The following is a 57,671-nucleotide window of genomic DNA, read 5'->3' as shown; positions in this document are numbered from 1 at the left end:
TGCGCGCTAATATCGAAGGGACCATTGAGCACAAGCTTAGGCTCGTTTGCCTGCTTAGTCAGCACTTCTTGGATGAGTGTCGGTAGCCAACCTTTAAGACCGCCAAAGGTTTGTTCTAGCTTTGCCGTGGTCATCCCCGGTTCAAATTTATTGAGCAGGGCATCATAGGGCGCAATATTTTGGGCTTCACCGCGGATCTGCGCTTCTTCCTTAGCAAGCGCAATGATCGCTTTTAGATTGGGCTTAAAGCCTTGCCAGTCATTATTTTTACGTTGCTCGCGCCACGCATTCTCACATTGATAGGCCATCTTAGTTTTGGCTTGCACTAGGCTGCCGGGTACTAAGTTTGCCTGTTGATACTGGTACAGCATTTCCCGTAGGTTGGCTTGTTGCTCTGTTGAGAGTGATTCGTCCGCCGCGCCATGTAAATGCTCGGCTAAGGTGTCTGAGGTTTTGAGTGCGTGGATATGCAGCGCCAGTTCTGCCATTGCATTACCGCGATCATTACCGCCACCAATGGGCATCATGGCTGCTTGATCCCAGTCACCCAAAGCGCTGAAATGTTCAAAGTGAGAAATTTTCTGAAAATGTGCCGTCAGTTTGTCGTAACGTGGCGTTGGTACTTTAGTCTTAGGTGTGCCCATGGAATTTCCCTTCTGGCGCATAAAACCTGCGCGAATAAATAACAATAACAGGATGATAATACAATGAAGTCAATATTCTATAGCACTAAAACGCTAGAGGTTGCGTAGTGCCTGACCCTCGCCGCTATCGTTTTGGTAGTAGACGTAGGCTGATTAATTGATGAACCGTTTAGCGTTAATAACGCTTAAACCTTGATAGAGGGGAGTCGGGCCTGCTTAACAGTGTTAAAACCAAATATTAAATTTTAGCCGTTACTGTTTTGAGGCTTAAAACGTCATCATTTGATGTGATCATTAGGGCATGATAAATAAAATATTTTGACTCAAGGCGAAGGCGCTCGCTTTATAACGAGCGCCTTTTGGGGCTAGATAAAACTTAATAGCTTATTGGTGTACCTTATCGACCCCCGATGAGCGACCTTCTGCATGACAGGTAGCGCATGACTCTTGTCCCGATTGATAAATACGCCCCCCGCTGGCATCACTTTGATACACCCCGCCAAAGCTACGCGCATGGATCACTAAGCTATCTTGTTGGGCGTGACAAGCTGTGCAGGTTGCCAAGGTTGGGGAATACTCAGCAATTTGACCATGGCTAGTTGCATCGGATGCGGAAATTATAAAAATATGGACAAGTGGCCTGTTCATGAGGTCGCCACAAAGGAAAAGATTGAATTAAGCCTAAGTTTAAGTTGTTGCAGTTATCTTAATAATGGGCGTACTAGAGCATTGGCTCAGCTTGCCAGAGTTTGGGTGTACTTTTTGACTATCTCATCAATCTTACCATTGGCTTTTAGGGTCGCTATTGCTTGATTGATGGCTGGTAGCAAATTGACGTGCTCCTTACGTAATCTAAACACTAGGTCCCCATCAGAATGTACCGCGGCAAGTGCCACTGGGATCCCTAGCTGAGTCGACCAATACAGAACAGGATAATTACCCGCAATAATCGCATCGACTCTGTGTTTGTCTAAGGCTTTAACTAACTCCTGCTCAGAGGTAAAGTCGGCACGAATAAAGTCCTTATCATCGTGGTATAAGTAACCGCGCACAGTGCCTATGTGTTTGCCTTTTATCTGGTTGATATCATTATATTGAATCACGTTTTCGGGCAGGGTAACTACATATTCAATGATTTTAATGATGGGTGTAGATTTAACAAACAACGGCCCTAAATCTTGTTTTACAAACCAGCTTGGACTGACGATATCAAAGTCGAGTTGACCTGTTTCGAGAGCATTATTGGTGCGCTTAGGTGGCAAGTCGAGGATTTCAGCTTCAATTTTAGCTAAAGATAAAATCATCGGGATCAGTTCTGTGATCATTCCAGGCGCCTCAGCTTGATGATCAATAAAGTAAGGATACCAAGAGTAAGAGCCAGTAATATTGTATTTAAGCGACTGTGCGAAGGCCGGTTGCTGAGTAAAAAAAAGATAAATAAAGCGAATTTAATTAAATGTTTATACTCTAAGCTCCGCTTAATCATCTTGTCTTCATCCCTGTTATCTTGATGTACTTCAGCACAATGTTGTGGCTATCTTACCTGACCTGTGTGAATAAAATGTTTCTTAAATCACACAAGTCATATTCAAGCAGTTCAACAGGTTAGGCAATTGTACTTTACGCTAATAGTTGGCACAGGGCGGGTTGTTGATTATGGGGATAAATTCGATAGGTTTTATGATGTTTAATTAAGCTAGTTTTCTTGTTGCTTTGGCTAAGCAATAAGCCATGGGATAACGCAATTCGCGTCAGTTGTTGCTCATCGGCACGGACATATAAGTTAATTGGCTTTATGAGCTGATCATCTTTGATATGTTGGTTAAATTCTTTCGCGTCAATCACTAAGCTGGATTGACCATCGCCATCGAGCTTAAGTTTTGCAGTAATGTCAGTATCCGTAAAGACTAGCCATTGTGCCTGTTTCAGTTCCTCAATCATGGCATTCAAACCTATTCCTAAGGCCGGCTCAGTTTTTTCAATAGCTTGATATTGATACACAATCCTTTCTAATAAATGTTTGAGTTCAGCGCCAGCACCTTGGCTGCGGGCTAAGCGGATCCATGCTGTTAGGTCGTCAGCAACCAGTTTAGAAAAACGTTTTTCTTTTAAGGATTCGACCATCCAGTTACACAAAAAATGGCTTTCTTGCGCCGGTGTACGCTGGGCTTTTTTCGTTTGTGCTGAGGCGGTTAAATCGGCAAGACCCGCAATGGCGAGTTCCAGCACAACTTGGTTATAGGTTTGAGAATTCATTATGGCTCCGCCGCAGGCTGAAGTGATGTTATCTGTTTGAACCATCAGCATAAATGATGCTGAGCTCGAACGCTTGGATTGCGGCGGGGCTAGTTTATCAAAGTGCCACTTAAATCGATATTGATTATTCTGTGGTGGCTCAGCCCTTGTGGTATTACATGCTTAGTATTAACTGCGTTGATTAAAGATCCCTTCTGCCCAAAATAGCGTATAGGCAGCCAGATAGGATAAGTCCAGCATATTAACTCAACTGTGTTACGGAGTTTTAATGAATAAAATCAATCCCAAAAAATTACTCAACAGTAAATGGACTGCGGTAAAACCGGCCCATAAAGAAAAACATTTTTTAATCACAGAAATTGAATTTGATGAGGAAGGTTTAGTTGTCTTATGTTCAATTGAAGCAGTGATGTCTAAGCGAGTGATACCAATAAACTGGCTTGATTTGAAAGATGAAACCCATTGGCTTCAAGGCTGGAAATAGCAGAGATATTTCGATTCGATGTTTTTTAGCAGAGCTTTTATCGTTTATATCGACTTAGCATTAAGGCGAGCACATGTTGAGAAATATCACTATAAAAAATCTGCCACAACAATTGTTGTGGCCGATTTGATTAAAATACGTGGGATGGGGTTAAACGCTATGGGTTTTACACCACCCGTTTTAGCGATTACTTAAGCTTTTTTGCTTTGCTCGGTGCTTGACCCACTTTCATTTTTACGCGGCGGCCTTGCATGTTTTTCTCTGCTGCAACTTGAGCGCCGACGTTGTCAGTTCTTTGTTGGTTTTTAGCAAAGCTGCGACGAGTTTGCAGTTGTTTTAACAGTAATTCGCGGCTACCGACTTCATAACCTGGCACTGTGACGCGGCGAATCTGTTGACCGATAAGCTTTTCGATATCAGCTAAAGTGCGTTCTTCTTCACGACTTACAAATGAAATCGCCACACCTGTTTTGCCCGCGCGGCCTGTACGACCGATACGGTGTACATAGTCTTCTGCGAGGAAAGGTAAGTCGTAGTTGACTACGTATTCAAGGCTTGGAATATCCAGACCACGGGCGGCGACTTCGGTGGCAACCAGTACGCGTACATCACCTGCCACAAATTCACGCAGGGCGCGGCGACGACTACCTTGGCCTTTTTCACCGTGGACCACTTCTGATGGAATACCATCTAAATTCAATTCTTTCACTAAGGTATCAGCGGCATCACGGGTTGCGGTAAATACCAATACCTGTTGCCAGTTTTTCTTACCGATAAGCTCAGATAATAATTCGCGTTTACGGCGCTGCTCGACCGGATAAACCACTTGGCTAACGGTATCAGCTGTGGTGTTTTGCTTATCGACGCTGATGACTAATGGTTTGACCATCATATCGTTGGCGAGTTTTTTCACCGCGCTTGAGAAGGTGGCCGAGAACAGCAGGTTTTGGCGTTTTTTGTTTACCGCTTGTAGAATTTTTTGAATATCGGCGCTAAAGCCCATATCTAACATACGGTCAGCTTCATCGAGGACTAAAAAGTCGACGTTTGATAAGCTTAAGTTACAGGCGGTAAGGTGCTCAAGTAAGCGACCTGGCGTGGCAACAATCACATCGGCGCCGCGTTTTAGCTTTTGCGCTTGAGTCTCTATTTTTACGCCGCCATAAATGGTTAATACGCTGAAATTTAGGTATTTACAGTAAGCTACAACGTTGTCGGCTACTTGCGCAGCAAGCTCACGGGTCGGCGTAAGGATTAATACGCGGGTATTCGACTTTAATGTTTCACTTGGCTTTTCAACCATCTTTTGTAAAATCGGCAAGGCAAAGGCAGCGGTTTTACCTGTACCTGTTTGCGCACTGGCTAAGACATCTTGGCCGCGGCGGATAGCAGGTATCGCTTGCTGCTGAATAGGCGTCATTTGTTGATAACCGCAATCTGAGATAGCGCGCAAAATCTCGGGGGAAAAACTAAAAGATTCAAATCTCATTTTGGATTCCTGTCATTTACTTATTCAAACATTCAAACATTCAAGCACCTAAAGCCGATTTTTTTACTGTTCTGCCGACTGACATTTATTGATATCAGTACCACTTAGGCTCCACAGTAGACGCTAGGCTAGCTCATTCTTCCACACAGATTTTAAGAAAAATGGCGGGCGCGGAGTATAGCAAAAATTTTGGTTAAAACCTGAACTTTTTAGTGTTTTGGCGTTTTATCTGAATGATTTAGTCAAGAAGGGATAAAAGTCTGAGTACGAGTCAGCCGTAGTGAGGTTAATTCTGCAATATCTAGGTCGAGAAGTCCCATTGATCAAGAACAGAAAAAAATACCGCAGCCTTAACTGCGGTATTTTACTGTTCTAAATACGTCTGTTTATCCGAAGGTTTGCCGCAGACCGAGAGCTTTTTCAGCATTATGTTTTAGTAAGTTAGCAGCATCACCAATCAGATGGGTTGCAGCTAGGTTTTCATGACTGACATGGGCGATAGAATGGATATTACTGGTAATCTCATTAACCACTTGCCGTTGTTGAGCGGCGGCAACGGCATTTTGTTGGGCAAAGTTATGTATGTCGCTGACTTCTTGATAAATGGTATTCACATTCTCGGCCGACAGTTGAATATCGCTCGCGCAACGCTCGGCGTGTTCGCGGCTTTGTTCCATTTCTTTTGCCCAAGCGTTAAGCATGGTAAACATCTTATCGACACTTTTCGAAATGCTGTTGGTTGACAGCTGGGTTCTGCTCGATAGCGCGCGAACCTCATCGGCCACCACGGCAAATCCGCGACCTTGCTCGCCCGCCCTTGCAGCTTCAATCGCCGCATTGAGTGCGAGTAGGTTAGTTTGCTCAGCAATCGAGTCAATTTCTCCCATCGCATTAGCGACTTGCTCGGCTTCTTTATTTAATTGCTGCGCATTAGTGGCAGCGTTTGCAACAGACTTTGCCAATTGTTCTACTTTTTGAGTATTGGCTTGCATGTTGGCGCTGCTTTTGAGGCAAAGCTCATGGGCAGTATTAATGCTGCTCGAGGTTAATTGGGTATTTTGAGCCACCTCTGCAACCGTTGAACTCATTTCTTCCATTGCGCTTGCAAGCTGTTCTAGTTGGTTTTTCTCTTGATCTAAACTGACATAAGTTTGCCCTGTTGCAACGACCAATTGATCGGCGATACCGTGCAGTTGATTGGCTTGATCTTGAGTGCGTCCAAGCACGCCATTCATTTTTGCTTGCAGCATAATTAACTGAAAGTCGAGAATCGATGAGGTATCAGCGCCAGAATAAATATAGCGACTAATCGAATCGTATTTAGTTTGCATATCAATTAATTTGGCGGGGATCAAAAATGCCTCATCATAGAAAATGGCTAAGTTGATACCCATCAGTACCGCCCCCGCAATAATCACTCCCCAACCCCAAAAATAGCCTGCAAGCAGTAAACCTATTGAAGCTACTATTGCTGAAACAATGCGTTTTTGGATTAAGCTCAGTGGTTTAGGGATTGATTTGTTTTGCTTAATCTTCTGATAAATTTCATTCGCTTTACTAATATAGTTAGCCTGAGGATAAATGCGAACCGATTGATAACCCACTATGGTGCCGTTTTCAAATAAGGGCGAGACGAAAGCATCAACCCAGTAAAATCCACCATTCTTACAGCGGTTTTTAACTATCCCGCGCCAAGACTGACCTGATTTTAATTTTTCCCACATTTCTTTGAAGGCTTCACGGGGCATGTCGGTGTGGCGCACAATATTGTGGGCACTGCCAATTAATTCTTGCGCGCTATAGCCTGAAATTTCAGAAAAACGGTTATTAACGTAAGTGATGGTACCGTGGGTGTCGGTAGTTGAAATAAGTTCATCGTTTGGGTGCAAACGAACTTCTTGCTCTACACGATTCATATTTATAGGCTTATTGAACTTAGGGTTACTCGGGCTCATTTAGTGTGTCCATTCCTGGCCGATACGATGATTTAGGATATAAATAGGTAGTTTAATCTGCGCTAGCACTCATTGGTGCTAACTTGTTATGTGACAAGGTTATCATTTTGTGTGGGTGTAGGAGAGACATATTTACTTGGTTTTAATGATAATCAATCGATTGTTGTATTTACAACCTATTGCAAAATATCATTTTTTCACTTAAAAGTAACAAGATTAAAACAAGCGTTTATATCAATCCGCCGCAATTCCCTTTGTTTTTATAGGGTTAATCATGTTAGGGGATTTATTGTATCCTATAAATTCAACACAAAAGGGTAATATATAGAAATAGGTATTGTTAATTGAGGCGTACAGAAATACAGCTTGGGTGGTACAGAAATCAGGATGTGAGCAATGCGTACGTTATCGGTTGTTTATTGTGCAAAATGGTGCGGTTATATTTTGCTTATCTATTAAGGTGTTTAGCTCAAGACCTTCAAAAGAAAGTGAATATATTGTGACAGTAAAAAACCGCTCAAATGTGCTGACTTGAGCGGTTCTGTGTACGGGAGCGATGATAAAGCAGCAATGCTTTAATACTCCTGCTTGCTTGTTTTATACTTAAATCGCCCGAGTCGCTTGGGTTAGCCAGGCTAACTCATCACCCGACATCAATGGGGCTAAGGTATCGTACACTTGCTGGTGGTAGGCATTGAACCAATTGATTTCCCCTTGCGTTAACATGTGTTTATCGATAAGGCGCTTATCCATAGGGATCATCGTTAGTGCGTCAAATTCATACATTTCACGCTCAGCGCCTTTAAGTGCCTCGCAGTGTTGCACTACCACTAAGTTTTCTAAGCGAATACCAAAATTGTCTGCACGGTAGTAACCAGGCTCGTTAGAAAGCACCATGCCGGGCAGCAGTGCAATACCGTTGACATTTTTACCTATGCGCTGCGGGCCTTCGTGCACACTTAAAAAGTGACCGACGCCATGGCCAGTGCCGTGGTCGTAATCAAAGCCATATTGCCATAGATATTGGCGCGCGAACGCATCTAGCTGCTGGCCTGAAGTGCCTTTAGGAAAGCGGGCTTGGTCAAGCGCGATATGGCCTTTTAGCACTAAGGTCACCATTTTTTTATGTTCATCGGTAACATTGCCAATGGCAATGGTGCGGGTTACATCGGTAGTACCGTCAATATATTGCGCGCCAGAATCCACTAGGTAGATGCTATTCATCGCCATCATGGCGGGCGTGCCATTGTTGTGATTGTAATGGCACATGGCGGCATTAGCGCCAGCAGCAGAAATGGTATCAAAACTTGGCTCGCGATAATGTTCATCCTGCAGGCGAAAGCTTTCTAATTTATCTGCAAGTGTGGCTTCATTATGCAGATGATTTGAAGCAACTTCGGCATCTAACCATGCAAGAAAGCGCGTCACCGCGACGCCATCACGGATATGACAAGCGCGTATTCCGGCAAGTTCTGCACTGTTTTTCTGCGCTTTGGGTAATGCAACAGGGTCGATGCCAGCAATTAATTTAGCTCCGGCTTCACGGGCAATATTTTGTGCCCAAGCGTTAGCAGAATTAGGATCGGCTAACAGTTTTACACCCTGCAAGCTGGCAAGTGTGTCGGCGAGTGTGGCCTCGGCTTTAAAGCTCACGCCTTTACCGACATGGGCCTCAATACCTTCAGGTAATTTTGCTAAGTCGGTATAAAGCACCATATCACCATTGGCGTACAATAGGGTACAACCGAGCACTACAGGCAGACGTGGTATATCGTTGCCGCGAATATTTAACAGCCAACAAAAAGAATCTAAAGCGGCAATTAAAGCCACATCGGCACCGGCTTTTTTCACTAATGCACCAATTTCGGTACGTTTTTGTATGCTGGTTTTACCGGCACTCTCGTTACTGAATAAAGTGATGGGCGCGCTTGATGGCGCGGGGCGATGTTGCCAATGTAAATCAATCGGGTTTTGCGCAATAGACACTAATTCAATTTGCGCTTTGTCTAAGATGGCTTTGGCGTTTTCGAACCAAGCTAAAGTATGCAATCTTGCATCAAATCCCACGCGAGAACCCGCTGGCAGTGCATCACATAACCACTCAATTTGTGGTGTGTCGGTAAGGCTCTCGTAGCTGAAAAGTGCTGCATCAACTTGTAGGCGAACTTGCACGGTATAACGGCCATCGGTAAAGATAGCCGCTCTATCTTTTAATACGATCGCCATCCCTGCCGAGCCAGTAAAATGAGTCGCCCAGTACAAACGCTCGTTATGCTCAGGTACGTATTCGCCCAGATATTCGTCGGCGCGTGGAATAATGAATGCATCGAGATTGGCAGCAGTTAATTCGCTACGAATAGCGCCGAGGCGGCTAGCGATAGAATGTGGCATATAGGCTCCAAGTGAGACCGGTACGTAATGCGAGTCGGTCGATAAAGGTTTTATATTGATTTGAGTTTTAACCCGTTTAGATTATCGCAAGTCTAAGGTTACAGATGCAAGGAAGTGAATGAAGGATTTTGTATACAATCGTAAGTGTGTGCTGGAATGAACGTTAACCGTGGTTTTTATGCCTGATTAAATGAAGTCATTTTGAGCAGGTAAAAAGCTAGCTGTATAACATATCACCTATAGCTAATTGATAGTTTGCCCCTTATAAATTAGCAGCTTAATACTTATTTTATCGCGAGTACTTTGCCAATATGCTAATATTTTGTACCTTCGCTCGGGGTCAGAGCGGGGGACATGTATCAGTGGAGCTGGCGATGCAAGTATTAACCATAGATGTAGGCGGGACTAAGGCCCTGTTTAAGCTTCAACTGGCGGAACATACAGAACAATATAAAATTCCTACCGGTGAAGGCTTTAAGATTGAAGAGTTAAATAACCAGATTGCCGCATTAGAGCGTGATTACGATTTACAAGATTACCAACTCGCGATTGCTGTGCCTGGACTGGTGCAAAATAATCGTTTGGTGTCGTGTAAATCATTACCTGGACTCAATGGTTTGAGTTTTGACACAGTAAAAACTCAAGGTGAGCTTAAGTTTATCTGCAACGATATCGAGGCGGGTATGCAGGCTATTTGCGATACAAAATATGCCTGTGAGCTGTTGGTAATGTGCGGCACCGGAATTGGCATGTCGATTGCCTTTAATGGGCAAGTCTTTACTGGCGCAACGGGTGTAGCTGGTGAATTAGGCCATTGCCGAGTGATGACAGAATCAGGTGAATTTAGTTTAGAGCAGTTGGCCAGTGGCGATTCAATACGAAGTCGTCATATTGCTACGGCAGATGAACTGTATCGGGCGGGGAGTTATCTAGGAATGGGGCTTGCTTGGGCGGTTAACTTATTGAATCCTAATCGAGTATGGTTAGCGGGAAGGATGATAAATAATGCGCCGTACTATAAAGGTTGCCTTGATAGTTTAAAGCAAATGGCACTGAGCACTCCCTTAGCTGGGGTGCAAATTAATCGTGTCGAGGATATGGAAACCTTAGTTTGCCGCGGGTTATCTGTGATGCTCGCAAGGGATTATCCTCGTTCGTAATACTCCACGGTGTAGATGGCTAAGTCGATAATCATTAGCCTGCTGCCACGCGGCTTTAAAATATAAATGCTTGAATATAAAGCAGGACTTGTAATGCCTTTGGCTTATCGAGTGCTGCTTTTTTATGTTGAAAGTCATCAGTAACCTCCTGATTACCCAGTTAATATTAGTAATAATTGAACGGCATTTAATTCCTTTCTTATCAGTCTACTATCTCTCTTGATGATATCTTGTTGCATTTATGTGTGGCTTATGTTTATGCTTGTTGCGGCATTGACAGCGTTGTCATTGCGTGTAAAAGGCAAACCAGTTGAAAAACTGGGACGCAAAGCCTCCGGTCTAAAGGTTTGTCTGTACCTATGATAGCGGGGATACCACAGGTTTTTCTTCATGCAGTTGTCAGTCGTTTTGCATGGTCTTAAGAGCGCAGTTTCCTGTCTAAGCTTTGTTTGCTTTATTGATGCATAAAAAATTCAATAGGGATATTTCATGTTTAAGACTCAAATTTCTACATCAGCTTTATTAGTCGCATCGACGTTAGCATCTACTATGAGCATTAGTGCATTTGCTGCTGCGCCCGGTAAACCAACGTTAGGTTGGGGTGAAACTAAGTTTGCGATTATTGACGTTAATCAAGCTGCTACGGCCTATAATCAATTGGTTACGGTAAAAGATGCCGCTGATGTTTCTGTCAGTTGGAATCTTTGGAGTGGTGATGTGGGCAATAAAGCCCAAGTGCTGCTCAACGGCAATATAGTTTGGGAAGGGCCATCTGGTGCTTCCGGAACCGCTAATTTTAAAGTGAAAAAAGGTGGCCGTTATCAGATGCTGGTGCAGTTATGTAATAGCGAAGGTTGCACTGCCAGTGATGTTCAAGAAATTCTTGTGGCCGACACCGATGGCAGCCATTTAGTGCCACTTAATGCGCCGCTTAAAGAGAATAATCGTCCCTATGTGAATAAATCCGGCAAAGTGGTTGGCAGTTACTTTGTTGAATGGGGAGTATACGGCCGTAAATTCCCCGTCGATAAGATCCCCGCGCAAAACTTAACTCATATTTTATATGGCTTTACCCCTATTTGTGGCGGTGATGGCATTAACGACAGCTTGAAAGAAATCGAAGGCAGCTTCCAAGCATTGCAACGTGCCTGTAGTGGCCGTGAAGATTTTAAAGTTGCGATCCACGATCCTTGGGCGGCGATTCAAATGCCGCAGGCGGGCGTGAGTGATTACTCCGACCCATATAAAGGTAATTTTGGTCAATTGATGGCGCTCAAGCAAGCACACCCTGATTTGAAGATTTTGCCTTCGGTCGGAGGCTGGACACTGTCAGATCCTTTCTTCTTCTTTAACGATAAAACTAAGCGCGCTACTTTTGTTGCGTCAGTAAAAGAGTTTTTGCAAACATGGAAATTCTTTGACGGTGTGGATATCGACTGGGAATTCCCTGGTGGTAAGGGCGCTAACCCCAATTTAGGTAATGCTAACGATGGTGAAACCTACGTTACTTTGATGCGTGAACTACGTGCCATGCTTGATGAGCTAAGTGCTGAAACGGGTCGCACCTATGAGCTAACGTCGGCCATTAGTGCAGGTGATGACAAAATTGAGAAAGTGGATTATCAAGCTGCCCAGCAGTACATGGATTACATCTTCTTGATGAGCTACGACTTCAATGGCGGTTGGACTAACACTGAACTTGGTCATCAAACCAATCTTTATGAAGCAGGTTGGGATCCTGATACTCGCTATACTACGGATAATGGCGTTAAGGCCCTGTTAGGCCAAGGCGTGACGCCAGGTAAAATTGTCGTTGGTGCGGCTATGTATGGTCGTGGCTGGACTGGGGTCAGTGGCTACAGTGGCAATAATCCGTTCACGGGCACGGCCACGGGCAAAGTGAAGGGCACATGGGAAGATGGCGTAGTGGATTATCGCCAAATAGTAAACGACTACATGGGTAGCGGTTGGGCCTACAGTTATGATGAAGTGGCCGAGGCGCCATCATTGTTCAAAGCATCGACTGGTGACTTAATCACTTTTGATGATGCGCGTTCTGTTAAAGCTAAGGGTCAATACGTGCTGGCCAATCAGCTCGGTGGCCTGTTTGCATGGGAAATTGATTCCGATAACGGCGATATTCTTAATGCAATGCACGAAGGCTTAGGTAATGGCGAAGGGGCAACATCACCGGTGAATAAAGCGCCCATTGCTAATGCTGGGGCAGATATCAATGTCACAGGCCCAAGCGATGTGGTGCTAAATGGTAGTGGTTCGCGCGATCCTGAAAATGGCGTGCTGACGTATCTATGGACTCAATTATCTGGACCTGAAACGGTTATTACGAATGCCGATATGGCCAGTGCAATAATTCAACTGGAAGCCACACAAACCGATATCGCCTATGGATTTAGCCTTAAAGTGACAGATCCTGAAGGGTTATCCGCCACAGATTTAGTGACAGTAACCAACAAGGCCGACACACCAAACCAAGCTCCCGTGGTAAGTGTGGCTGCAATAGCAACAGTGGAAGCGGGTAAAACGGTCAGTATCGTGGCGAGTGCATCCGATGCCGACGGCGATGCCTTAACCTATGCTTGGACTGTGCCTGTTGGCGTGTCAGCCACGGGGCAAAATAGTGCCACGCTAGTGGTCACTGGCCCCAATGTTACCCAAGCGAGCAGTTATGGTTTAAGCGTGCTGGTTTCCGATGGCGCTTTAGACGCGAGCGCATCGACAACCTTAACTGTCACGCCTAAAGCTGCGGATGGTTGCAATGTGAACGATGCTAATGTGGGTAATTATCCAGCTTGGCAAGCCAGTGTAGTTTACAACTCGGGTGATACTGTGAACCATAGTGAACTGGTATGGAAAGCTAAGTATTGGACTCAAGGTAATGCGCCATCTCGCACAGCGGATCAATGGCAGCTACTTAGCCAAGTTGATCTTGGTTGGGATGCCGCAGTAGCTTATAACGGCGGTGCAACCACTCGTTATAACAACCGTCAATGGAAGGCTAATTATTGGACTAAGGGTGATGTGCCTGGCGTCGCGGCTGTATGGGTTGATGTTGGCGCAGTAACTTGCCCATAATGGTTCAACTTACTAATACAATTTGATTAAAAAAAGCCCTGCGAAAATGCAGGGCTTTTTATTGATTTCGGTCTTTATGTCGCGTTAAGGACAATGCTGTGGATACAGATTAATACCTTGATACGGGTTCATTAAAGATAGTTTTAATTAATCTTCAGTAATTCCACATCAAAAATTAACATCGAACCGCCGCTAATTTTGCCTGCGTTACTGTTGCCGTAGGCGAGTTCACTGGGAATAAAGAAACGTACTTTATCGCCAACAACCATCAGTTGTACGCCTTCGGTCCAGCCTTTAATCACTCGATTAAGCGGAAAGGCGATAGGCTCGCCGCGATCAACTGAACTGTCAAACACGCTTCCGTCGAGTAAAGTGCCATGATAATGCACGGTCACAGTATCACTGGCTTTTGGATGAATCGTGCCATCGCCCTTGGTTAATACTTCATATTGCAAACCTGAAGCCGTGGTGATCACGCCTTCTTTCGCTTTGTTTTGGGTTAAAAATTCATTACCTAAACGGATATTCTCTTGGGCGGCTTTTTGGCCGTTCATCGAGGTAAAGAAGTAAAAAATCACCCCAGCTATCACCACAATGGCGAGTAATATTTTCATACAAAGAGCACCTTAAGTTAATTTCGGCCATGTTATCAGTTTTCTAACGATAGATGCTATCGCTACTCGTACAGGCTTTGAACTCGAACGCTGGTCATCTGCTACGACCAGTTCAAGCCATTAAAACTCCCTTCAAGGCTTTATCCTGCTTTAGATATCGCTTAACCTGTGGGCTTAAGACTTCACAAAAATCCAATAAAAACAGACAACAACTAGAATTAAAATAATAAATAAGGAAAGTCCATGCTAAACAAAGCGGCAAAACCTCTGGTCAAGCTAGTCGACCGATATCTACCCGATCCCTATATTTTTGTACTTTTACTCACCTTAGTGGTGTTAATTGCTGCCGTCGTTTCTGAGAACAAAACTCCGCTGGAAGTCATTAATTATTGGGGTGATGGTTTTTGGACGCTGTTAAGTTTTTCGATGCAGATGCTATTAGTGCTGGTGGCGGGGTTTATGCTGGCAAGCTCACCGCCGATTAAAAAGTTGCTTGATGCGATTGCGGGTTTGGCTAAATCGGCACCGCAAGCCATTATTTTAGTTACGCTTGTATCACTCGCCGCGAGTTGGATCAACTGGGGATTCGGATTGGTAGTAGGTGCTTTGTTTGCTAAAGCCTTAGCCCGTAAAGTGAAAGTGGATTACCGGCTGCTGGTTGCCAGCGCCTACTCAGGTTTTGTGGTTTGGCATGGCGGGCTCGCAGGGTCTATCCCGTTAACCATAGCCACAGCGGGGCATTTCGCCGAATCACAAATTGGTATTATCCCCACTAGTGAAACCATTTTCGCGAGTTTTAACTTATTACTGGTTGCGGTGCTGTTCGTGGTGATGCCTTTAGTGAATCGCTTTATGTTGCCTGACGAAAAAGACAGCGTTTATGTTGATTCGAGTGTCCTTGATGACAAAGGTGGCGAAACGGTTTCTTCAGTGCTAGAGGTTAACCGTGCAGGTGAGAGCCCGAGTCAACATAAGCGTGCAATGCGTCCTGCGGATATATTGGAGAATAGCCGTTTACTCGGTTGGAGTGTCGGTGGTGCAGGGCTTGTATATTTAGGTTATTACTTTTGGGTACAGGGCGGCAGTTTAAACCTTAACGTAGTGAACTTTTTATTCTTATTTCTCGCCATAGTGTTACATCAAACGCCACGCAGTTTACTCACCAGTTTAAATGAAGCTATTAAGGGCGGTGCTGGGATCGTGATCCAGTTTCCTTTTTATGCAGGCATTATGGCCGTGATGGTGCAATCGGGTTTAGCCCAGAGTATTTCACAAGGCTTTGTGGCGATAGCCAGCGCCGAAAGCTTGCCATTTTGGAGCTTTATTAGTGCAGGGATTGTGAATATTTTTGTACCATCTGGAGGTGGTCAATGGGCTGTGCAGGCACCGATTATGTTACCTGCCGCGCAGGCTTTAGGCGCCGATGTCGCTCGGGTTGCTATGGCTGTTGCTTGGGGGGATGCGTGGACTAACCTTATTCAACCTTTCTGGGCATTACCTGTGCTAGCCATTGCGGGTTTAAAAGCGCGAGATATTATGGGGTTTTGTTTAATGCAACTAATGATTACTGGCGTGATTATCAGTATCGCCTTGAGCTGGTTTTAAAAATAACTAAGCGGCTAAACGACATTATTTTCCATAGCTAAATAAATAAAAAGGGCAATCTTAGATTGCCCTTTTTATTCGGTTTTAGTCACAGATGAACTTAGCTATAGCCGACTAACCTCACGCGGATAGTTAGGTTTAAATAAACATATTTACGGCGCCAGTTTGGATGCCATAAGCCAGTACGGCTAAATTGGCGATAACGGTGAGCCAAAAAACGTTTCTAAATGAGGCCTTAACTGACTTGTGCCTTAATACGTTTTGGGCAAACAGGGCGCCGGGCCAACCGCCCATGAGCGCCAGCAGATGCAAAGTGCTTTCTTTAGTGCGCCATTTACCGCGTTTTGCGGCGGATTTATCGATGGCGTAGGCGATAAAACTGAGCAAACTGAGCGTGAGGTACATGCCTACAATACCAATGGGCAACATATGTTGCTGCGCGGCGCCAATTAAACCAGCAAGAAAAATAACCACTAACAACAATGGCATAATGCTTGATTCTGAACCGGTTGATTTAGGCTTTTGGCTGCGGTTGTTTGTGGCCTTTTTACTGCTGGTTGTTTTGGTTGGTTTTTTATTCGTCATGGTTTGGTATCAATCTCGTATCGTGGTTCTAAATGTGATTTTTTACGGGTGGTGTCGCGTACTTTTTAAACGCGAGGTAGCGCCAAAACTTTTCCAGTGGCCCTTGCTTGAAATAGCGTAAGTAAAGGCTGGCTAATAGCAGTTGCACGATTGAATAAACAATTGCCATGACCATATATTGCCATCTATCTAACTGTAAGAGTAATTCAGGGGCGAGGTGTCTAAACACTAACACGCCAACGATGGATTGCAGAATATAGAGGCTAAAGGCGAGTTTACCTACATTTTGTAATGAGGTCAGTATCTTAGGGCTGTTTTTACAAATTTTAACGATAATATGGATATAAATTTGCGCCATTGGGATCGCACTTAACATGGCTAAGGTATCTGAAAGCGCGACTAAAATTGGACGTTGTGTTAAGCCTAAAAGTATCGCTATTAGTGATAGCGATACACTGGCTATCACCAATTGTATGAGCGTAGTTTTGCTAAATCCCTGCTCAAAAGTTCCTTGTTGATATAACGCCATACCGAGCAACATCAAGCCTGCGGTTAACCACATTAAAGTAAAAGGGATCACTAACGCCATGTAACCCACCTGCATTAACTGCAACACGAGTTGGTCTGCATAGCTTGAGGTCCAAGCACTGTACTGCTGTGCAAATAGGCTTGATTCGCGGATAAAAGATTTATCTGCGCTGCTAACAGTGATGAGGGTAATGATCACTAAGGCGCCGAAAATAAAGATATTGGCTTTACGTTTAAGGGCATCAATACTTAAATCTTTGTAACATAGCGCTAAAAACCCACTGATCCCGTAGGTGAGTAAGATATCGCCAGACCAAATCAAAATTCCATGGATTAAACCCAATGCCATCAACCATTTTAGGCGTGAACGTAAGCGCGGATACGCATTGAGCCCTTGGGCATTAAAACGTTGATACTGAATAAAAAGCCCAACACCAAATAAAATGGAAAACAGACTAATAAAGCGCACTTTGATAAACAAGAGATTAAATGCTTCGATAACTTGATCAGATAACAGCGGTGTTTCGTGAGGGGCATAGCCATAAAAGGTCATCCCCATAAAATAGATATTCATGAAAAATATCCCCAACACAGCTAAGCCACGAATAGCATCAATATTGGCATTGCGCTGTGTGGATATGATAGTAGCGCTGGCTGGTAGTGTGGCTCCTGAAGGGGGCGTTGACCACTCGTCAATAGGCTGGTTGGCCGACACGTGAGCTGAGTTCCTTTCGCTAGTAAGCATGTTTGACTTTTTGAGCTGATTTAAGAAGACTAGCCTAGCAGGCGCTTGCCTCCAATCAAATATAGAAAGCCTAGAAAGTGGAATATAGAAAGTGAAATATCGGCGTAAAACCTAATGGAAAATATTGCCGATTAACGATTCGGCAATATTCTCGTTCACTGTTTAGCATAGTTAACGCTAACGTCATGTATCTGTTGTCATTGTAAGCTCGTATTAGGCCAATGCCTGTCACTTTAGCCTATTGAATACGGCAGCCTCGTTTCGCTATGGGTCATACTATTTTTTGCGGCTTTTCAGATATCCACAACTTGATATGTCCCTTCACAACGACCACACCTTCGGTATCGTATGCCCTAACGGGGACCAGCATATCGCCAGGAGTCCATTGCTCTGGCGTCACTTCTGCAATGCATAAAATATCGCTACCAGCCTTAGCGGTATAATCCAAACTCATGCCCTTAGGGATCCAACGTAAATTGGTTGGAATAGAGGCTTCGGCCATCACACCCATCGCCATTTCTAAACCATTACAAATCGCAATCACATGCACCGTTTTAATGTGGTTGTGCACTGCATGGCGTTTTTTTATTAAACAGGCACAATGATTAAGGCGTAATTCAGTGATCAGTGGTTTGATGGTGCCAAAATAGGGTGCCATGCGTGAAACCATGATTGAAAACAGTTTTTGGCCGAAGGGATATCGGCGAGTTTTGTGGTAGAGCGCGAGCACTTTATTGGTTTTTTGTTTGGCAGTGCTGACGGAATCGGTCTGGCGCATGGTCATCCTTAATAATATGCAAAGGGATATTGTTATCTTAAGACTATTCCAAGTTATGCTTGGGTAGTTCTGGTCGGATGAGTTTAACATTAGGGTAACAACAAATACCAGTCAGCTTAATCAAGCAAACTTCATTTCGTAGTTTTTAGCGTAACACCGTATAATTGCGGCCAATTTGTCGTTTAGCGGCAATGGCATTTTTATTTAGCAATAAGGACTCACAGTGAAATATTTGCTGACGTATTTTAAGGGAATGGCCATGGGTGCTGCCGACGTTGTGCCTGGCGTTTCAGGCGGCACCATAGCGTTTATTACCGGTATTCTTGATACCTTGCTCGACAGTGTAAAGCGCATCAATCCTTCGTTATGGGGCGTGATTAAGTCAAAAGGGGTAAAAGGGGCTTTTGTCCATATAAATGGCGGTTTTTTAGTGAGCCTGCTGGCGGGGATCCTAACCAGTATTTTTACCTTTGCTAAGCTGATTTCTTGGTTGCTCGCAACGCACCCAATCCCAATTTGGTCGTTCTTTTTTGGGCTTATCATCATCTCTGTCGTGCATATGCTCAAGCAAGTGAGTGGTTTTACGGTGGCACGTTTTGCTTTATTTGCCTTAGGCGTGCTGGCGGCGTGGGCGATTACTGTGCTAAATCCCGTGGCAATAGAAGCCAGTTATATCAACATATTCTTCGGTGGCGCGATTGCCATTTGCGCTATGGTATTACCGGGGATTTCAGGTAGCTTCATCTTATTATTGTTAGGCTTATATCCTGTAGTGCTCACAGCGGCTAAAGATTTTCAGCTCGATATTTTGGCCTGTTTTGCCGTTGGCGCAGTGACGGGATTATTGACTTTTAGCCATTTATTGTCGGCACTACTGCGGAAATATCACGATGCGACTATCGTGTTTTTAACCGGTTTAATGTTAGGCACCTTAGGTAAAATTTGGCCGTGGAAAGAAACCTTAACCTGGCGAACAAATTCACATGGCGAACAAGTACCTTTATTAGAGCAAAATATTTCGCCACTTAATTTTGAGCACATTACAGGTCAGCCTGCACAACTCGCTTTTGCCATCGTATGTATGTTGGCGGCAATAGCACTCGTTTGGGGGTTAGAGAAAGTGGGTAATAGGAGCTGAACCTTATCCACTCCGAGGTGATAGGTTTACCAAATAAAAAAGCAGCGATAAATCGCTGCTTTTTTATTGTTATCGAGGTTATGCCTGATTAGCTTTAATTTCCCGTAGATAACGGTAAATTGAATGCACTGAAATCCCTAATCGAGTCGCCGCGACTTGGGCGCTGTCTTTGAGTTCAAAAATACCTAACTCATGTAGTTGATTGACGATTTCGCGGCTCTTTTGTGAGGTCGAAATCGAAGGATTGGAGCGCACTTCATGATTGATACTGTCAATGGTGCTGTGCAATGCTTCATCAATATTACGGGCAAACGTTTCGGGTGAACTGGTGACTTCAATATTAAGTAAATTATCTGGCATCATAGTGCGTAGCACTGATTGCAGCGGCGCATCCATATCGCTATTAATACACAGTAAGGCTATTGGCTGATTTTTACGGTTACGGATCACCGTAGTAATCGATCTTAGCGTTTTTCCATTAGTGCATTTGGTGAGATAAGAATTAGAAATATCCTGACCGGTCTTAAGCTTAAGCAAGGCAAGGTTAGTGATTGGTGCGCCCACTTCTCTGCCTGTCACATGGCCATTGGCTATTTTGACTACCGACGGATGTTTAGCATCTAAGCTGTGTAATACCACTTCAGTATGTTGACCATACATGGCTGCGATACCATCGACGATATTTTCGATGGATTTAAGAATATCCAGATCACTTTGCGTTAAATCTTGCAGTTTCAAAGTTTCAACCTTGGGTTGTTAACCCGCTAATGATCAGCGGGTCAAAATCACTATGCCGACATAATATCGATAATAGTAACATCTGTGGATGACATACCATTGAGGATCATTTTACCAATATTTTTAATGGTTTTCTCTACATCGGTGGCGATAATACCTTGGCCGGAGACATTGTGACTACTGAGAGCCATCAAAAATGAGCGTACGGCCGCACTAGATGACGTGCTGACCTTCATGGCGCAGGAGGCTTTTGCTCCATCACACACCATGCCAGAGCTATCGCTGATCACATTTTGAATTGCGAAACAAGATTGCTCGAATGAGCCACCGGCCAGATACACCATCGCCATAGAAGCTGCGGCGCTGGTGACTGTATTACCACAAAATGCCGACAATGGTGGGTAATGGGATTTGATATAAATTGCCCCAAGGTGGCTCATAATCAAAGCTCGGGCGAGTTTTTCTTCCGAAGCGTTATAGCATTGTGCCGTTAATACCACTGGAATGGTTGCGGCAATGCCTTGGTTACCACTGCCAAAATTACTCATGGCAGGTAAGTTAGCGCCGCCCATACGTGCATCGGACGCCGCAGCAGTTAACATAACGATTTTATTGAGTAAGTCTTCACCAATAATACCCGCCGCGATACCGCTTTTCATAGTACGGCCGACTTCTAGACCATAGGGATTAGCCATGCCTTCATCGGATAATTTGCCATTTAATTCAGAAGCCTCAAGGATAAACTTGATATCCTCGAAGGGGACTTCATCCGCAAAGTGATAAATGGATTCGATAGTGATGTCCACGCCAGCACAAATTGAACCCGTTGCCGTTGCCGCTGTATTATCAAGACTGAAGACTAACTCGCCATTGAGGTGTTTTTCGGCAATCAGTGTATGGCCGCCACAAATTTTAACTAGAGCTTCACGACTGCCTTTTTTAGCTATCACGCAGCAATAAATAAACTCTGCCGTTTGTGTGCGTTCAACGGTTACTTTTCCTGCATCGATCAGTGCCTGTGCCTTTGCGACTTGCTCTGGTGTTATTACCGCCAACACTTCTAAACCAGCATCAGGGTTACCTGCAATAGCGCCAGCGGCAGCGGCAATTGCAAGGCCAATTTTACCGGTGCCTGGTACAAATACACCCATAGAATTCTTATAAAGATTGTCAGACACTTGTACTGCAATTGAATCGGGTTCAACGCCGAGTAAAGCGCGGGCTACAGCTGCGGCGTAAGCGGCAGCGATAGGCTCAGTACAACCTAATGCGGGCTTAACGACTTGTTTGATAATTTTAATATACTGTTGCCATTGAGGTTTCATGAGCTTTATAACCTTATATTAATACTTACATTTTAGCGTGTGCTATTGCTTCGACTTCCACTTTTGCGCCCAGCGGAAGATCTTTCACCGCAAAACAGCTACGTGCAGGGCAGTCGGTTTTGAAATAACTTTTATATACTTCATTAAAGGCGGCAAAGTCATTGATCTCAGCAAGATAGCAAGTGGTTTTGAGGACGGTTTCGAGACTGCCTCCACCTGCTTCTAGCACGTATTTGAGGTTTTCTAATGACTGAATCGATTGTTCCGTGATCCCACCGTTAACGATACTGCCCTTTTTCTTACATACAGGGAGCTGGCCTGAGGTGAAAATCAGATTGCCATAAGTTGTGCCATGGGAGTATGGGCCAATGGCTGCGGGAGCATATTCTGCGTTAATAATCGTTTTCATTGTTTCTCCATCTTGCAAATAAAATTGAATGTCGCAGTCGGACTATGTGCAACATTATTTGTATTTTTAAATTTTATTGCAATTATTTTTTAATGAATTTCATTTGCCTCTGCAATTTGTGCGTTATTAATCCCAATTTTAGCCAAGTTGTGAGCGTTAACGCTTTGTTCAATAAAAGTTGAACGTATTGGTTGCTGAGTTCATTTTGTTCAAATATATTTGCAACAAATAATAGTAACAAGGTAAAGATGAAATGATGGATGCAACAATGACGGCGGCTAATACTGCCCAATGGAAAATAGATACCCGCTTCGATAGTACGGATTGGGGCTGGATTATTATGAGTATCGGCATGGCAATTGGCGCGGGGATCGTATTTTTGCCCGTACAGGTCGGTTTAATGGGCCTATGGGTGTTCTTACTGTCTGGCGTAATTGGCTACCCTGCTATGTATATGTTTCAGCGTTTGTTTATCAACACCTTAGCAGAATCACCAGAATGTAAGGATTATCCGAGTGTGATATCGGGTTACTTAGGTAAAAACTGGGGCATGTTATTGGGCGGTTTGTACTTCACTATGTTGGTTATTTGGGTATTCGTTTATTCAACGGCCATTACTAACGATAGCGCCTCATTCTTACAAAGCTTTGGCGTGACAAAAGAATTACTGTCGAATAATCCCTTCTACGGTTTATTGCTGATTTGTGGTTTAGTCGCTTTAGCATCACGTGGTGAAAATCTATTATTCAAAATATCTACTTTTATGGTGCTGACTAAATTGGGCGTGGTTGCTGTATTAGGGTTATTAATGGTGGATAAGTGGGATATCAATAATATTGGCGTGATCCCAGCAACAGGAGATTGGTTAAAAGATGCCATCGTTATGTTGCCCTTCACACTAACATCGATTCTTTTCATTCAAAGCTTAAGCCCGATGGTGATTTCATACCGCTCGCGAGAGAAATCCTTAGCAGTTGCGCGTTTTAAAGCCATGCGGGCGATGAACATTGCCTTTGGTATCTTGTTTGTTGTGGTGTTCTTTTATGCGGTGTCATTTACGCTAGCGATGGGACATGATCAAGCGGTGCGTGCATCAGAAGAAAATATCTCGGCCTTAGCTATGGTCGCCCAAGGTATGCAGGGACAAACGCTTAAATTACTCAGCCTGACCTTAAATATTTTTGCGGTAATGACGGCTTACTTTGGGGTGTATTTAGGTTTTAGGGAGGCTTGTCAAGGTTTGACCATGAACATGCTACGCCGCTATATGCCTGAAGATCGTATCAACAAAAAGCTGGTTGGTTACGGCATCATGATTTTCACCATTTTACTATCTTGGGGTGCGATTGTATTAAATGCCCCAGTGTTAAGTTTTACCTCAATTTGTAGTCCTATTTTTGGTTTGGTTGGATGCCTTATTCCAGCTTATTTAGTATATCAAGTGCCAGCGCTGCATAAGTACAAGGGCGCATCTTTATACATTATTATCATTACCGGTTTATTACTCTGTATATCCCCGTTCTTAGCGTTTAGTTAACATTAAAGCGCTTGAGGTTAGCTAACTAACCTCAAGTCGAAGTTAAATTTAACTATAAAAAACAGGTGTTGAATTGATCAACACCTGTTTTTTATGTGAGATTTAACACTCTAGTAGTTATTTTGTTTAAAGGTTATGGGAAGTTGTCGGCTTAATGTGCTCTTTAGCGTGTTTTTTACGACTGAGATAACGGCGTTATTGTGCTGACAGTGAGAGCGCTTATAATGGCGCGCAATGACTCCAGTCATATCTTTTTTAGCGCTCAATAATGTGAAGGAATGTCATCATGCAAAGACGCAATTTTTTAAAAAGTGCGGCTATTTTGTCGACCGCGGGATTTATCACACCGGTACTGGCATCTTCCTCTCTACCGAGTGTTGTAGAGCATAGTTCAGCGGATGGACGTCGTCGTTTTACCTTAATCAACACTTACCATCTTGTTGCCCCAGAAGGCTCTGAAGGCGTGGTTAAGCTGTGGATCCCGCTACCTGAAGATACGCAATTTCAATGGGTGCGTAAGCTGAGTTTTACTGGCAGTTTTAAAGATGCCTACATAACTTCAAACAACCGTTACGGTGCTAAAACTCTGTTTGCAACGTGGCCAGATGCTAAATCAAGCATGACCATGACGGTTGAGCTAGATATTGAAACGTTGGATTGGGAACCTGTGAAAAGCGGCGCCTTGGTCCACTACCGTACGCCAACAGAAATTAGTTATCCTGCAGATGTTGAACACTATTTATTACCCACTAAACATATGCCAATTAATGGTATTGTGAAGCTAACAGCAGATAAAATTGTGGGCAGCGAAACAGATCCATTAAAACAAGCGCGGCTGATTTATCTTTGGGTCAGCGCCAATATGTTCCGCGATAATAGCGTAATTGGCTGTGGTACAGGCGATGTGGCCAGTATTTTAGCCAGTGGCATATTGGGCGGTAAATGTACCGATATTAACTCCGTATTTGTGGCGCTAATGCGCGCCGTGGGTATTCCTGCCCGCGAAATGTTCGGTATTCGCTTGGGACAGGCGATCAAGATGGGTCAATATTCTAAAAAGGCGTTTGGCAGTGCCGATGACAAAGGCGTTGCCGATGTCAGTGGTGGTCAACATTGTCGCGCTATGTTTTATTTAGCGGGTTATGGTTGGTTGCCTGCCGATCCTGCTGATGTAACCAAAATGCGTTTAACCGAGAAAAAAGAGCATAGCGATCCTGCTGTTCAGGCGGTGAATGATTACCTCTTTGGTAATTGGGAAATGAACTGGATTGGCTTTAATTATGGCCGAGACTTTGATTTATTCCCTGAAGCTGAGCAAACACCGTTGAATAACTTTGGTTATCCCTATGCCGAAGTTGATGGCGATCCCGTGAATTATTATGAACCTAAAGTATTTGCCTATGACTACCAGTCAACCGAACAACGCTAAGGGACTTTTTGCGACTATGGCCGCTGCTGTTATTGCTGCAGTGGTTTCGAGTCTGTGCTGCATTGCGCCACTTATTTATTTGGTGTTCGGTGTGTCGGCCGCGAGCCTGTCGGGGATAGAGCAACTAAGCTGGTTGCAAGTACCTATGTTGATATTGTCGACTGGGCTTATCTTAATGGGATTTTGGCGGCTCTATTTTGCGAAAAAGCCATTGTGCACCGCGACGTTAAGCCGTACTCAGATGGTATGGCTCTACTGGTTAACTGTGCCTGTTGTGCTGGCGTTTCAGTTATATCCCTTTGTATTACCTTGGTTATTAGAGGTTTTTGAATGAAGTTAGTGTTATTTCTTGCCTTAATTTTTTGTTCAGTATCGAGCTGGGCGGAAAATAGGCAAGTCACCTTAGATGTTAAGGGCATGACCTGCCCGCTATGTGTCACTGTCGTCAATAAAGCCCTGCGACAAACCGATGGTGTGATTAAGGCTAAGGCTTCGTTAAAAACTGAGCAAGCTATCGTGACTGTGCCTGAGGATTTTAATCTAGACATCTTACTCAAGGTGGTCGATAAAACTGGGTATAAGGGCAGTATTAATAAAATAGAGAACTAACTAAAAGCTGCGTTTATCGGAACACATAGTATCGTTAAGTGCGGCCAAATATCGGTTTTATCCCGCTCGTATAGGCCATTTTACGTCGTTTAAAATTGAGCGTGAAATGGCTTATTGGCAAACGTCAGTCAGTAATTGTTCGGCAAGATGTTGTAAGGTTTCCGCTTCAGGGTGAGTGTGGGCGAAAGTTCTTAAACCATAAATTCCCATCATTAAATATTGTGCTCTTTGCTCGCTGCTGCGATGACCTTGCAACAAACCGTGCAGTTTCGCGGCGGCGAATTGTTGCATCAACGCCAATTGCATGGCTTGCAGATACTGGTTGATGATGTTTTGGATTTCAACATCTTGTTCTGCAATTTCATTGAGCGCCTTAGTCAATAGACAGGCTTGGCTACTATCGCAACTTAAGCACTCAATAACCAGATAATCTAAGTAGGTTTTCAAATTGGCGAGCACATTATCGCTATTGGCAAACAAACTGTTAAATTGCTCGCTCCTATCTAGTTGATACTGTTCAATGGCTGCGATTAACAATCCGCGTTTATTGGTGAAAGCACAGTAAATCGACCCTGGATGTAACCCCGTGGCTTGAGTGAGATCTTGCATGCTCGTTTTAGTGTAACCCTTGTGCATGAAGGCGGCCATAGCGCCGCGAAGTACCTGCTCTCGATCGAACTCTGCATTACGCATCGAATTTAATTCACCTAGTTGAAATACTTAGGCGAAATTCTACCTAAATTTGAACGGACATTCAAAAATAAACTTGAATGATTGTTCAAATAATAATATCTTGAACGCATATTCAAGAATGGGACCAGAAAAATGACCACACAAACTGCGCCAAATCTATTGGCTAATCTATTCGAAACCTACTCGCTTAACGACACTATTAGCTTAAAAAATCGTATTCTTATGGCTCCATTAACCCGTTGTATGGCGGATGCTAATTTGGTGCCAACCGACGATATGGTTGCTTATTATGAACGCCGTGCCGAAGCAGGTTTGATTATCACTGAAGCGACGATTATTCGTCCTGATGGCCAAGGTTACCCTAATACTCCGGGTATCTTTACTCAAGCGCAAATAGCCGGCTGGCGCAAAGCGACTGATGCAGTTCATGCTAAAGGCGGTAAGATTTTTGTACAGTTATGGCATACGGGCCGTGTATCTCATCCACACTTTTTCGGTGGTGGCGATGTACTTGCTGCATCAGCACAAAAGATTGAAGGCAGCGTACCCAGAATGCGCGAACTGACTTATGTCACGCCAAAAGCTGCCACGCTCGAAGATATTCAAGGTTTAGTGCGTGATTACGCCAAAGCGGCAGAAAATGCCATTGAAGCGGGCTTTGATGGCGTTGAAATCCACGGTGCTAATGGTTATTTAATTGATACTTTCTTACATCATGACAGCAATCGCCGCACCGATGAATACGGTGGCACTCCGGCCAATATGTCCCGCTTTGCACTGGAAGTGGTTGATGCTGTCGCGGCGCGTATTGGTAAAGACAGAACCGGTTTACGGATTTCTCCGGGCGCTTATTTCAACATGGCAGCCGATAGCCGTGACCGTGCAGTGTTTGATTATTTTTTACCTGAGCTTGAGTCGCGCGATATCGCCTTTTTGCATATTGGTATTTTTGATGACAGCATGCAGTTCGACTATCTTGACGGCAACGCTTCAAGTTATGCGCGCGCCCACTATGGTAAAACCTTAGTCGGAGTCGGAAGCTACAGCGCCCAATCTGCGAGCGAAGCGATTGCAACGGATAAGTTCGACTTGATTGCTATCGGTCGTCCCTTTATTGCCAATTCTGATTATGTTGCTCGCGTGCGTGATGGCGTTGAACTCGTACCGTACAGCGACGAAATGTTAACAAGCTTAGTGTGATTGTGCTTAATAGCTGAATAACTTAATAAAGAAAGGGTTAGCATTTGCTAACCCTTTTTATTGTTATGATTTAATCTGTTTTAGCCAATGCTCTTAGTGCTGTGAGTTTTTGTTGGGCGATGCCAAAAATACTCTCTGGATCATATTGCCCAGAGTTAGGTAATGCCGTTGGCGACAAACCTCCCGCACTTTTACTCAGTAATAGTTCCATTGCCTGAGTTACATGGGTGATAGCCCAAATGTGAAACTCCCCAAGTGCAACCGCGTCGACAATATCTTTACGCAGCATTAGGTTGGCGACGTTCGAGGCGGGAATAATCACCCCTTGCTCTGCTGAGCGGCCCTTGATTTTGCAAACATCAAAAAAGCCTTCAATCTTTTCATTCACGCCGCCAATAGGCTGCGCCTCACCAAACTGGTTCATCGAACCGGTTATGGCAATATCTTGCCTGAGTGCTTGCTCACTAATGGCTGAGATAATAGCGCAACATTCGGCCATTGAGGCGCTGTCGCCGTCTACACCGCTGTAAGATTGCTCAAAGGTGAGATAAGTGGTGAGCGGGATGTGCGACGTTTTACCTAAAACCGAGGCTAAATAAGCAGTTAAAATCAGTACGCCCTTAGAGTGAATTTGCCCTCCAAGTTTGACTCTATGTTCGATATCCATCACTTCGCCTTTACCAAAGGCCGTGGTTGCAGTGATTCGATTAGGCATACCAAACTGGTGATCTGAGGTCGATATCACAGATAACGCATTGATTTGTCCGATCACCTTACCTTGAGTACTGATCAAGGTTGTGCCGTTACTGAAGCTTTGCATTATGTTGTCGTGTAGGCGCGAGACTCGTTGCTCTTGATTACGTAGCGCTTGCTCAACGTGTAGCACTGAAATTTGTTCACTGCTTGCTAATTTTGCGCAGTAGTTGGATTCTCGCAGCAGGTTAGCCACATTAGCAGAGTGCAGCGACAGCTTTTGCTGATCCTCAGCTTCACGTGAGCTGTATTCGATGATACGGGCTATAGCGGCGCGGTCGCAGTGCAGCATGTTGTTATCGCGCACTATGCTAGAAATAAAACGAGCATAGTGCGCCTCAGAGGTTGGAGTTCTGTCCATCAGATCTTCAAAGTCAGCGGTAACACGAAATAACTCACTAAAATCAGGATCATAATGCTGTAACAGCTGATAGGTTTCATGATCGCCAAAAAGAATAATTTTCACATCTAACGGGATAGGTTCAGGTGCCAGAGAAATCGTACCTGATAGTGAAACTTCCCGTTCGAGTGAGCTTAAATCCAGTTTACGTGAACGCAGAGCACGCTTTAGTCCGTCCCACACATAAGGGCGCTCTAATACTTTAACCGCGTCCATCAACAGTACGCCGCCGTTAGCTTTGTGCAGGCTACCTGAGCGAATAAGCGAAAAGTCGGTGAACACAGTGCCCCTAAATGTAGCATTTTCTACATAGCCAAATAGACTGTGATAACTAGGGCTTTCTTCGACAACGATGGGGAATTTTTGCGTTCCTTGGCTGACTAAAACATTAACTTGATAGCGACGGGGCATTTTCTTTTCAAGTGAGGCGTAGGCTAAACCGAGTTGTTCTTCGCTTTCCTCTAAAAAAATATCCAGATTATCTAAGATATCAGCCTGCATACCGGTTAAAAAGGTGCGCGCCTCAGGCTGATGTTTAAACTTATCTTTGAGTGGCTTAATAAAATGAATTAACACTTCTTTGGCAACTTGCTCGTCATGCTCTTGCTGTTTATCGCTGAACTCTTCTTCCCATTCGGTTATCTGGCGAATAATGCCGCGCAGCTTAACTTCAAGTCCATTTATATTACTTTCAAATTGGTTACGCTCAGCCTCTGTCAGCGCTTCAAATGAGCTTTCATCATGGGGTTCTTCACCATTGAGCGCCACCATTTGATAGTCGCCCTGTAGGGTTAAGCTAAGCTCTATGCCTTTTTGCTTCGCTTCTTCGGTTAATTCTGATAATGCCGCTTCTTGTTTTCGTGCGAGTTGGCTTTTGAGCTTTTCGGTGCGGGCATAATACATTTCGTTATCAAAGGCTAAGGGCATAGCTTTGACCAGCTTTAACATTAACTTTTCAATGAACTTTTTAAACTCAAGCCCAGTACCTGCATTGAGTTTGAGCACTTTGGGGCTACGAGTATCATCAAAATTAACCACATAACACCAATCGTACAGAGTATGATCGCTAGGCTCGTGGCGGCTTAAATAGCGCAGCATCATAGTGCGTTTTCCTAAGCCGTTTTGACCGATAGCATAAATATTATAGCCCTTCTCTTTAATCCCCATTGCAAACTCTACCGCTTGCTGGGCGCGCTCTTGGCCCACAATATCGTCAAGTGGCGTGAGTTCAGCCGTAGACTGACAATCTTTGCTTAATTGTTCGAGCTCGCAAATGCGATATAGTTGTTTGCTGTCCAGTAGGGTGGCTTGGCGTGATACGGCGTCAGTTGGCATAAGTATCCTTGTTTTTAGCCTTATTATTTCCATTGTAGACAATAAGATAGCATTTTTGTCAAACATAAATTCGTAATCGACCATTTATGTTGTTAGGGCGAGGTGCTCTAGCGCGAAAAGAACTGCGTGGCACTGTATCTATACTTAACTCATTAGCGATAAGCCATTGTTAGTTATTCAACTTGTTGAAATGGCATGTTCATTTTTTGTGCTAAAGTTATACAGATAATATTGACTGAATTTAACTTGATTGGCGTCGCTCGTTACACAAGGAACACGGCAGTAAATGGTTTGACCTCTAAAGCGGGTAAAGACCGATATGATGCCGTTGTGTAGGAGCTGAAATTAGCATTGATTGATGTATTGAATTGAGATACAGAATGTATTTTTTGGTTGATTAACGCTTATCTGTAGAATTCTATTGAGTATATGTTTGGCTCTATAGCGTTCTAACCTCAAGTGTATTAAGTTGTAACTAGGTGTTAGACAAGATGATAAATATGCCCATTTCGCAGCAACAACTTGACCTCTGGTTAGCAGATTTAAATTTAATCGCTGATATATCAAGCTGTAAAGCCACGCTATTAACGTGGAGTGCTGTGGATGAACTGAGTTGTTTGTTATATTCAGACGCCGTTGTTGAAAACGAAATACAGGCAATTCTTACTCAGTTGAGTGGCAGGAAAGTCATCAACGCTAACTCTACGACTGCCTCACCTGCATTTACCGCTGACCGTTATATTAAAGATCACGCCGCTCAAAACACCACCATTCTGGATAAGCGGGTTAGCTTGAGTGAGCCCATTTCGCAATCGCCGCCGCTAGAGGTTAGTCAGCACTGCACATTTTTATCACCCTCGCAATTATCAACACTGGTAGGTAAGGCTGAATTGATTACCGATACTCAGCTTCATCCTGCTTGGTGCACATGTACTCCCGTCGGTAGTGTTATTTTTATCTCACTGTCTTGGCCATCCGAAACTAATTTTGGCTTCTTATGTTTTTACCATAATGATCCACAGGGTATTGATGGCAAAACATTTCAGCTGGCTAAGCTTGTTGGTGAGAGTATTCAACGGCAGCTAGCTGACATATTACGCCAATACAACGTGGCTGAATCGCTCAATCGTGGTACGCCAAATCATATTGATGTGATTGATTTACAATCATTCATCGATAGTTTTGACGAACATATTTGGATGAAAAATACCGATGGCATATACACTTTGTGTAATCGAAGCGTTGAACAAGCCTGGGCAAAGTCGCGCAGCGAGATCATTGGCCGAACCGATGTCGAGCTTTTTGGTGCCGATGCGGCTGATATCTATCTTGAAGGTGACCGGTTTGCGATTGAATCGGGTACACCTATTATCGTCGCTGAGTGTTTAGAAGGTGCTGAGCCTAAACAACATCTTTGGCTAGAAACGCTAAAACTGCCCACATTCAATGCAACTGGTGATTTTGCCGGTGTTATTGGGATGACGCGTAACATTTCAAAGCATAAAGCCGTTGAAGATCAACTTACGCTAGCGACCAATGTATTTAAACACTCCTTTGAAGGCGTTGTAGTCACTGACAGACACGGCAATATTACCGATGTTAACGGTGCGTATTTTGAGATAACAGGCTATACGAGGGAGGAGTTACTCGGTCAAAATTCACGTATTTTGAGTTCAGGTCGCCATGATAAAACGTTTTTCGATACCCTTTGGAATACCTTACTGATTAACGGTAAATGGAATGGGGAAATCTGGAATCGGCGTAAAAATGGTGCTATTTTCCCGCAAAATATCAGTATCAGTACCATCTATGATGAAGTCGGTGATATTCGTTATTTTGTGGCGGTGTTTGCCGATATTTCTGCACAGAAACAGAATGAAGCACAACTTACACACTTGGCGTATTTCGATCCGTTAACGCAATTACCTAATCGCATGAAGTTTATGATGCAGCTCAAACAAGAGGTGCGGCGCGCTAAGCAGCTAAATTTACAATTAGCGACTGTAATGATAGATGTCGATTTGTTTAAGCATATCAACGACAGCTTTGGCCATAGCATAGGCGATGAAATGTTAGTCGAACTTGCTAAACGATTACGCAGTCAAGTCGAGCAGCAGGATGTATTATCGCGCATTGGCGGTGATGAATTTGTAGTGTTAATTACGGATATTAATAGTGGTGAAGAGGCCACGCTTGCCACTAATCAGCTGCGCCAAGTATTTGATCAACCTTTTATTGTGAGCACTGGCGATCATTTACGTTTAACCGCGAGTATGGGGGTGTCTTTGTACCCGAATGATGGGCAAGATGCAGACACTTTATTGCGTAACGCCGATGCGGCTATGTATTGCGCCAAAAATGATGGCCGTAATAATTATGCTTTTTATACTGAATCTTTAACTCAACTGTCGCTTGAACACCTTAAACTGCAAAGTGCCCTCTATGGTGCAATTGAACAAAATGCTTTGTATTTGATGTACCAGCCGAAACTTGATTTAGTGACCCGTAAAACCGTTGGATTTGAAGCGCTATTGCGTTGGCATGATCCCCTGCTTGGTTTAATTTCTCCGGCGGTATTTATCCCTATAGCTGAAAAAGTTGGTCTTATCCATGACATTGGTTTATGGGTGTTAGAAACCGCCTGTCGTCAGGGAATGCGCTGGCTTCGCGATGGTAAATATTTTGGCCGTATTGCGGTCAATGTTGCTGGGCAGCAGTTGCAACGTAGCTCGTTTGTTGATGATGTAAAACGTGTTTTAGCTGAAACGGGTTTACCAGCCAAACACTTAGAACTTGAAGTGACCGAAAGTGTGATGATGCAAAATCCAGAGGTCGCCATTCGTGATTTAAAGCGACTTGGCGATCTGGGGATCGAATTATCGGTAGATGATTTTGGCACGGGTTACTCATCATTAAATTATTTAAAAAAACTGCCTATCCATAAACTCAAGATCGATCAATCTTTCGTGCGGGATATTCCCTTTGACACTAATAACACCGCCATCGCAAAAGCTGTGATTGCGCTTGGACATGCGTTGAAGCTCGATATTGTGGCCGAAGGCGTTGAAACCCAAGAGCAAGCTGATTTTCTGCTGCAAAATCACTGCGATCAAGCTCAAGGTTATCTCTTTAGTCGTCCACAACTCCCGCAGGATCTCGATAAGTTTTTATCGTGAAGTTCCTAATGGCATAGCAGGCTAGTGTCATGCTGCTAGTCGCTTAGGTTTGTGTCTGTTAACATTCTGCCATTATTTTCTGCGGCGATTTATAATGTCCTTTAGTGTTTTGTCCTTAAATTCCACGTTAGTGAGCACTTTAGCCAATCTGGGTTATGAGGCGCCTACACCTATTCAATTAGAAGCCATTCCTGTTATTTTAGCGAAACGCGATGTCATGGCGGGCGCCCAAACGGGTACCGGTAAAACCGCAGCATTTGCATTACCCATTTTGCATCATTTATTAGCACTTTGCCCTTCGCCAGATTTAGCCGCAGTTAGGCCGATACGCGCGTTAGTGTTAGTGCCAACGCGGGAGTTGGCGGTGCAGGTACAACAGAGCTTTGTTAAGTATGCCAAAGGAAGCGATATTCGTGTCGGTATCGCTTACGGCGGCGTGAGTATTGACGCACAGGTGGCCGTTTTTAATACTGGGATTGATGTATTAGTGGCAACGCCGGGCCGCTTACTCGACCACCTCAGACAAGGTGCGCTAAGCCTTAAGCAACTGACTATGCTAGTGTTTGATGAGGCAGACCGTATGCTCGACATGGGTTTTATGGATGAAATCCAAGCCGTGCTCAAGCAAGTACCCAGTGACAGGCAAACGCTATTATTTTCTGCCACTTTAGATGCCGCTATTTTTAGCTTAAGCAAAACCTTACTGCGCGATCCTAAGTTGATTGAAGTCGCCAAGCGCAATACTACCGCCGCAGAGATTGAGCAAGTTGTTTACGCCGTTGATGCCGACCGTAAAACTGAACTGGTTAGCCACTTAGTGCGCAGTAAACATTGGCAACAAGTGCTGATTTTTAGCCGCACTAAACAAGGCGTCGATAAGCTCGCTTTGCAGCTTAATAAAGCCAATATCATCACCCAGGCTTTTCATGGCGACTTATCCCAAGGTGCGCGCGAAAAAGTATTGCAGGAGTTTAAACAAGGTAAAATTCAAGTGTTGGTGGCAACAGATGTTGCGGCCCGTGGTTTAGATATTGTTGAGCTTAAATACGTGATTAATTTTGAGCTGCCGTTTATTGCGCAGGATTATATCCACAGAATTGGCCGCACAGGCCGTGCCGGCAGTGCAGGGCTGGCTATCACGCTCTTTAGTCAAGATGATGCTCTACTACTGGAGGAGGTCGAGGTGGTTCTCGACAAACGCTTACCGCAACAATGGTTCCCCGGCTTTGAGCCCGACTTTAATAAGATGGAAGCTGAACCAAGACGCAACGGTAAAGCGGCTCAAAAACAGCGTGCTAAGAAGCGTGCATTAGGCACAAAGGGCAGCAGATAGCTGAAATTGTAATGAGCATTAGATGCTCATCTACCGCGTTAATATTAGTAAAGCTGTTTGCATATCATGGATGATACATGGGGTAGTAAGCGGCTGATTTAACTGCATGGCAACGCGCTTTATACTGCTGTTTAAGGCTTTTGACATAGCACCACTATGCCTTCAAGCCTTCGCCTTGTCTAAAACTCCCGCTGAATGAACAGATAGTTAATACGATTTTTATCTTATGCTTATCCTGAGTTTAGGTTACTTATCTTGTAACTCCATTCTTTACTATTAAGTGCGCCAATACGCAGTGTTTTACGCGTTTCAGGAGATAATCCAGCAATATTAAAAAATATCTATACAAAAACTTGATCCTTGTACAAGTATGAGCCGTAATGAAAGCTATAGTTATACAAGGAGCTTACTTATGTACAAGTTTAACCCGCAGCGAATTCAGATAGGGATCAGTGCTTGCCTTTTAGGCGAGAAGGTTCGTTTTGATGGTGGACATAAAAATTCGACCTATTGTAATAAAGAAATTAAGCAATTTTTCGATTATGTTCCCGTCTGTCCTGAAATGGCGATTGGTCTAGGCGCGCCGCGTAAAAGCATCCGCTTAGTCCGTGATGGTGAAACCGTATTAGTGCAAAGCGGTGACGGCAGCTTAGATGTAACCGATAAGCTTAACCAGTACAGCGAGAGTAAGGTGCAAGAGCTAGATTTTCTCGGTGGATACTTGCTTTGCGCTAAATCGCCTACCTGTGGGATGGAACGCGTTACAGAGTACAAAATTGGCACAAATAATGGTTCTAAATCTGGTATCGGTGTATTTGCCCGTAAGCTAATGGAACGTTATCCGCTATTGCCGGTGGAAGAAGAAGGGCGTTTACATGACCTAGTACTGCGGGAAAACTTTTTCACTCGGGTTTACGCCTACCATGATTGGCAGCTAATGAAGCATGAAGGCTTAACTAAGCATAAATTGGTTAAATTTCACTCCCGTTATAAATATCTGCTGATGGCACATAGCCCTACATGGTATCGCGATCTTGGGCCAATAGTGGCGCATATCGACGATCTGGAACAAAGCGCAACCCGTTATTTTGAAGGCTTTATGACCGCCTTAAAAATCAACGCAACCCGTAAAAATCACACCAGTACACTGCAACATATTCAGGGTTACTTTAAAAAGCATCTGAGTAAAGAGCAAAAAAATGAACTGTCTGAAGCAATAATGAAATATCACGAAGGTTTATTACCGTTATTAGTGCCTATCACGCTTATTAACCATTATTTGCGCGAATTTCCAACGCCTTACATTGAAGAACAAGTGTATTTGCACCCCCATCCTGAGGCATTAAAGCTGCGTTATGCCTACTAGCCAAGCTTTGTTAGGCAGTCTTTTTTGCTTTGTTCGAGTGGGTGATATTGAAATATGAAACAGATGATAGCGTCCGCTAGCGACATTGAATCTAACGGCGATGCATTATTACCCATAGGTGAAGTGTCGGCGCTAACTGGGGTTAACGCGGTCACCTTAAGGGCATGGCAGCGCCGTTTTGGCTTAGTGATCCCTGCTCGCACGCCCAAGGGCCACAGATTGTATACCAGCGATAATATTGAAGAAATTCATGAGATCAATACATGGCTAGCTAAAGGCGTCGCGATCAGTAAGGTTAAACCTTTGCTGAACAGTGCAGCTAAATCATCAAATGAAATGCTTCAAAGCCAAGCTGTTGATAGCTGGGGCGAGCAAATCATTGCTTTGACAACGGCATTATTCGACTTCAATCAGCATAAGTTACAGCAGATTCTAGATGAGGCCATTGGCCTGTATCCATTTGTACTTGTGAAAGAGAAGTTACTGCAACCATGGCTGAATCAGTTAGATGATTTAGTTGCCGAGCGACTCGACGCTGACTTAATTATTGCTTGGTTAAAAAGCGAACTACTTAGCCGTGTCGGTGGTCGTCCAGCTTTTGCTGGGCAAACGCTGTCAGCACGAGTCGCTGTGATTAATTTAACCCATGGCGCACTGACACCGACTAATTCTACACGCAGCAAAACACTTTATTCACTGTTGTTGTTATTAGAGCTTGCGGCGCTGCGAGCCTCAGTTATCGACCTTGGCAACCAAACCATTGCTAGCGTGTCACTGTTGAGTAATCGGCTTAATCTTGATGCGCTTTTACTGCTGCCCGAACCGAATCACTCGGGGACTGAACAAGCAGAAATGCAGGCCGTGTTAGCGCAACTGACGTTTCCATGTCGGTTTGTTGGCCCCTTTGCCCCGACGTTAACGTCCTTGTCTGCTTTTTACACATCTTCAATTACAGACTTAATTGGGCAAGTGTCGGCTCGCTCGACGAGCAAGGCTCGTAAAAGTATCAAACACACTGAAAAAATCGCCGCAGTAAGTCACAGTGAACATCACAACGCTAGGAAAAATCATGACATCAGCTAAACATCATTCAATCACTTTACCGGATCAAAATGTGTTGATGTGGTTTCGCCAGGATTTACGTCTTGCTGATAATCAGGCGTTAACCGCTGCTTGTGATTGGGCGAGGGAGAATGGTACGGCATTGAAAGCGATTTACATCGCTACGCCAACCCAGTGGCAACAGCATGATGTTGCGCCCGTTCAGCTCGACTTTATTGAGCGGCATATTAATTTGCTTGCCCAAGGGTTAGCTAGCTTAGGCATCGCATTTGAGCTTATTCAGCTAGACACCTTTGCCGATGTGCCAAAATTTATGCTCGATTATTGCCAGCAACACAGTGTTACTCGAGTGTTTGCAGGCAAAGAGCCAGAAATTAACGAGCAACTACGCGACCAAGCCTGTATTGAGTCAGGCATACCCTTGGTATTAACTGACGAGCATTGTTTACTGGCACCGGGTAGCGTACTTAATTTATCCGGCGGCATGTATAAGGTTTTTACGCCTTTTAGCCGTAAGTGGCGAGAAATCGCCGCCCGCAAAGCCATTTTACCTCTCGCTGTTCCCGCGCCGCTTGGGCCAGTCATCAATGAGCCACAACAGCTGACCTTTATCAATACGCTTAAACTATCGAGCGCACTATGGGCCGCGGGAGAAGGGCAGGCTAAGCGCTTACTATCAGAATTTATTCAACAGAAAGTTCAGGATTATAAGCAAGATAGGGATTTCCCGGCCATCGATGGTACCAGTTCAATATCACCTTATTTGGCGATTGGCGTGCTCAGTTCAAGGCAATGCGTGGCTGCGCTACTGCACCATTTCCCCGAGGTGATTGTTGATGATACTAGCCCAGCTCGAACTTGGTTAAATGAGCTTATTTGGCGTGAGTTTTATCGTCACTTGCTGGTGGCATTTCCTGATTTATCTAAGAATCATAATTTTAATCGTCAAGCAGATAAAGTGCAGTGGCGCAATAATCCCGATGAGTTCACGGCATGGTGTGAGGGGCAAACAGGCTATCCAATTGTGGACGCCGCTATGCGACAGCTTAATCAAACCGGTTGGATGCACAATCGCCTGCGTATGGTCGTTGCCAGCTTTTTAACAAAGCATTTGTTGATTGATTGGCGTTGGGGTGAGCGTTATTTTCGCCAAAAGCTGATTGACGGTGATTTAGCCGCTAACAATGGCGGTTGGCAATGGTCTGCAGGTTGTGGCTGTGATGCCCAGCCTTATTTCCGTATTTTTAATCCCATAAGCCAGAGCGAAAAGTTTGATCCAGATGGCAGCTTCATCCGTAAGTACTTACCAGAGCTCGCATCTTGGGGAATTAAGCAATTACATCAACCTAGTGCAGCCAAAACACCGTCTTTGTTTGAAGCGCCGTTATTTAATACTCAAACGGCTTATCCAAGTGCGATTGTTGACCACAGCACCGCAAGAGTCAGGGCATTAACCGTGTTGGGCGTATTAAAAAAAGCCGCGATTACCTAGATTAGGATTGGAGCAATAACCAGATGATAAATAGTGCCGTGATTAAGCCTAATCCACTCGTGGATAATTTTATTGAACTGTATCAGGCGTTAAATAAAAATAATCTGCATCTGCTGGGGCAAGTGTATGGCGACGACATTATCTTCACTGATCCAATGCATCAAATCAGCGGTCTTGAGTCATTAACCCAGTACTTCGCTAAGTTATATGAGAACGTCCAACACATTCAATTTGAAATCAAAGAAGTGCAGCAGAGTGACAGCCAAGCTTCACTCTTTTGGCAAATGCAGTACCGCCATCCTAAATTAAATAAGGGTCAGTTGATTCGTGTTGACGGTATGAGTCAGCTCAAATTTAACGATAAGATCTATTTCCATAGGGATTATTTTGACCTTGGACAAATGCTATATGAGCAGGTGCCTTGTGTTGGTGGGCTTATTCGGTTGCTTAAAACGAGGGCGGCAAAGTGATCAACGCCATTAACCCGATGGCACTCAAAACTGTGCTTATTACAGGTGCAAGCTCAGGTATTGGGCTGCAACTGGCAAAGGATTATTTAGCACTGGGGTGGTATGTGATTGCCTGTGGCCGCTCCCTACAGAAACTCGAAGCGTTAGCACTTAAAGAGCTTGGAATTGTCACACTGCTAAACTTTGATATTACCCAGCGCAGCCAAGTGCAGCAGGCTGGCCAAGATTTAGCCGAGTCATTAACACAAACCGACCGTCAGCTTGATTTAGTTATTCTAAATGCCGGCAGTTGTGAATACATCGATGATGCTAAAGCCTTTGATGATGCGTTATTTGAGCGTGTTGTTCATACCAATTTAATTGCAATGGGATATTGCCTTGGGGCATTTTTACCATTAATGCCAAGGGGCTCGCGCATTGGATTGATGAGTTCTAGCGCTATTTATTTGCCCTTTCCACGTGCAGAAGCCTATGGCGCCTCAAAAGCTGGTGTGCAGTATTTAGCATCAAGTTTGGCGCTTGATCTTGTTAACAGTGATATTGGTGTCAGTCTAATTTGTCCTGGTTTTGTGGCGACGCCACTGACGGCTAAAAACGATTTTTCTATGCCGATGCAAGTGAGTGTACAAGCGGCCTCTAAAGCCATCCGTAACGGACTAGAACACAATAAACGCGAGATCCACTTCCCGCGCCGCTTTACCTATTTATTAAAATTGATGTCGTTTTTGCCGGCCTTTGTGTGGCAAAAAATGATAGCTAACGACACCCAATCCAAGTCGCTTAAGGACAAGAACTGATGAAAAACATCGCTATCGTCGGCACCGGTATTTCTGGATTAACCTGCGGGCATTTACTCAGCGAATCGCATCAAGTGACCGTATTTGAGGCCAATGATTATATTGGTGGGCACACTGCAACCGTCGATATAGAGCATCAAGGCCAAACCTATGCCATAGATACAGGTTTTATCGTATTTAACGACAGAACTTATCCGCGGTTTGAGCGTTTATTAAAGCGTCTTAAAGTCACGACATTACCGACTGAGATGAGCTTTAGCGTACATAATGCGCTCACTGGGCTTGAGTATAATGGCAATAATTTAGGCAGTTTGTTTGCCCAAAAGCGTAATCTACTTAATCCGCGTTTTTGGGCTTTTTTAAGGGAAATTCTACGTTTTAACAAAGGCTGTAAAGCTCTATATCAACAAGATATTTATCCTGATGGCAACTTAGGTGATTACTTAGATAGTGAGAACTTTTCGTCCTTTTTTGCTGAGCATTATATTTTACCGATGGGCGCGGCTATTTGGTCTTCCAGCATCGAAGATATGCGCTCCTTTTCATTAAAGTTTTTTATCCGCTTTTTCGAGCACCACGGATTATTAAATGTCAGTGATAGGCCGCAATGGTATGTACTACAGGGCGGATCTCGTAGTTATATTCCTGATTTAATTGCCCCCTTTAAAGACAATATCCGTCTCAATTCTCCGGTCTCGGCTATAGAACGCCATGGCAATGGCGTTAAATTACAGGTTAACGGGCAGTGGCTAGAATTTGATGAGGTGATCCTCGCCTGTCATAGCGACCAAGCGCTGCGGATGTTAAAGGATCCGACGGCCGCGGAACAGGCCATTCTGGGTGATTTAAGTTACCAAGATAATGATGTTGTATTGCACATGGATACTACCATTTTGCCAAAGCGCAAAGCCGCGTGGGCGAGTTGGAATTATCGTTTAGACGGCAATGCAAAGCGTCCGGCTTCAGTGACTTACAACATGAATATTCTGCAGCAGTTACCAGCCAATGCGCCGACTTTTTGTGTCACTTTAAATCAGTCAGAATTGATTGATACGTCCAAAGTGCTGCGCCGTTTTAACTATGCTCATCCAGTATTTAACGAGGCCAGCCTTAAAGCCCAAAGCCGTCGTGAAGAGATTTCGGGGCAAAACCATACCCACTTTGCCGGCGCTTATTGGCACAACGGTTTCCATGAAGATGGCGTACGCAGTGCACTTGATGTGTGCGCACATTTTGGGGTCAGCCTATGACACTTCTTAATATGCCAGAGCACAATGTGGCAGAGCTTAATAGCGGTATTTATTATGGCACTGTGTCTCACAGCCGTTTTACGCCGATTAAACATAGTTTTGACTACGAAATGGCGCTGATGGCCATTGATTTAGATGAAGTCGATAAAATTAGCGCTATGGGACGAGTTTTTGCGAGCCAGCATCGCGCTTTACTGCGATTTAATCCTCAAGACTACTTAAGATCTTTTACGAAGAAAACCAATGAAAGCAATGCCGTGGCTGTGGCAGATCCGAGCGTGGCAGCGCTCAAGAGTCGAGTATTGGCGCAAGTGAGCGAGTTAGGTGGGACTAAGCCATGTGACCGCGTACTGTTTGTTGGTCAGATACGTCATTTTGGTATTTATTTCAGCCCAGTTAACTTCTATTTTTGTTATCAAAATCAAACACCGTTATACATGCTTGCAGAAGTGAGTAATACCCCTTGGAATCAACGTCATTGTTATTTGGTGGATTTAACAACGCTAAAAGCCTCTGACAAGGTTTTTCACGTATCACCTTTTATGTCATTGGACATGCGTTATCTCTGGCACGTGTCAGCCCCAAGTGAGCGCTTGAATATTGGTATCGAAAACCAGTCGGCGCAAGAGGGCAGTAAAAAACTGTTTAACGCCAATTTAGTGATGAAGCGCCAAGCTATCAACGCTAAGAATTTACGCACACTTTTGTTTCGCTTCCCTTTTATGACGCTTAAGATCTTTTTCGGGATTTATTGGCAAGCGTTAAAACTCTTTTTCAAACGTGTGCCTTTTGTGCCGCATCCAGCTCAGGTGGAGAAATAACATGGAAAATACTGCTTCGCAAACCTCAATCACCACAGAGAAACTGCCCGACAGTATTGCGCGTAAGGTGTTACTTAAGGCGCTTGAAAGCTTACCTCATGGCTGTTTGACTTTAGTTGAAGGCGATAAGAGTTATCGTTTTGGTGAGGCTCAAACTGATTTGCATGCCACCTTGGTGGTTAAGCATCCGAGTTTTTATCGCCAAGTGATGCTTGCCGGTTCTATTGGCGCGGGTGAGGGCTATATCCAAGGCCATTGGACCAGCCCTGATTTAACTAAAGTGGTGCAATTGTTTGCCCGTAATTTAGCTTTGCTTGATAGGATTGAGGCCAAATTCTCTTGGTTAACAGGAACAATAAACCGAGTTAAGCATGTACTTAATCGTAATTCACAAGAGGGTTCAAAGCGTAATATTCTTGCCCATTATGATTTAGGTAATGCTATGTATGAGCAATTTCTTGACCGAGAAATGCTGTATTCCAGTGCGCTTTATCCCCATGAAGAAGCCAGTTTACAAGAGGCGCAGCAGTTTAAGTTAATGACTATCTGTGAGCGACTCGATTTACAACCGGGCCAAACTCTATTGGAAATCGGTACCGGTTGGGGAGCTTTGGCAATTTATGCGGCCAAACATTATGGCGTACATGTGACGACGACAACGATTTCTGATGCTCAATATGCCTACGCCAAAGCGCGTGTCGAACAGGAAGGGTTAAGCGATAAAGTTACCCTGTTAACGGAGGATTATCGCAATCTTACGGGCGAATATGACAGAGTTGTTTCCATCGAAATGATTGAAGCGGTAGGGCATGAATATTTACCCGGTTTCTTTAAAAAGCTGGAATCACTGTTAAAACCCGATGGGCGCATGTTGCTGCAAGCCATTACGATTGCTGACCAACGTTACGATAGCTATCGCAAAGGCGTTGATTTTATTCAACGGTATATTTTCCCGGGTGGCTGCTTACCTTCGGTTAGCCAAATGGCCGGTCATATTGCCAAGCAAACGGATATGGTGGTGTGGTCGCTCAATGATATGGGGCTTGATTACGCTAAAACCTTAAAGCATTGGCATGAGAATTTTGATCATGCCATAGATGAAATCCGCACATTAGGCTATGGCGAAGACTTTATCCGCATGTGGAAATTCTACTTAAGTTATTGTGAAGGTGGATTTTTAGAGCGTACGACTAGCACTGTACATTTGGTTGCAGTGCGTCCTGATTATCGTCTGCCCGCGGCACAATCACTGTAGTGGGAGGAGACCACCACATCAGGTTACTTAGGCATCAGTGAGGAAAAAATGAAATCGATGTTAGCTAACTCTCGCCACCTTCCGAAACATCAGGGTTTTGTTCTTTACAATGCCCTGAGTTTTCAAGTTGTATGGTGGTCTAGTGTGCTTTGGCTTAATTTGTCGCTTGTACTGACAATACCGCTGCTATTCGTGCATTTTATTTTATTGTCTTCATCGGGAAAGGCGCAATATCGCAAAATAGATTTAGGCTTGATGTTGAAGATTGCTGCTTTGGGAATAGGCATAGACACAGTGCTGTCAGTTTTAGGCGTGTTTGAGTTTGCTGTTTTTCCTTGGTGGCTTGGCTGTCTATGGTTGCACTTTTCGTTGAGTTTGAATCATAGTTTGGCTTTCATACGGCCTTTACCTCTGATATGTCAGGCGCTCATCGGCGGCATATTTGGCACATTAAGTTATTTGGCTGGGGCGCAGTTCCATGCTGTGAATTTACCCTATGGCACTGTGGTTTCGGCGTTAATTCTATTTGTTGTTTGGTCTATTTTACTGCCATTTGCGGTTCAATGTGCTAATCCATATGGTTTCAATCGTCGCTCTAAAGCTCGCTCTTTTACGATATTTTGATATTAATTAAATGGGTTAGCGCATGCTAAATGTGAGTAATATTTGGCAGTAAAGGAGAATTTCTATGGCAGTGATTTTAAACCGTTATTACAACTTAAAGCTTAGTTTATCTTTTCTTAACTCAAGCGGGTTAGGCTTACTGCTGCTTACTCTATTCACTGTGCCTTTAGCCGCACGAGAGGGGGATACTTTAGCGTCAACAACTGTCGTTGTTGAAAGTTCAGAGGTTAGCGAGCCTACGCAGAATTTCCTCGAAGTGGGCCGTGGAGAAATGGATTGGCTGTGGTTTAGTTTATATAAAGCCAAACTGATGACGCTAACGGGTCGTTATCAACAGGGACAATATCCTCTACTACTGGACATTGAATATTACCGAGATATTGCAGCCGAAGATCTGTTACAAGCGACGCGGGAACAATGGCAGCATTTACAGTTTTCTGCCGATGATATTAAACGTTGGCAAAGTTTATTAACTGCGACTTGGCCCGATGTGAAACCGGGCGATCATTTAAGCTTTAAGGTTATCGATGAGCAAACCAGTCAGTTTTTCTTTAACCAACAACCATTAGGTGTTATGCATGATGCGAATTTCTCTGCAGCATTTTTAGCCATTTGGCTATCTAAAGACACCAGCCGTCCGAGTTTGCGGGCGCAATTACTCGGAGAAAAATCATGCGATTGTTAAACACCTTGATGGGTAAAAAATTGATGGGTAGAAAGTTATTTTTAGGCTGCTTAATGATAGGTTGGCTATCGAGTTGCTCCTCAGTGGAAGTCACTGATTATAAAGATACTACCCCGACATTGGTGTTGGAATCATTTTTTAACGGTCCTTTAAAAGCTTCTGGAGTCGTGCATGATTTTAGTGGCAAAGTGATCCGAAAATTTAATGTCACAATGGAAGCCAACTGGCAGGGGAATGAAGGCGTTATTAATGAGTGGTTTGTCTACAATGATGGCGAAACTCAAACTCGAGTATGGAAAATTAAGGCCTTAGGCAATGGACAATACACAGGAACCGCTGGCGATATCTTAGGCACGGCATTGGGGCAATCGAGTGGGAGTGCATTACGTTGGAAATACGATATGTTGTTGCCTGTAGATGGTGATGAGTATCAGGTGCATTTCGATGATTGGATGTTCTTAGTGAATGATAATACCATTATAAATCAGAGTGATATTATTAAGTTTGGTATCACAGTTGCTCAGGTCACTTTAGTTATTCAAAAATAAGATTAATTAATGGCGTTAAGTTGAGCGTTGACTCATCAATTCCGCCATCATTTTGAAATACTAACTGAAATCACCGTTCCAGTTAGGTATTTAAACCCACGTCTATTAAGCCGCGAATTTAATTAACGTCTTTTGAGTATATATTTCGCTATTTTACTGTGCACTGACCTGGTCTATTTTAAACTTGTTTAAATCACCAATGATGCTAAATAGTAACTACTTGATTTTTATGCCAATATAGCATTAACCCGCCTGACGGCTATTATCTATTGATTTTTTATCGTAATACTCAAACGGAAATAAATTACGAATTCTTTGTTTCACATTGTCACTCACGTTGGCAGAAATGTGTAAGCGTACCTCTCCAGATTTTTCAGCTCTAACAGTGCACGTGAGTTTTTCGGTTTTGGCAATTTGGCGACATTCGCGCTCGAACCGTTCGGGGATCTTGCCTTTATGTTGAGTCATACGGCCATCTTTAAAACGTATTTCAAAAAGAGTCAGCCCTTTTTTGCCACCAAATATCAGCTTATAGATCAAAAATATTCCAATAGCGACAAAAATGAGTTTAAAAATATTGGCTGTCATAACGCCTCCTAGTTATGTTTATTAAGCCAAGATACCTTGTCATGGCTTGTTTTAACAGTGCGCTAACGCGCAAATTTGACTAGATAATAAAATGCACAACTAAACTCAAGCGCATGAGAGATAAACTGTTTAGGCTAATTTAGGATTTAGATAATAGATGGAATGTAACATTTTAGTCTAAACAGTTTGTGCCCACAGCTGAAAGCGAGAGTAAATCAGTTGTGATTATTGATGAGTTGTTAGCCAAAATACAGATACAAAAAAACCACTCATTGAGTGGTTTCGTTGTTTATATGGTGCCGGCACCAAGAGTCGAACTCGGGACCTGCTGGATTATTGAGAGTAAGTCAGTTACTACTCTTGATGAGTTGCTAGTTAAAATTCAGATACAAAAAAAACACTCATTGAGTGGTTTCGTTGTTTATATGGTGCCGGCACCAAGAGTCGAACTCGAGACCTGCTGGATTATTGAGAGTAAGTCAGTTGCGATTCTTGATGAGTTGCTAGCTAAAATGCAGATACAAAAAAACCACTCATTGAGTGGTTTCGTTGTTTATATGGTGCCGGCACCAAGAGTCGAACTCGGGATCTACTGGATTATCGAGAGTAAGTCAGTTGTGATTCTTGATGAGTTGCTAGTTAAAATGCAGATACAAAAAAACCACTCATTGAGTGGTTTCGTTGTTTATATGGTGCCGGCACCAAGAGTCGAACTCGGGACCTACTGATTACAAGTCAGTTGCTCTACCAACTGAGCTATGCCGGCTAAAGCATCGTAAAAAACTCTACTGAAATTATCACTTTAGAATTTATTACTTTAAAAGTGGTGCCCGAACCCGGAATCGAACCAGGGACACGAGGATTTTCAATCCTCTGCTCTACCGACTGAGCTATTCGGGCAACTAACTAAGCGTTAGTTAACTACTACAAACTAAGTCGTAAGGACCTTCTTTGTTCGAAGTGCGCGTATAATATAGTGCTCGCTTTAGCTGTGCAAGCCCTTTTTAAATGACTGATTAACTATTGAACAGAATTTGAATATTTATGTGAGACTTCCGCTTTTCTGGTATTAAGTCGTCGAAATTTTCAGCATTTTAATCGTTATGGTGCTTCCTTTGGATTGATTAGATTAACCTCAGCCCCCGTTTATGTTGTGTTTCAAGAAGGGAAATTAACGCTAAGTCATTTAGCTTATGCGAAGAGGTGACACTGACCACGAAGATTAATTAGCGTTATAGCGCTTTTATTGACAGGCAGATTGTAATTATATTTGTCAGTAACTAAGCAAGACTGGCATCGGCTGTTCGAACAATCAAGAGTAGAACTCGGGAGCTACTGGATTATCGAGAGTAAGTCAGTTACTACTCTTGATGAGTTGCTAGTTAAAATACAGATACAAAAAAAAACACTCATTGAGTGGCTTGGTTGTTTATATGGTGCCGGCACTAAGAGTAGAACTCGGGATCTACTGGATTATCGAGAGTAAGTCAGTTACTACTCTTGATGAGTTGCTAGTTAAAATACAGATACAAAAAAACCACTCATTGAGTGGTTTCGTTGTTTATATGGTGCCGGCACCAAGAGTCGAACTCGGGATCTACTGGATTATCGAGAGTAAGTCAGTTGCGATTCTTGATGAGTTGCTAGTTAAAATACAGATACAAAAAAACCACTCATTGAGTGGTTTCGTTGTTTATATGGTGCCGGCACCAAGAGTCGAACTCGGGAGCTACTGGATTATCGAGAGTAAGTCAGTTGCGATTCTTGATGAGTTGCTAGTTAAAATACAGATACAAAAAAACACTCATTGAGTGGTTTCGTTGTTTATATGGTGTCGGCACTAAGAGTAGAACTCGGGAACTACTGGATTATCGAGAGTAAGTCAGTTGCGATTCTTGATGAGTTGCTAGTTAAAATACAGATACAAAAAAACCACTCATTGAGTGGTTTCGTTGTTTATATGGTGCCGGCACCAAGAGTCGAACTCGGGACCTACTGATTACAAGTCAGTTGCTCTACCAACTGAGCTATGCCGGCTAAAGCATCGTAAAAAACTCTAATTAAACAATCACTTTAGAGTTTATTACTTTAAAAGTGGTGCCCGAACCCGGAATCGAACCAGGGACACGAGGATTTTCAATCCTCTGCTCTACCGACTGAGCTATTCGGGCAACTAAACTAAGTGTTAGTTTACTACTTTGAACTCTCGGTCTAAGCCATCTCGTTCGAAGTGCGGCTATATTAGCGAGGGAGTTTGACCTCTGCAAGTGCTTTTTCCCAATTAATAACTCGTTCGGCGGTTTAATGTGCATCTTGGCTGTTTTTTATCTCTTATTTCTGTTAATTCAGGTCAATTTCATTCGTTGACTGTACTTTTTAAGGCAGAGGGATGCTGATGTTTACTATAGATTTATGCTCATAAATCCTAATTATTGGCTATCTTTCTAAAATTTAGAAAGATATGGGCGATTTTTACTGATTTTAGTTTTCAAATTTAGACCTATGATAATGAATATTATTTCATGGATGGCATGAAGAAAGTGCGAGTACGGAGTCGCAGTATGTTTCGAAATAATCAGTTTGCTTATGGGGTAACCGCAATTGTGACTCATTGGCTGAGCGCAATCGTCGTGATTGGGTTGTTTGCCCTAGGAGTGTGGATGGTGGAGTTAACCTACTACAGCACTTGGTACAAAACAGCGCCGCATCTACATAAGAGTATCGGTATTTTACTCTTGGCAGTGACGTTATTCCGCTTATTGTGGCGCTTAGTTAACCCTAAACCCGTATCAGAGGCGAATCATCAGCTTTGGGAGAAAAAGGCGGCTCACATTGCGCATTTAGCCATTTATGTCTTACTGCTGGTGATTATGTTTGCTGGGATTCTTATTTCAACGGCAGAAGGGCGTGGAATTATGTTGTTTGACTGGTTTGAACTACCCGGATTTGGCCCTTTTTTTGAAAACCAAGCTGATATAGCAGGCGATATCCATCAATACGCTGCTTATAGCTTAATCGCACTAATCGTGATCCACGCTGCTGGTGCGTTAAAGCATCACTTTATCGATAAAGACGCAACTTTACTCAAAATGATTAAATTTAATCGAGGATAATACAATGAAAAAGCAACTGTTAAGCGCACTGATTGGTGCATCTCTATTGGCTCCGATGGCGGCTTCTGCGGCAGACTATGTCATTGACCGTGAAGGAGCACATGCCTCTATTACCTTCAAAGTAAGTCACTTAGGTTATAGCTATGTCGTTGGTCGCTTTAATGATTTTAGCGGTGACTTTAGCTATGACGCAGCTAAACCCACTGCGGCTAAAGTGAATGTGACAGTCAATACGCTCAGTGTGGATTCAAACCACGCCGAGCGTGACAAGCATATTCGTAGCGCTGATTTCCTTAACACGAGTCAATTTGCGCAAGCGACGTTTACCTCAACCACAGTTGAAGATAAAGGTAATGGCGATTTAGTGATTAACGGTAACTTAACCTTAAACGGTGTCACTAAGCCATTAGCGATCAATGCCCATGCAGTGGGCGAAGGTCAAGATCCTTGGGGTGGTTACCGTGCAGGCTTTACTGGCACCACTACGTTTGCGATGAAAGATTTCGGTATCAAAATGGATTTAGGTCCAGCATCAAGCCATGTTGAGTTAGACCTTGTGGTTGAAGGCGTGCGTAAGTAACGTTTAGTTATTCTTCATTAGATGAATAAAAAAAGCGCCGAAAGGCGCTTTTTTTGGGGCTTTATTGTTAAGTTAACGACAATAATTAATCTTGGTCTTTTTCAGGCACAAAACCTTCAATTTCTACTTCTTTACCTTCAAATAGGAAAGCGGTCATTTGTTCTTCAAGAAACTTGCGATCTTCAACATTCATCATGTTGAGTTTTTTCTCGTTGATCAGCATGGTTTGCTTTTTTTGCCATAGGCCCCAAGCTTCTTTGCTGATGTTATCAAAAATGCGTTTACCTAATTCACCTGGATACAGTTGAAAGTCTAGGCCGTCGGCTTCTTTATCTAAATATACGCAATTGACTGTACGCGCCATGATTATTCCTTACTGACTGCGGATTGAATGAGTGATCCCAAATTGGCTAGCACGCGCTCAGTAGCAGCGGCGAGTCCCACTTTGGAAGGATGACTTATGTTATACCAGAGTGACTGGTTTTGTTCCATGACAGCGTCCACGCTCTCTATATCGCCGTGAGTTTTATCCAAATTAAGCATCATGGGCTGAATATCTAAATGAAAGTGGCTAAATATATGCCTAAAGCCGGTTAACCATTCAAGCTGCTGCGTTGCAAACCCTTGCTCTTCGAGGTGAGTTTCTAGGGCGGCTTGGGTGGCAAACTCAGGGAAACACCAAAGTCCACCCCAGATCCCCGCTGGCGGACGTTTAGCTAAAAACACTTCATTTTTTTTGACCAGCACTAACATCCACGCTGCTTTGGTTGGTATGGTTTTTTTAGGCTTTTTGCCAGGGAAATCAGTTTGTCTGCCAATAAGCTGTGCTTTGCAATCAATTGCCACAGGGCAAGCGGCACAGCTAGGTTTGCTACGGGTGCAAATACTGGCACCGATATCCATCATAGCTTGATTATATTTCTGAATATCTTGCTTTGGCGTATAGGTATCGGTCAGTTGCCACAGTTGCGCTTCAACTGTTTTTTGGCCTGGCCAACCAGCAATGGCGCCGTGTCTTGCCAGCACACGTTTCACGTTGCCGTCGAGAATAGGGTGATGTTGTCCCAGTGATAATGATAATACTGCACCTGCGGTCGAGCGCCCTATACCCGGCAGGGCGAGCACTTGTTCAAAATTTGTTGGAAATAATCCCTGATAATCGTCGCGGATGATCTTGGCTGCCTTATGCAAATTACGCGCTCTCGCGTAATAACCAAGACCAGTCCAATGATGCAGCACTTCATCATCTGGCGCGTTAGCGAGTGCTAACACATCGGGGAAACGCGCCATAAATTTAAGATAATAGGGAATAACCGTCGCAACCTGAGTTTGTTGCAGCATGATCTCAGAAACCCATACGCGATATGGGGTTTTATCTTGCTGCCAAGGAAGGGTTTTACGACCGTGATTGTCGTACCAAGAGACGATACGTGTAGCAAAGGAGGCTGTAGATTTCATCGGCGCAGTGTAGCGGCAGTTCCCTTCCTAGACAAGCGCCAAAGACATGTCATATAGAGGTTAATAAACCGAAAGTCATACTAAATTCGCACTCTCAAATAATCTTGGTATACTTTCGCCCCATTAGTGCTTGCACTGTATGTTGAACTTTGGATAATGCCCTTCTTTTATGAGTGTGTTGTCCACTAGACGAGGCAAAAATGAGCGAAGTTACTACCGCTGAATTTAATGAAGAAGGCAAGTATCTGCGTAAGATCAGAAGCTTTGTCCTAAGAGAAGGTCGCTTAACTAAAGGTCAAGCACACGCTATTGACAGTCAGTGGCCAGCCATGGGTTTAGATTACAGCCCAACGCCATTGGTACTGAGTGACGTTTTTGGCCGTGAAGCTGATACAGTGCTAGAAATTGGTTTTGGCATGGGCGCCTCTTTAGTGCAAATGGCTAAAGACGCACCAGAGCAAAATTTCATTGGTATTGAAGTGCATAAACCGGGTGTCGGTTCTTGCTTAAGCGATGCAGCCATTGCAGAGGTGACTAATTTACGTGTGTATCACCACGATGCCATGGAAGTATTAGAGCATGCGATTGCTGACAGTTCATTAGCTCGAGTGCAATTGTTTTTTCCAGATCCTTGGCATAAGAAACGTCACCATAAGCGCCGTATCGTGCAAGCTGAATTTGCAGAGCTTATCCGCGGTAAGCTAAAAATAGGTGGCGTGTTCCATATGGCAACCGATTGGGAAGAATATAGCGAACATATGCTGGAAGTGATGCAAGCAGCGCCTGGTTATAAAAACCAGTCGAGTGACGGCACTGTGGTGCCACGCCCTGATCATCGTCCACTGACAAAGTTTGAAGCCCGCGGCCATAGACTTGGCCACGGTGTATGGGATCTCATGTTTGAGCGTATTGCTTAAATTAAATCTTTCAATTAATTAGTTTTTTTAACAAAACGGGGAAAATCTTTATGGCAACTAATCGTAGCCGTCGTTTACGTAAGAAAATGCGCGTTGATGAATTCCAAGAGTTAGGTTTTGATATGGCTTGGTCTTTTGATGCATCAATATCTGAAGCTGATATCGATGCAACGGTAGATAAATTCATCGAAGAAGTGATTGAAGTCCGTAAGTTAGGTTTCCACGGTGGTGGTCACATTGAATGGGAAGGCATTATTGCAACCCAAACTATCGGCAAATGTACTGAAGAAGACGTCGCGGCTGTTAAGGCTTTCTGGGCTAAGCAAAACGTGTCTCAGCTTGAAGTTAGCGAACTGTACGACATCTGGTGGGGATAATGCCCGAGTTGGCATTACTTGAGGAAGTGGTCGACAAAGTTCGACCCTTGCTCGGCCAAGGAAAGGTTGCAAATTATATCCCCGCACTCGCCAGTGTTGATGCTGGCAAATTAGGTATTGCCGTCACAACCGTTGATGGCAATACCTTAGGTGCGGGTGATTATCTTGAGCCATTCTCGGTTCAAAGTATCTCCAAAGTTTTCAGCTTGACCTTAGCGTTAACGTTATATGAAGAAACCGAAATCTGGAGTCGTGTAGGCAAAGAGCCTTCGGGTCATTCATTCAACTCGTTAGTCCAAGTCGAATTAGAACGTGGCAAACCACGAAACCCATTTATCAATGCTGGCGCGTTAGTGATTGCTGACTTATTACAGAGCCGTTTAGGAGCGCCTAAACACAGAATGCTCGAGTTAGTTAGGCAGCTTAGCCAAAATGATAAAGTGAGTTTTGATAAACTAGTGGCCGATTCAGAATATCAACACAGCGCGCGCAATGCGGCGATTGCTTATTTAATGAAGTCGTTTGGAAATTTTCAAGGTGATGTTGATACAGTGCTGCGCACCTATTTTCATTATTGCGCTCTAAAGATGAATTGTGCTGACTTGTCCAAAGCCATGTTGTATTTGGCTAATCGCGGCAAAAGCATTACAGGGACTGAACTGATTTCTCCGGTACAAACTCGGCAGCTTAATGCTCTGTTGGCGACCTCTGGTTTATATGACGGTGCGGGTGAGTTTGCCTATCGTGTCGGTATGCCGGGTAAAAGTGGCGTCGGTGGCGGTATCATTGCCGTTATTCCTGGAGAACTGTCGATTTGCGTTTGGTCGCCAGAGCTTGATAACCATGGTAATTCACTTGCTGGCACAGCCATGCTTGAGCATTTAAGCCAACGTCTTGGCCGATCTATTTTCTAATCATCACCGCATTGTTACCATATTAGTACCTTAGTTTATCTAGTTGTAAAATAAGGTACTATTTTTAGCGAAATAGTGTGGTAAATAGTGCTTTTGATAAAACCTTGTAGAGTTACAATGCTCGATTTTTTATTTAAAGTACTTTAAATCAATTTGTTACGATTCTGGCATGTATTCTGCTAAAGATTGCCTAGTTATAGTTAATACCATTAGTTGGGCACTCATTTCGTTTATTGGGCCATTTAATTCAAAGGCCACTTCATTTACAGGAATCGTCAATATGAACATAAATATCGTTAGTGGATTGGTGTTATCAGCCGTGTTATTTGGCATGGGTAGCGGGCAATCGACCTTTGCTATGTCGTTTACCGCAGACAAGCGCTGCGACGTGGCGCTTAATTATGATATTAACATTGAACCTAAAAAAGTTATTGTGAGCGATAACGGAGCTGAACAATATCGTATCGATAGCAATAAATTATTTGTGCAAGGTAAGCTGGTTAAGTTAAATGATAAACAGCAACAGTTAGTTAGCCAATATGGCGCAGATGTGTCAACACAAGTCCCCGAAGTGGTGAGCTTAGTGAATGATGGCGTGACACTCGCAACGCAAGCGGTGAGTATGGCGCTCACCCCGCTATTGGGTGATGCCTCAGGTGTACAGATTGATAAGATCATGGATGGCGTACAGAAAAGAGTCGATGGCATAGCCCATCAAGATGGCAATAACTTCTATTTAAGTGCCACAGAAGGTTCAATTCAGGATTCTTTTAACAATGAATTTGAGGCTGAAATGGGCCAGATAGTACAAGGCTCATTAGGTACGATTATGATGACTATGGGTGGACAGTTAATGTCTGCTGATGGCGGCTCTTTTGAGGCGAAAATGAATGCTTTTTCTAAAAAAATTGATGGTTTAGGTAAGGGTATTGAAAAGCAAATTGAATCACAATCTGACGCCTTAAAATTACGCGCAGATAAAGTGTGCGCTAATATGGAATCACTATTGGTACTAGAGAGGCAAGTGCGCCAAGAGGTGCCAGAACTTGCACCGTTTCCCTTAACAAAAGCCACTTCGCCAACGGTATTAAAATAAAGTATTTTACGCAATTAGCGATGTGTTTTAAGTAGAAGTCATTCGTTATGCCTTATCATTCAAGCCCCTGCACTTACTCGTGCCAGGGGCTTTATTTTAATATGATTGAATATGAGGTTAAATCGCCTGTAATACGAATGACTGAGTGGGTTAAGCACTTAACATGACATCACTTACGCTAATTTGGCGTTGAATGTTACATTTTGCAGAGTAATGTTTGGTATACTCTTAAAATATAATTAAAAGCTGGCATATCAGTCAGATATTACTCCTACTTTAGTGGATGTTTTTGGTGTAAATCTTCGCCTTTTGTTCGTTAAATGCGAGATTTCAATGCTGTGGTTATTTTTAAGCAAAGATTGCGCTAAATCATTGTCAATGAACCAAAAATTAATATTATTGTCGTAAACAGCTTAAGGCGACTTCCATGTTAGAACTATTAGAACCTATTGCGATTTTTACCCATGTGGCCAGAGCTGGTAGTTTTAGTGCCGCCGCAAGAAGGCTTGGAATTTCTAAGTCAAAGGTTAGTACACAAGTCGCCGATCTTGAGCATAAACTTGGTGTTCAATTAATCCAACGTACAACGCGCAGTTTAAGTTTGACTGAAGCAGGGCATTTATTGTACCTACAGGGTGAAGAGCTTCTACGTGATGCAGAACAAGCCATTGCTAGCGTACATAACTTAAATGATGCGACTCGCGGCGTGCTTAAAGTGGGTATTTCGCAATCATTTGGGGTGATGCATATCATTCCCGCTTTGCCATCCTTTATGGCAAAGCATCCCGAACTAGAGCTACAAGTGAGTTTACTTGACCATAAAGTTGATGTGGTGAGTGAAGGCTTAGATTTACTGTTAACTATGTCGGAACAATTACCGTTAGGTATGGTTGCAAGACCACTGATGAAGTGCCAGTTTTTATTAGTCGCCTCTCCTGGCTACATTGCTCAACATGGCGAACCTTCTCGACCAGAACAATTGGTTGACCATAATTGTTTGGTTTATCAAGGTGAGTGGCATGAGCACAGTATGTGGCAATTTAAGAAAGGTGATGATTATTGTGAAATTGGCGTATCAGGCAATTTCAGGGTCGATAATGCGCCCGCATTAAAATCTGCCGCTATCAGCGGCCTTGGCGTCGTGTATCTGGCGAGTTATCTGATGGAAGATGAAATTCAGAAAGGTACATTAGTCCCGTTACTCAAAGATTGGCAATTGACCCATCATTTACCTTTACAGGCGGTTTATCCCCGTCGTAAACACTTAGCCCCTAAGGTCAGTTCCTTTATAGAATTTATTAAAGAACACATAGGAACGCCGCCTTATTGGGATGCACCCTATGTCGAATTATTCAGTAAACGTCAGTAAAACAGAAAACATTGTTCACAAAATCGACCCTGTTGAATTGTTTGAAAATTAATCCATTTACTTTTGCTTTGTAATCAAGTGGTTGCGTTTTGTTTTTGCGTGTATTTATTAATGGTTTTTTAGTGGATCCTAAAGCTTCAAACGCTAACATTATTGAAGTCTGTTTTGATTTGAGTACAATGACAATGGTTGATTCAGAGTGACCTGAGTCCTATACATTTATTGGAAATGACCCCTTTTAATTTTTGTATGCAGGTCAGCATTAATGCAATTCTGGAGCACCGCCAACAGAAGTTTGAGAACTAAAACCATGTTGGCTTTAAACCATCATCCTAGTTTTTGGTTTACCTCAGCTTTATTGCTGAGGTAATTTTTTATGGATGATCTGGATCTTATAAAAAATTTACTCCTTATTTTTAGTCCCGCTAAAGCCACTATTCTGTTTTAAGTGATGTGAAGACCTGTGTCAGTCCACACATAAAGCAATAGTCTAAATAAGTGGCATACCTTGAGATGGGTTGTATTATCTAGCTTGGTAATAAACCCAATAAAAAAGCCACTAAAAGTGGCTTTTTTATTGGACGTTGTTTAACGCTTCACTGGTATTTCTAACTATAAGACATTGGTAAAAGCGCTTTATAACTCAATACTATTAAGCTTTTCTCTGCTTGGCTATCCAAATATCGACTTGTTGCTCTAATACATCCAGTGGTAATGCACCGTTGGCAAGCACGAGTGTATGAAAGTCGCGGATATCAAATTGACTGCCAAGCTGTTGCTCTGCTTTATGTCTGAGTTCCTGCAGTTTAATCATGCCCACTTTATAGGCTGTCGCTTGCGATGGCATGACGATATGGCGTTCAACCATTTTCACCGCATCTGATTTAGCATTTGGCGTATTATCCACGTAATAGGCAATGCCTTGCTCGCGCGTCCACTTTTTAGTATGGATACCCGTATCAACGACTAAGCGACATGCACGCCATAGCTCCATTGCTAGGCGACCAAAGTCAGAATAAGGATCGGCATAGAGTCCCATTTCTTTCGGGAAAGATTCACTATATAAACCCCAGCCCTCAATATATGCGGTATAGCCCCCAAACTTGCGAAACTTAGGGATGTTTTGCAGTTCTTGGGAAATCGCGATTTGCATATGATGCCCCGGAATACCCTCGTGGTAAGCCAATGCCTCCAGCTGATATTTTGGCATGGCTTGCATGTCATATAGGTTTGCGTAATAGCTGCCTGGGCGCGAACCATCCGGTGCCGGTTGTTCATAGAAGGCTTTACCAGCCGATTTTTCTCTAAAGGCTTCAACCTGTTTCACTATCATGGCAGCCTTAGGTTTTACTTTGAACACTTCATCCAAGCGTGATTTCATATTGTCGATGAGCTTAGTCGCCTGTGCTAAATAGGCGGCTTTGCCTTCGGTGGTATTGGGGTAGTAGAACTGGGGATCATCACGCATGAAGCTAAAAAATTGCTGTAAATCGCCTTTAAAGTTGACCTTCTTCATAATGGCGCGCATTTCATTGTGGATACGTTCCACTTCCGAAAGACCTAAGTCATGGATTTGATCGGCGGTCATATTTGTCGTTGTAGTACGAGCCAAAGCATTATTATAAAAGGCGGCGCCATTAGGGAGCTTCCAGACACCATCACGGTCATCAGCTTTGGTCGCTAAAGTTTTGACGTAAGTGATGAGCTTGTTATAGGCGGGCTCGACTTGGGTCAGTAATGCTTGCTCAGCTTGTTGAAGTAGTGCTTGCTTCTCAGTTTCTTGAATCGCTAATGCGTTCACTTTACGGCGAAAGTCTGCGAGTAGCGCGCTGTCGTCGCCCTTATCAAAAGGCGCACCTTTGATGATGTTTTGGCTGTCTGAAATCACATAAGCGAACACAAATTTAGGCGCGATAATGCCTTTATCTGCGCGAACGGTTAATACTGTCTGTAATTGACTTAAGCGTTTGGGAACGCCATTTAAGCGGCTGATATAGGCCTTGGCATCGTTGGTATCAGTGATTTGATGTTGGTTAATCAGGAAGGAGGCGATCATAGAGTGGCCGCCATACATTTGATTTACAGGGTAATTATGATAGCGCCATTGGTCATCTTCAATGTCATTTTGCAGATTTTGTTTCAGTAAGCTGAGGCTAAGATGCGTTTGTGGATCGAGTTTGGCTGCATCAATCTGATTGATTTGCACCAGTTGTTTTTTGGTGCGCTCTAGGGTTTCATCATCGGCGGCATCACCCAGTTCATCCCATTTATCATAGTCTTGCTTGATCCCCATATAAGTTTGCGAAATGGGGCTCGCCATGATGTTTTCCATGAAGATGGTTTCGAACAGAGCATTGGCTTTGTCTGATTCGGTTTGTATTACCACATTCACAGGTTCATTTGCATTGTGTAAGGTTGGCGAGGTTGATGCTGCATATGTGGGAATGGTCAGTAGAGCTGAAAGGGTCAGTGCGACTAAGCTGATTT

Annotated in this window: 49 protein-coding genes, 4 tRNA genes, 2 pseudogenes and 1 riboswitch (2 of these 56 running past the window's edge); of the genes and pseudogenes, 31 read left to right on the top strand and 24 right to left on the bottom strand. The window is 43.6% G+C overall.

From position 1 onward, the window contains the following. The 4 genes and pseudogenes from C9I43_RS10615 to C9I43_RS10600 all read right to left on the bottom strand — a co-directional run. Positions 1-644 (bottom strand): annotated as a pseudogene (locus tag C9I43_RS10615) (carboxypeptidase M32) (it extends 863 nt beyond the left edge of the window). 384 nt (positions 645-1,028) lie between these two features. Beyond that, positions 1,029-1,256, bottom strand: a pseudogene (locus C9I43_RS10610) (multiheme c-type cytochrome); the annotation flags it as partial. A gap of 122 nt (positions 1,257-1,378) precedes the next feature. Continuing rightward, positions 1,379-1,969, bottom strand: coding sequence for a substrate-binding periplasmic protein (locus C9I43_RS10605; RefSeq protein WP_258191883.1), 591 nt, complete (start codon positions 1,967-1,969; stop codon positions 1,379-1,381). A gap of 295 nt (positions 1,970-2,264) precedes the next feature. Beyond that, positions 2,265-2,900: a DUF2913 family protein gene (locus C9I43_RS10600; protein ID WP_107883437.1), complete on the bottom strand. Its 636-nt coding sequence runs from the start codon at positions 2,898-2,900 to the stop codon at positions 2,265-2,267. A 268-nt stretch (positions 2,901-3,168) separates the two neighbouring features. On the opposite strand from C9I43_RS10600, the gene C9I43_RS10595 reads away from it, so the two are divergent. Next, positions 3,169-3,384: a TIGR02450 family Trp-rich protein gene (locus C9I43_RS10595; protein ID WP_107883436.1), complete on the top strand. Its 216-nt coding sequence runs from the start codon at positions 3,169-3,171 to the stop codon at positions 3,382-3,384. Between the two features lie 187 nt (positions 3,385-3,571). On the opposite strand, the gene C9I43_RS10590 is transcribed toward C9I43_RS10595, so the two are convergent. The 3 genes from C9I43_RS10590 to C9I43_RS10580 all read right to left on the bottom strand — a co-directional run bounded on the left by C9I43_RS10590 (position 3,572) and on the right by C9I43_RS10580 (position 9,219). Continuing rightward, positions 3,572-4,873, bottom strand: coding sequence for a DEAD/DEAH box helicase (locus tag C9I43_RS10590; protein ID WP_107883435.1), 1,302 nt, complete (start codon positions 4,871-4,873; stop codon positions 3,572-3,574). 386 nt (positions 4,874-5,259) lie between these two features. Next, on the bottom strand, positions 5,260-6,828 hold the full coding sequence (locus tag C9I43_RS10585) for a methyl-accepting chemotaxis protein (RefSeq protein WP_107883434.1): 1,569 nt from the start codon (positions 6,826-6,828) through the stop codon (positions 5,260-5,262). A 603-nt stretch (positions 6,829-7,431) separates the two neighbouring features. After that, on the bottom strand, positions 7,432-9,219 hold the full coding sequence (locus C9I43_RS10580; RefSeq protein ID WP_107883433.1) for an aminopeptidase P family protein: 1,788 nt from the start codon (positions 9,217-9,219) through the stop codon (positions 7,432-7,434). A gap of 374 nt (positions 9,220-9,593) precedes the next feature. On the opposite strand from C9I43_RS10580, the gene C9I43_RS10575 reads away from it, so the two are divergent. Both C9I43_RS10575 and C9I43_RS10570 read left to right on the top strand, forming a co-directional pair. Next, complete coding sequence (locus C9I43_RS10575) at positions 9,594-10,379, top strand: ROK family protein (protein WP_107883432.1); 786 nt, start codon at positions 9,594-9,596, stop codon at positions 10,377-10,379. Positions 10,380-10,669: 290 nt separating this feature from the next. Then, a riboswitch (cyclic di-GMP riboswitch) is annotated at positions 10,670-10,758 on the top strand. Between the two features lie 110 nt (positions 10,759-10,868). Next, entirely contained in the window at positions 10,869-13,472 is a 2,604-nt protein-coding gene (locus tag C9I43_RS10570) for a glycosyl hydrolase family 18 protein (protein ID WP_107883431.1), read from the top strand. Positions 13,473-13,615: 143 nt separating this feature from the next. Here the strand turns inward: C9I43_RS10570 and bamJ are convergent, their stop codons facing one another. After that, the gene (gene bamJ / locus C9I43_RS10565) at positions 13,616-14,086 is read right to left on the bottom strand and encodes a BamJ family beta-barrel-assembly machinery protein (RefSeq protein ID WP_076496530.1); all 471 of its coding nucleotides are present in this window, start codon (positions 14,084-14,086) and stop codon (positions 13,616-13,618) included. A gap of 243 nt (positions 14,087-14,329) precedes the next feature. Between bamJ and C9I43_RS10560 the strand changes: the two genes are divergently transcribed. Beyond that, positions 14,330-15,691, top strand: coding sequence for a short-chain fatty acid transporter (locus C9I43_RS10560; protein WP_107883430.1), 1,362 nt, complete (start codon positions 14,330-14,332; stop codon positions 15,689-15,691). A gap of 138 nt (positions 15,692-15,829) precedes the next feature. Here C9I43_RS10560 and C9I43_RS10555 read toward each other — a convergent pair whose 3' ends face one another. The 3 genes from C9I43_RS10555 to C9I43_RS10545 form a co-directional block, all read right to left on the bottom strand. Next, a complete protein-coding gene (locus tag C9I43_RS10555; protein ID WP_107883429.1) occupies positions 15,830-16,276 on the bottom strand; it encodes a DUF1294 domain-containing protein in 447 nt (148 codons plus the stop codon). 28 nt (positions 16,277-16,304) lie between these two features. Further along, positions 16,305-17,519 carry a DUF418 domain-containing protein gene (locus C9I43_RS10550; RefSeq protein WP_076496532.1) on the bottom strand — a complete coding sequence of 405 codons (1,215 nt, stop codon included), beginning with the start codon at positions 17,517-17,519 and terminating at the stop codon, positions 16,305-16,307. Positions 17,520-17,820: 301 nt separating this feature from the next. Next, entirely contained in the window at positions 17,821-18,327 is a 507-nt protein-coding gene (locus C9I43_RS10545; RefSeq protein WP_107883427.1) for a hotdog fold domain-containing protein, read from the bottom strand. A 223-nt stretch (positions 18,328-18,550) separates the two neighbouring features. Between C9I43_RS10545 and C9I43_RS10540 the strand changes: the two genes are divergently transcribed. Beyond that, positions 18,551-19,465 carry a polyprenyl-phosphate transporter gene (locus C9I43_RS10540; protein WP_107883426.1) on the top strand — a complete coding sequence of 305 codons (915 nt, stop codon included), beginning with the start codon at positions 18,551-18,553 and terminating at the stop codon, positions 19,463-19,465. Positions 19,466-19,543: 78 nt separating this feature from the next. Here C9I43_RS10540 and C9I43_RS10535 read toward each other — a convergent pair whose 3' ends face one another. Genes C9I43_RS10535 through C9I43_RS10525 form a run of 3 tightly spaced genes read right to left on the bottom strand, consistent with a single transcriptional unit; the run spans position 19,544 to position 21,937 of the window. Further along, positions 19,544-20,203, bottom strand: a complete 660-nt coding sequence (locus tag C9I43_RS10535) for a helix-turn-helix transcriptional regulator (protein WP_107883425.1) — start codon at positions 20,201-20,203, stop codon at positions 19,544-19,546. 50 nt (positions 20,204-20,253) lie between these two features. Beyond that, positions 20,254-21,528, bottom strand: coding sequence for an L-cysteine desulfidase family protein (locus tag C9I43_RS10530; RefSeq protein ID WP_107883424.1), 1,275 nt, complete (start codon positions 21,526-21,528; stop codon positions 20,254-20,256). Between the two features lie 25 nt (positions 21,529-21,553). Beyond that, entirely contained in the window at positions 21,554-21,937 is a 384-nt protein-coding gene (locus C9I43_RS10525; RefSeq protein ID WP_107883423.1) for a RidA family protein, read from the bottom strand. Positions 21,938-22,193: 256 nt separating this feature from the next. Between C9I43_RS10525 and C9I43_RS10520 the strand changes: the two genes are divergently transcribed. The 4 genes from C9I43_RS10520 (at position 22,194) to C9I43_RS10505 (ending at position 25,512) form a co-directional block, all read left to right on the top strand. Beyond that, positions 22,194-23,474 (top strand): SLC5/6 family protein, encoded by a 1,281-nt coding sequence (locus C9I43_RS10520; RefSeq protein WP_107883422.1) that lies wholly within the window; start codon positions 22,194-22,196, stop codon positions 23,472-23,474. A 286-nt stretch (positions 23,475-23,760) separates the two neighbouring features. Further along, positions 23,761-24,903 (top strand): transglutaminase-like domain-containing protein, encoded by a 1,143-nt coding sequence (locus C9I43_RS10515; protein WP_107883421.1) that lies wholly within the window; start codon positions 23,761-23,763, stop codon positions 24,901-24,903. 16 nt (positions 24,904-24,919) lie between these two features. Beyond that, positions 24,920-25,237, top strand: coding sequence for a hypothetical protein (locus C9I43_RS10510; protein ID WP_308811433.1), 318 nt, complete (start codon positions 24,920-24,922; stop codon positions 25,235-25,237). Continuing rightward, positions 25,234-25,512: a heavy-metal-associated domain-containing protein gene (locus C9I43_RS10505; protein WP_107883419.1), complete on the top strand. Its 279-nt coding sequence runs from the start codon at positions 25,234-25,236 to the stop codon at positions 25,510-25,512. The genes C9I43_RS10510 and C9I43_RS10505 overlap by 4 nt, the downstream gene beginning before the upstream one ends. Before the next feature lie 111 nt (positions 25,513-25,623). Here C9I43_RS10505 and C9I43_RS10500 read toward each other — a convergent pair whose 3' ends face one another. After that, positions 25,624-26,205 (bottom strand): TetR/AcrR family transcriptional regulator, encoded by a 582-nt coding sequence (locus C9I43_RS10500; RefSeq protein WP_107883418.1) that lies wholly within the window; start codon positions 26,203-26,205, stop codon positions 25,624-25,626. 132 nt (positions 26,206-26,337) lie between these two features. Between C9I43_RS10500 and C9I43_RS10495 the strand changes: the two genes are divergently transcribed. Further along, on the top strand, positions 26,338-27,405 hold the full coding sequence (locus C9I43_RS10495) for an alkene reductase (protein WP_107883417.1): 1,068 nt from the start codon (positions 26,338-26,340) through the stop codon (positions 27,403-27,405). A 70-nt stretch (positions 27,406-27,475) separates the two neighbouring features. Here C9I43_RS10495 and C9I43_RS10490 read toward each other — a convergent pair whose 3' ends face one another. Then, positions 27,476-29,893, bottom strand: coding sequence for a Lon protease family protein (locus C9I43_RS10490; RefSeq protein ID WP_107883416.1), 2,418 nt, complete (start codon positions 29,891-29,893; stop codon positions 27,476-27,478). Positions 29,894-30,384: 491 nt separating this feature from the next. On the opposite strand from C9I43_RS10490, the gene C9I43_RS10485 reads away from it, so the two are divergent. The 13 genes from C9I43_RS10485 (at position 30,385) to C9I43_RS10425 (ending at position 44,772) form a co-directional block, all read left to right on the top strand. Then, positions 30,385-33,069: a putative bifunctional diguanylate cyclase/phosphodiesterase gene (locus C9I43_RS10485; protein WP_107883415.1), complete on the top strand. Its 2,685-nt coding sequence runs from the start codon at positions 30,385-30,387 to the stop codon at positions 33,067-33,069. A gap of 94 nt (positions 33,070-33,163) precedes the next feature. Beyond that, the gene (locus tag C9I43_RS10480) at positions 33,164-34,402 is read left to right on the top strand and encodes a DEAD/DEAH box helicase (RefSeq protein ID WP_107883414.1); all 1,239 of its coding nucleotides are present in this window, start codon (positions 33,164-33,166) and stop codon (positions 34,400-34,402) included. A 412-nt stretch (positions 34,403-34,814) separates the two neighbouring features. Continuing rightward, positions 34,815-35,768 carry a YbgA family protein gene (locus C9I43_RS10475; RefSeq protein ID WP_107883413.1) on the top strand — a complete coding sequence of 318 codons (954 nt, stop codon included), beginning with the start codon at positions 34,815-34,817 and terminating at the stop codon, positions 35,766-35,768. Between the two features lie 54 nt (positions 35,769-35,822). Further along, positions 35,823-36,851 (top strand): MerR family transcriptional regulator, encoded by a 1,029-nt coding sequence (locus C9I43_RS10470; protein ID WP_107883412.1) that lies wholly within the window; start codon positions 35,823-35,825, stop codon positions 36,849-36,851. Next, positions 36,838-38,322, top strand: a complete 1,485-nt coding sequence (phrB, locus tag C9I43_RS10465; protein ID WP_107883411.1) for a deoxyribodipyrimidine photo-lyase — start codon at positions 36,838-36,840, stop codon at positions 38,320-38,322. Before C9I43_RS10470 ends, phrB begins: the two co-directional genes overlap by 14 nt. A 23-nt stretch (positions 38,323-38,345) precedes the next feature. Then, positions 38,346-38,792 (top strand): nuclear transport factor 2 family protein, encoded by a 447-nt coding sequence (locus C9I43_RS10460; RefSeq protein WP_107883410.1) that lies wholly within the window; start codon positions 38,346-38,348, stop codon positions 38,790-38,792. 17 nt (positions 38,793-38,809) lie between these two features. After that, positions 38,810-39,589, top strand: a complete 780-nt coding sequence (locus tag C9I43_RS10455) for an SDR family NAD(P)-dependent oxidoreductase (protein ID WP_373455351.1) — start codon at positions 38,810-38,812, stop codon at positions 39,587-39,589. Continuing rightward, positions 39,589-40,839 carry an NAD(P)/FAD-dependent oxidoreductase gene (locus tag C9I43_RS10450; RefSeq protein WP_107883409.1) on the top strand — a complete coding sequence of 417 codons (1,251 nt, stop codon included), beginning with the start codon at positions 39,589-39,591 and terminating at the stop codon, positions 40,837-40,839. Before C9I43_RS10455 ends, C9I43_RS10450 begins: the two co-directional genes overlap by 1 nt. After that, complete coding sequence (locus C9I43_RS10445; RefSeq protein ID WP_181317873.1) at positions 40,836-41,660, top strand: DUF1365 domain-containing protein; 825 nt, start codon at positions 40,836-40,838, stop codon at positions 41,658-41,660. The genes C9I43_RS10450 and C9I43_RS10445 overlap by 4 nt, the downstream gene beginning before the upstream one ends. Before the next feature lies 1 nt (position 41,661). After that, entirely contained in the window at positions 41,662-42,915 is a 1,254-nt protein-coding gene (locus tag C9I43_RS10440) for an SAM-dependent methyltransferase (RefSeq protein ID WP_107883408.1), read from the top strand. Positions 42,916-42,963: 48 nt separating this feature from the next. Further along, positions 42,964-43,539, top strand: a complete 576-nt coding sequence (locus C9I43_RS10435) for a DUF2878 domain-containing protein (RefSeq protein ID WP_107883407.1) — start codon at positions 42,964-42,966, stop codon at positions 43,537-43,539. Between the two features lie 64 nt (positions 43,540-43,603). Next, on the top strand, positions 43,604-44,224 hold the full coding sequence (locus C9I43_RS10430) for a chalcone isomerase family protein (protein ID WP_107883406.1): 621 nt from the start codon (positions 43,604-43,606) through the stop codon (positions 44,222-44,224). Further along, entirely contained in the window at positions 44,212-44,772 is a 561-nt protein-coding gene (locus C9I43_RS10425; protein ID WP_107883405.1) for a DUF3833 domain-containing protein, read from the top strand. The genes C9I43_RS10430 and C9I43_RS10425 overlap by 13 nt, the downstream gene beginning before the upstream one ends. Before the next feature lie 243 nt (positions 44,773-45,015). On the opposite strand, the gene C9I43_RS10420 is transcribed toward C9I43_RS10425, so the two are convergent. From C9I43_RS10420 to C9I43_RS10410, 3 genes are all read right to left on the bottom strand, one after another. After that, the gene (locus C9I43_RS10420; RefSeq protein WP_076496556.1) at positions 45,016-45,360 is read right to left on the bottom strand and encodes a DUF3634 family protein; all 345 of its coding nucleotides are present in this window, start codon (positions 45,358-45,360) and stop codon (positions 45,016-45,018) included. Positions 45,361-46,050: 690 nt separating this feature from the next. Next, a tRNA-Thr gene (locus C9I43_RS10415) sits at positions 46,051-46,126 on the bottom strand. A gap of 58 nt (positions 46,127-46,184) precedes the next feature. Further along, positions 46,185-46,260: transfer RNA gene (locus C9I43_RS10410), tRNA-Phe, on the bottom strand. Between the two features lie 533 nt (positions 46,261-46,793). Between C9I43_RS10410 and C9I43_RS10405 the strand changes: the two genes are divergently transcribed. After that, positions 46,794-47,171 (top strand): hypothetical protein, encoded by a 378-nt coding sequence (locus tag C9I43_RS10405; protein ID WP_107883404.1) that lies wholly within the window; start codon positions 46,794-46,796, stop codon positions 47,169-47,171. Between the two features lie 150 nt (positions 47,172-47,321). Here C9I43_RS10405 and C9I43_RS10400 read toward each other — a convergent pair. Then, positions 47,322-47,397: transfer RNA gene (locus C9I43_RS10400), tRNA-Thr, on the bottom strand. Positions 47,398-47,455: 58 nt separating this feature from the next. Beyond that, positions 47,456-47,531, bottom strand: a tRNA-Phe gene (locus C9I43_RS10395). 390 nt (positions 47,532-47,921) lie between these two features. Between C9I43_RS10395 and C9I43_RS10390 the strand changes: the two genes are divergently transcribed. Continuing rightward, entirely contained in the window at positions 47,922-48,473 is a 552-nt protein-coding gene (locus tag C9I43_RS10390) for a cytochrome b (RefSeq protein WP_076496557.1), read from the top strand. A gap of 4 nt (positions 48,474-48,477) precedes the next feature. Continuing rightward, positions 48,478-49,053: a YceI family protein gene (locus tag C9I43_RS10385; RefSeq protein WP_076496558.1), complete on the top strand. Its 576-nt coding sequence runs from the start codon at positions 48,478-48,480 to the stop codon at positions 49,051-49,053. An 85-nt stretch (positions 49,054-49,138) separates the two neighbouring features. Here the strand turns inward: C9I43_RS10385 and C9I43_RS10380 are convergent, their stop codons facing one another. Further along, positions 49,139-49,417, bottom strand: a complete 279-nt coding sequence (locus C9I43_RS10380) for an oxidative damage protection protein (RefSeq protein ID WP_076496559.1) — start codon at positions 49,415-49,417, stop codon at positions 49,139-49,141. Between the two features lie 2 nt (positions 49,418-49,419). Then, positions 49,420-50,511 carry an A/G-specific adenine glycosylase gene (gene mutY / locus C9I43_RS10375; RefSeq protein ID WP_107883403.1) on the bottom strand — a complete coding sequence of 364 codons (1,092 nt, stop codon included), beginning with the start codon at positions 50,509-50,511 and terminating at the stop codon, positions 49,420-49,422. 200 nt (positions 50,512-50,711) lie between these two features. On the opposite strand from mutY, the gene trmB reads away from it, so the two are divergent. The 5 genes from trmB (at position 50,712) to C9I43_RS10350 (ending at position 55,184) form a co-directional block, all read left to right on the top strand. Further along, positions 50,712-51,428, top strand: coding sequence for a tRNA (guanosine(46)-N7)-methyltransferase TrmB (gene trmB / locus C9I43_RS10370; protein WP_076496561.1), 717 nt, complete (start codon positions 50,712-50,714; stop codon positions 51,426-51,428). A 50-nt stretch (positions 51,429-51,478) separates the two neighbouring features. After that, positions 51,479-51,805 carry a YggL family protein gene (locus C9I43_RS10365; RefSeq protein ID WP_076496562.1) on the top strand — a complete coding sequence of 109 codons (327 nt, stop codon included), beginning with the start codon at positions 51,479-51,481 and terminating at the stop codon, positions 51,803-51,805. Then, entirely contained in the window at positions 51,805-52,719 is a 915-nt protein-coding gene (gene glsB, locus C9I43_RS10360) for a glutaminase B (protein WP_076496563.1), read from the top strand. The genes C9I43_RS10365 and glsB overlap by 1 nt, the downstream gene beginning before the upstream one ends. A gap of 280 nt (positions 52,720-52,999) precedes the next feature. After that, positions 53,000-53,815 carry a YggN family protein gene (locus C9I43_RS10355; protein ID WP_107883402.1) on the top strand — a complete coding sequence of 272 codons (816 nt, stop codon included), beginning with the start codon at positions 53,000-53,002 and terminating at the stop codon, positions 53,813-53,815. 427 nt (positions 53,816-54,242) lie between these two features. Beyond that, positions 54,243-55,184 (top strand): LysR family transcriptional regulator, encoded by a 942-nt coding sequence (locus C9I43_RS10350; RefSeq protein WP_076496565.1) that lies wholly within the window; start codon positions 54,243-54,245, stop codon positions 55,182-55,184. A 652-nt stretch (positions 55,185-55,836) separates the two neighbouring features. Here C9I43_RS10350 and C9I43_RS10345 read toward each other — a convergent pair. After that, on the bottom strand, positions 55,837-57,671 hold the 3' portion of the coding sequence (locus C9I43_RS10345) for a DUF885 domain-containing protein (RefSeq protein WP_107883401.1). Its footprint extends 16 nt past the window's final position; 1,835 of the gene's 1,851 nt are visible here — the last part of the coding sequence; its start codon lies beyond the right edge, outside the window; it ends in the stop codon at positions 55,837-55,839.

The sequence above is a fragment of the Shewanella morhuae genome (assembly GCF_003028295.1).
In the GTDB taxonomy this organism is placed as follows: Bacteria; Pseudomonadota; Gammaproteobacteria; order Enterobacterales; family Shewanellaceae; genus Shewanella; species Shewanella morhuae.
This window is presented reverse-complemented; position numbering and strand designations above follow the sequence as displayed.

What these genes read in the sequence shown, in the direction of transcription:
- C9I43_RS10600 (WP_107883437.1), bottom strand. Translation starts at nt 2,900, where the DNA reads ATGAATTCTCAAACCTATAACCAAGTTGTGCTGGAACTCGCCATTGCG.
- C9I43_RS10480 (WP_107883414.1), top strand. Translation starts at nt 33,164, where the DNA reads ATGTCCTTTAGTGTTTTGTCCTTAAATTCCACGTTAGTGAGCACTTTA.
- C9I43_RS10380 (WP_076496559.1), bottom strand. Translation starts at nt 49,417, where the DNA reads ATGGCGCGTACAGTCAATTGCGTATATTTAGATAAAGAAGCCGACGGC.
- C9I43_RS10495 (WP_107883417.1), top strand. Translation starts at nt 26,338, where the DNA reads ATGACCACACAAACTGCGCCAAATCTATTGGCTAATCTATTCGAAACC.
- bamJ (WP_076496530.1), bottom strand. Translation starts at nt 14,086, where the DNA reads ATGAAAATATTACTCGCCATTGTGGTGATAGCTGGGGTGATTTTTTAC.
- trmB (WP_076496561.1), top strand. Translation starts at nt 50,712, where the DNA reads ATGAGCGAAGTTACTACCGCTGAATTTAATGAAGAAGGCAAGTATCTG.
- C9I43_RS10365 (WP_076496562.1), top strand. Translation starts at nt 51,479, where the DNA reads ATGGCAACTAATCGTAGCCGTCGTTTACGTAAGAAAATGCGCGTTGAT.
- C9I43_RS10420 (WP_076496556.1), bottom strand. Translation starts at nt 45,360, where the DNA reads ATGACAGCCAATATTTTTAAACTCATTTTTGTCGCTATTGGAATATTT.
- C9I43_RS10355 (WP_107883402.1), top strand. Translation starts at nt 53,000, where the DNA reads ATGAACATAAATATCGTTAGTGGATTGGTGTTATCAGCCGTGTTATTT.
- C9I43_RS10580 (WP_107883433.1), bottom strand. Translation starts at nt 9,219, where the DNA reads ATGCCACATTCTATCGCTAGCCGCCTCGGCGCTATTCGTAGCGAATTA.
- C9I43_RS10555 (WP_107883429.1), bottom strand. Translation starts at nt 16,276, where the DNA reads ATGACGAATAAAAAACCAACCAAAACAACCAGCAGTAAAAAGGCCACA.
- C9I43_RS10470 (WP_107883412.1), top strand. Translation starts at nt 35,823, where the DNA reads ATGAAACAGATGATAGCGTCCGCTAGCGACATTGAATCTAACGGCGAT.
- C9I43_RS10490 (WP_107883416.1), bottom strand. Translation starts at nt 29,893, where the DNA reads ATGCCAACTGACGCCGTATCACGCCAAGCCACCCTACTGGACAGCAAA.
- C9I43_RS10350 (WP_076496565.1), top strand. Translation starts at nt 54,243, where the DNA reads ATGTTAGAACTATTAGAACCTATTGCGATTTTTACCCATGTGGCCAGA.
- C9I43_RS10405 (WP_107883404.1), top strand. Translation starts at nt 46,794, where the DNA reads ATGGTGCCGGCACTAAGAGTAGAACTCGGGATCTACTGGATTATCGAG.
- C9I43_RS10510 (WP_308811433.1), top strand. Translation starts at nt 24,920, where the DNA reads ATGGCCGCTGCTGTTATTGCTGCAGTGGTTTCGAGTCTGTGCTGCATT.
- C9I43_RS10545 (WP_107883427.1), bottom strand. Translation starts at nt 18,327, where the DNA reads ATGCGCCAGACCGATTCCGTCAGCACTGCCAAACAAAAAACCAATAAA.
- phrB (WP_107883411.1), top strand. Translation starts at nt 36,838, where the DNA reads ATGACATCAGCTAAACATCATTCAATCACTTTACCGGATCAAAATGTG.
- C9I43_RS10435 (WP_107883407.1), top strand. Translation starts at nt 42,964, where the DNA reads ATGAAATCGATGTTAGCTAACTCTCGCCACCTTCCGAAACATCAGGGT.
- C9I43_RS10430 (WP_107883406.1), top strand. Translation starts at nt 43,604, where the DNA reads ATGGCAGTGATTTTAAACCGTTATTACAACTTAAAGCTTAGTTTATCT.
- C9I43_RS10500 (WP_107883418.1), bottom strand. Translation starts at nt 26,205, where the DNA reads ATGCGTAATGCAGAGTTCGATCGAGAGCAGGTACTTCGCGGCGCTATG.
- C9I43_RS10575 (WP_107883432.1), top strand. Translation starts at nt 9,594, where the DNA reads ATGCAAGTATTAACCATAGATGTAGGCGGGACTAAGGCCCTGTTTAAG.
- C9I43_RS10385 (WP_076496558.1), top strand. Translation starts at nt 48,478, where the DNA reads ATGAAAAAGCAACTGTTAAGCGCACTGATTGGTGCATCTCTATTGGCT.
- C9I43_RS10505 (WP_107883419.1), top strand. Translation starts at nt 25,234, where the DNA reads ATGAAGTTAGTGTTATTTCTTGCCTTAATTTTTTGTTCAGTATCGAGC.
- C9I43_RS10460 (WP_107883410.1), top strand. Translation starts at nt 38,346, where the DNA reads ATGATAAATAGTGCCGTGATTAAGCCTAATCCACTCGTGGATAATTTT.
- C9I43_RS10440 (WP_107883408.1), top strand. Translation starts at nt 41,662, where the DNA reads ATGGAAAATACTGCTTCGCAAACCTCAATCACCACAGAGAAACTGCCC.
- glsB (WP_076496563.1), top strand. Translation starts at nt 51,805, where the DNA reads ATGCCCGAGTTGGCATTACTTGAGGAAGTGGTCGACAAAGTTCGACCC.
- C9I43_RS10605 (WP_258191883.1), bottom strand. Translation starts at nt 1,969, where the DNA reads ATGATCACAGAACTGATCCCGATGATTTTATCTTTAGCTAAAATTGAA.
- C9I43_RS10525 (WP_107883423.1), bottom strand. Translation starts at nt 21,937, where the DNA reads ATGAAAACGATTATTAACGCAGAATATGCTCCCGCAGCCATTGGCCCA.
- C9I43_RS10520 (WP_107883422.1), top strand. Translation starts at nt 22,194, where the DNA reads ATGGATGCAACAATGACGGCGGCTAATACTGCCCAATGGAAAATAGAT.
- C9I43_RS10530 (WP_107883424.1), bottom strand. Translation starts at nt 21,528, where the DNA reads ATGAAACCTCAATGGCAACAGTATATTAAAATTATCAAACAAGTCGTT.
- C9I43_RS10450 (WP_107883409.1), top strand. Translation starts at nt 39,589, where the DNA reads ATGAAAAACATCGCTATCGTCGGCACCGGTATTTCTGGATTAACCTGC.
- C9I43_RS10515 (WP_107883421.1), top strand. Translation starts at nt 23,761, where the DNA reads ATGCAAAGACGCAATTTTTTAAAAAGTGCGGCTATTTTGTCGACCGCG.
- C9I43_RS10585 (WP_107883434.1), bottom strand. Translation starts at nt 6,828, where the DNA reads ATGAGCCCGAGTAACCCTAAGTTCAATAAGCCTATAAATATGAATCGT.
- C9I43_RS10390 (WP_076496557.1), top strand. Translation starts at nt 47,922, where the DNA reads ATGTTTCGAAATAATCAGTTTGCTTATGGGGTAACCGCAATTGTGACT.
- C9I43_RS10570 (WP_107883431.1), top strand. Translation starts at nt 10,869, where the DNA reads ATGTTTAAGACTCAAATTTCTACATCAGCTTTATTAGTCGCATCGACG.
- C9I43_RS10595 (WP_107883436.1), top strand. Translation starts at nt 3,169, where the DNA reads ATGAATAAAATCAATCCCAAAAAATTACTCAACAGTAAATGGACTGCG.
- C9I43_RS10445 (WP_181317873.1), top strand. Translation starts at nt 40,836, where the DNA reads ATGACACTTCTTAATATGCCAGAGCACAATGTGGCAGAGCTTAATAGC.
- C9I43_RS10475 (WP_107883413.1), top strand. Translation starts at nt 34,815, where the DNA reads ATGTACAAGTTTAACCCGCAGCGAATTCAGATAGGGATCAGTGCTTGC.
- C9I43_RS10485 (WP_107883415.1), top strand. Translation starts at nt 30,385, where the DNA reads ATGATAAATATGCCCATTTCGCAGCAACAACTTGACCTCTGGTTAGCA.
- C9I43_RS10425 (WP_107883405.1), top strand. Translation starts at nt 44,212, where the DNA reads ATGCGATTGTTAAACACCTTGATGGGTAAAAAATTGATGGGTAGAAAG.
- C9I43_RS10590 (WP_107883435.1), bottom strand. Translation starts at nt 4,873, where the DNA reads ATGAGATTTGAATCTTTTAGTTTTTCCCCCGAGATTTTGCGCGCTATC.
- C9I43_RS10560 (WP_107883430.1), top strand. Translation starts at nt 14,330, where the DNA reads ATGCTAAACAAAGCGGCAAAACCTCTGGTCAAGCTAGTCGACCGATAT.
- C9I43_RS10455 (WP_373455351.1), top strand. Translation starts at nt 38,810, where the DNA reads ATGGCACTCAAAACTGTGCTTATTACAGGTGCAAGCTCAGGTATTGGG.
- mutY (WP_107883403.1), bottom strand. Translation starts at nt 50,511, where the DNA reads ATGAAATCTACAGCCTCCTTTGCTACACGTATCGTCTCTTGGTACGAC.